Below are 57671 nucleotides of genomic sequence, written 5' to 3'. Positions count from 1 at the left end.
ATTTTTAGAGTTTTTCCCACAATTAATTAATCATGTAAATCAAAATGCGCTTGAAAGCCGCGACTTGAAGAGCAGTGTTAAATTGGATTTTTAACCATATGCCTCGCGGCACTTATTAATATAATTTTCCAAACTAATATCTTCAGTCGGTACAAAAACTTGTTCGCTTAGACAAATCGACTCAATTCTATCTAACCTAAACATGCGGTAGTCTTCGCGTTTTTTACACCAAGCAACTAAAGTCCAGGTTTTGCCCCAGTAGATCATGCCAAGCGGCCAAATAGTGCGGTTGGTTTTATTGCCACTTTCATCTTGGTAATGCAGATTGCATTCAAGTTTTTGTTTAATTGCTTTGGATATTTGTTCGCTGGTTTGTTGGTAATCTTTAGAAACAAATTTAGGGATGATTAACCATTCTGGTTGCGACGTCGCTTTGTGATGTAATTGTTCGGGCAATACGGCATGAATTTTGGCAAGGGCAGAGGATGCCGCAGTTGCCATGCCTTGATGACTCCAACTTTCCACCATACGCACACCCAACATTAAAGCTTCTAACTCTGCTTGGTCGAACATTATGGGTGGCATATTAAAGTTAGGTTTGAGCCGGTAGCCAATGCCAGCCTCCGACTCAATCGGTACACCAGATAGTGATAAAGCCTGAATATCTCGATAGATAGTGCGCTGCGAAACCTGCAAATTTTCTGCTAATTGTTCAGCAGTGACTACGCCACGTTTGCTGCGTAAATAAGTTAAAATCTGAAAGAGACGTTCGGCTTTTCGCATGGTGTTATATTTTCAGCTAATTATGCTGGCTCATTCATGAGTGTCGATACCTCTGATAGTACCTGCATATATTGCATGTTTACAGTGTCTGCGACTGTAGAATCCATAATCAACTTGCAAACAGGCAACTGCATAAAAGCTTCAGACGCTTGTTTAGCTTGTTGCATATCATGCCAATAAATGATGTCGTGCTGCAGACCATTGGCATCTTCACTTAATGAGCGGTAATAAAAACCCGGCTGTTCAAGTAAAAAGGTATTCAGCTCGTTATTCATTTGATCTATCTGGCTTTGATCAATATTTGATTTGAATTTGTAGGTGATAAATTCGATTACTGTAGAGGTCATTTTAAGCTCCTTTTCCATAGTTAAAAATTATTGCTTAGGTGTTTGACTGATGGCCTAGCAACAATAAGAAGCTTAAACAGGGGCTACTGACAGCGTAGTGTCAGTAGTGTTTTTTATTTTTGCCCTGACACTAACTCTGACCAAACTGCAAACTCATTGCCACTTGGTTCGGAAAAGTGAAAACGGCAGCCACCCGGAAACTCAAAAATATCTTTAACTATGGTGCCACCATGCTGTTTTACTTTGGCAAAAGTGCTTTGAATATCTGCACTATAAAACACCAACAAAGCACCGCCACTTTGGCTATTGCTGGCTAAATCTGCTTGGTAAAAACCGCCATCTAACCCTTGGTTACTAAAAGCTGTATATTCAGGGCCATAATCAACAAAATCCCAGCCGAATACCGAGCTAAAAAAGTTTTTTGTTGCGGTTAAGTCGTACGCGGCAAATTCAACGTAGTTAAGTTTTTCGTGCTGATTCATTTGTGATGTCCCTTAGTAAAAACTAAATCTATTATTTGAAAGCGATTTTTGGCATTAGTTCATTTTTAACACAGTTTTTCATACCGACCAATTTAAACGGTAACCGCAATGTAACCCAAGCTTACTTACTATCACTTTTTAACTAAGTTCACTCTAGGTAAATTTATGAAAAAAGTGCTTACCCTATTAATTGCGAATTTACTGTTAAACGCATGTTCTACAACGTCTAACACTATGCAATTAACGCATTCTCCTGAGCAATCAGCCAATCAAATCAGCAATGACGAATTTGTGCCACAGTGGGCCAAAAGTGCCGTTTGGTATCAAATTTTTCCAGAGCGTTTTCGCAATGGTGATCCGTCGAACGACCCAAAAGTTGAAGATATAGCTGGAGCCGACCCAGCTGAGCCGCCTGCACAATGGCAAATTCATCCATGGGGCAGTGATTGGTACGAGTTACAAGGGTATGAAAAAGCCAATGGTGAACCCGAATTATGGAAGCATTTATTGCGTCGCCGTTATGGTGGTGATTTACAAGGCGTGATAGACAAGCTCGATTATTTGGCTGATTTAGGCATTAATGCAATTTATTTAAACCCTGTGTTTGATGCACCTTCATTGCATAAATACGATGGTGCAAGTTATCACCATATAGACCCAAATTTTGGCCCAGATCCAGAAGGCGACCGCAAATTAATGCAGCAAGAAAATCCGCTTGACCCTGACACTTGGGTTTGGACTAAAGCGGACGAATTAGCTTTAGAACTTATCGAAAAAGCGCATCAAAAAGGTATCCGCATTATTTTTGATGGTGTGTTTAATCACATGGGCATTAATAGTTTTGCTTTCCAACATTTGGCCGAACATCAACAACAATCACCGTATAAAGACTGGTTTAGCGTAACTGGTTTTGATGACAAGCAAGCTGGAACTAAATTCGATTACGAAGGCTGGTTTGGGGTTAAATCGCTCCCCGAATTTAAAGAGGATGAAAATGGTTTAGTTGCAGGCCCGAAAGATTATGTATTTGCCGCAACTGAACGTTGGATGAACCCTAAAGGCAAAGGTCGGGAATACGGCATAGATGGCTGGCGCTTAGATGTGGCATTTTGCATAGCGCATGGTTTTTGGAAAGACTGGCGTAAACATGTAAAACAACTTAACCCAGAAGCCTATTTAACGGCCGAGATAGTCGATAAACCAGAAAACGTTATTCCGTATTTTCAAGGGGATGAGTTCGACGGTGAAATGAACTACAACTTTGCTTTTGCTGCTGCAGAATTTATGTTTAACCCAAAAGGCATGGATATTAACGCCAGCGAATTTGCCGATAAACTCGCTGAACTGCGTGACTTGTATCCACAAGGTGTTGCTTATGTTGTGCAAAACCTGTTTGGTAGCCACGATTCAAACCGCATCGGCTCGCACATAGTTAACCGCGGTATTGGTAACTTTAGAGATTGGGGAGATTATTTCGGCACTTCGCAAGCGGCGAATAACCCAGCTTATCAGGTACGTAAACCAAACGCGGACGAAATTCATTTGCAAAAATATTTTGCAGTGCTGCAAATGACTTATGTTGGCGCACCTATGTTGTATTACGGTGATGAAGTTGGCATGTGGGGCGCAAACGATCCTGATTGCCGCAAACCTATGTTGTGGGACGATATTCAATATCAAAACGAAGTATTTAACCCAGATGGCAGCAAGCGCAAAGCTGATGTAGTTAAAGCTAACATGGCACTTAAGCAGCATTATCAACAGTTAATTAAAATTCGTAACCAACATCCTGCATTACAACTGGGTGATTTCAATGTGGTTAAAGCAGATGATGCAAATAACGTATTTGCTTTTGCCCGTAGTTATCAAGGTGAAACGATTTGGGTTGTGTTTAACAACCAAACGAATCAACAAACCATTCAGTTAGATGCTGCAAATGTTAAGCAGATAGCACCACTATTTAACGCTGAACAAAGCTCGTTGTCGAAGCAACAAATTCAGCTAAAACTTGCCGGTAAAACCGCGGCTATTTTTAAAGTGCTGTAAAGCAAACGAACCATTCTAATTAAAATGCAGGTAAGTGTATTCGCCACATACCTGCATTTTGCCAGCTCTAGTGCAAAATAATAAAAAGAGGATATGAATATGAATAAATTAAGGCAAATACTTGTGCTGATGTTTATTACCCTAGTCACAGCCTGTGGTCTTACATCACAAACATCAACTCAAGCACAATTCAACAAACATCAAGTCAGTGATTATGTAAAAGTTAACCATCCAACATGGTTAAAAGATGCAGTTATCTATCAAATTAACACCCGTCAATTTACCCCAGAAGGTACTTTTACCGCCGCCACAGCACAATTAGAGCGTTTGCAAAAATTAGGTGTGGATATCCTTTGGTTAATGCCAATTCATCCAATTGGTGAAGTAAATCGCAAAGGCTCGTTAGGTAGCCCATATTCAATTAAAGACTACTTTGCGGTTAATCCAGAATTTGGTACAGAACAAGATCTCAAAGCTTTTGTTGATAAAGCGCATCAACTCGGTATGTATGTGATTTTAGACTGGGTGGCTAATAAGCAACCATGATGTAAATGCCTGGGAAGCCACTCAGTTTGAAGCATTTGCCGATGCTTTACCTGCTTCAATTGTATTGTCTGTTGTTGGCGAAGGACTGCCAATGATTTACAACGGCCAAGAAGCAGGAAATGCCAAGCGCCTAGAATTTTTTGAGCGCGATCCAATTAAATGGCAACCACACCCAATTGGCGATTTATACCAGCAAGTCTTCGCGCTGAAAAAACAAAACTCTGTATTGTGGAATGGTAAATGGGGTGCACCTATGCAGCATGTACCCAATAACCAAGCAAATCAGGTATTGAGTTTTGTGCGGCAGAATCAGCAACAAAAACTCTTTGCTGTATTTAACTTTTCTGCTGAGCCACAAAAGGTTAGATTTTCCGAAAGTTTGTATCACGGCAACTATGTTGAGTATTTCACTCAAACCCAAGCGAGCTTATCTAGTGAAACTGAGTTAACGCTAGCACCATGGTCGTATCGAGTGTTTGTTGCTAAAATTTAATACATTAAATTTGGATTTATAATTAAACCGAGTATCAGGTGTGATACTCGGTTTTTATTCCCCATCAGGATAATTTCTGACAAAAAATAGAATTGAAAAAAGCGATAAACAAATAATCGACTAAACTTAACCTGATTAAGCCACACAGTAGGTTAGCTATGAAGTTATTTGATCAGAATTTGTCGTCTTTCGACCGTATTATGCGCGGCGTAATTGGCGTTGCAATTTTATTCTTAACCTTGGTTTACAGCGATTTTATCGGCGACACCTTACTACAAGTGTTATTGATTATTTTTGCTGCACTTAACTTGTTGTCGTTTGCATCTGGATTTTGCGTTGTCTACAAAATTGCAGGTATATCGACAAAAAAAGAGTAAGGCATGCCGATAACGTCGAAATTCCTCCATGCTGATTTTGTTGAGTCTAGCCGCAAATTAAGAGCTGTATTGATAAGTGTCAGTTTGGGCATAGGTGTGTGTGTACTCGCAATATTTTCGTATGTATCTTTTTATATCTCCTATGATATTGCTTATGCATCAGAGCAGCGAGAAGCTGAACGATTTGATTGCATAATACGAGAACAAATTGATCAGCTGCTAAGCTCAGGCAAGTCAGTTGAAGAGGCGAAAAATTGGCTGCAGCAACATTATGCCAGTGGGAGTAAACTGACACCTCGTTTAGTTATCTTCGAAGGCCAGCAGCGAACCATTAGACTTATATTGGCAGATAAACAGAGTTTGACTGAAAACATTGATGAGGTATTTACTGGATTAATTGTTCCGTCGATAAGTGAAGATAGCCCTGTATTTTTTACACAAGATGACACAAGTTATTTTGTATACACAGGCCAAACAGAGCAATTTCCATCAGTTTTATACATACACCCGGCTATCGCCTTGCAGGAGGCCACCACATACATTCAGCGCAGATTAAGCATTGCCGCGTTTATTGTGTTTTGGCTGTTGGTTTGGTTTGCGATCACCATTGCAACTACTTTAAGCCAAAGTATCACCGACAAAAATGAAAAACTTATCTATCTAGCAAGATACGATCAAATAACCCATATGCTCAACAAACATGCTTTTATGGCTAAGTTACAACATTTAACCGAACAGGAGTCGAACAACAATCAAATAGCAGGTTATTTGGTGATCATTGAACTTAATCAATTAAAAGAAATTAGTGATCATTTTGGGCATGATAAAGGTGATAAAATTTTAACGGCTTTATCCGCTAGGTTGGGAGAACTGCTTGATGGTAGTGAAGTGTATGGCCGATATTCTGACCACAGTTTTGTCGTTTGGTTACCGCACAAGAGCAGGCAAAATACCCAAGTGTTTGTGCAACAATTGTCTCTTAAATTTGGCCTTGAAATTGATATTGATAATCAAACGTTCGAACTGCACTCAACAATAGGTGCTGCTCATTATCCAAATGATGCCAACAATACGACTGACCTACTGAAAAAAGCGGATTTTGCCAGAAAACAAGCCGACAAACTGCGATTGACCATTCAATTTTATCAGCAAGATGCTGATTTAGACGATTCACGTAAGGTTAAATACAGTAGCCAACTCAAACATGCACTCGACAACAAAGAGTTCATACTTTATTACCAACCTAAAGTGACTATTCCTGATGGGATAACTGTAGGTGTGGAGGCCCTCGCTCGCTGGCAACATCCACAAGACGGTTTGTTGTCGCCGTTTTATTTTATTGAGCTCATTGAACAAAGTGACATGATCCATACTTTTTCTCGCTTTGCGTTAGCCAGTGCAATTAAACAGGCTAGTATTTGGCTTGAGCAAGATATGGCCATTTGTATAGCGGTTAATTTGTCACCGTATAATTTGTTAGATAATGAACTTGTCAGTTTTATTACCGAGCAACTAACCCTTTATAAATTACCCGCAAACTTGTTGGAGATAGAGCTAACAGAAAGTGCGACTATGGTTAACTTGTCAACCACTATGCGTGTTTTTAAACAGTTGCGAGCTATAGGTGTGCGCTTATCAATTGATGATTTTGGCACAGGTATGAGCTCGTTAGCTTACCTACAAAAAATTGATGCTGATTATATTAAAATTGATCGCTCATTTATTCGTGATATCTGCAGTAAACCCGAAGATGAAAAAATGCTCCGTGGCTTAATTGGTTTATGCCATGATTTAAATAAAGAAGTCGTCGCCGAAGGCATAGAAACCATTGAGCAAGCCAACAAACTTGCAGACATGGGCTGCGTACTTGTTCAAGGTTTTTATTATGGCAAGCCAATGCCTGCAGAGCAGATTAGCAAATTAGTTAAGAGTTAAATTGGTAAGGCATCTTTTTGACAAAAAATAATTTGTCAGATTTGTTGACAAAAAATAATTTGTCAACTAGTTTAACAAAATATAATTTGTCAAATTAGGTGCGTTATGAAAAATGTAGTTGGTCAGGTCGTTCGCAAAGCGGATTTTTGGCAGCGAAAATTTGAACTAGAAGACATGTGGGATGCTATTAACAGTGGTAGTCATCTGCTTCTATGCGCGCCGAGACGAGTTGGTAAAACATCTTTAATGCATAAAATTTTAGATGAACCCCAAGATAATTACATTCCCATCTATATAGATACAGAATCTGCCGATAGCCAAGCAGAATTTTGGAAAAAGATATTTAACGCTTTAACCGAAGAAAAATTTACCAGTTCTTTGAAAAACAAAGCTCAGTTATTCGCAGATTGGCTAAAAGGGATAAAAATTACCTCTATATCTATCGAAGGTGTTGAGTTTGGCGATGGCGACGTACTTGATTATAAAGTCGCGTTTAAACGCCTTATCAAAGATTTAGAGCAGGACAAAAAACTGATCATTATGATAGATGAATTTGCTCAAACCATTGAAAACATCATTCAATATCAAGACGTACAAAATGCGTTATCGCTGTTAAAAGCACATAGAGAATTAAGGCAAGATACTGAGTTTTCACAAAAAGTGACTTTTGTTTATGCAGGGTCAATTGGTTTAGAAAGTGTGGTTGCCAAAATTGGTGCGAGCAAACATATTAACGATCTTAACAGTATAAAAGTTTCTCCGCTTATTCGAGCCGAAGCACAGCAATTTGTTGAAAGCTTGTTTGCTAATTTAAGTATCACCAGTACTGCAGAAGTTACCAATTATTTGTTAGATCAAATAGACTGGTTAATACCTTTTTATATTCAACTCATTGTACAAGAAATTAAAAAGCTCTACCGCAGAGCGCCTAATTTAGACAATTCCGTTGTCGACCAAGCAATCAACAATGCGTTAGATAACCGCAATCATTTTGAAAGTTGGCAAAGTAAACTCAAAACTGGCTTAGAGAAAGACGAATACCTGTTTGCGAAAGAAGTGCTGAACAAAATTTCTAATGACACTTTTATCAATTCACTCGATATTAACAACATGGCGAGCAAACATAAGTTAGATGAAAACAACGCGCGCGAGAACATCCAGTCGCTCGTGTATGACGGGTATATTAATAACAACGACGACAGCAAAATTTATAAATTTAACTCTCCAATTTTAAGAATGTGGTGGAATAAAAATGTCGCTAACTAATAACTATTCCAGATTTAAATACAGCCCTGACCAAATCGACGAACAAGAGTTTTTAGCGAAATTTGTTGTACGTAATCATGACTTTGATGAAATATTTGAAGACATTCAGCAAACTGATTTCAGCGTGCCGAGCCAGCATTTTATCATTATCGGTCAACGTGGGCAGGGTAAAACCACCATGTTGCGTAAAATACAACTATCGGTGCAAGCAGACGCTGAGATTTCGAAGTTTTTATTACCGGTAAAATTTACCGAAGAACAATATCAAATTCGTTCACTCAGCCGTTTATGGGAAGAAATAGCCGACTATTTACAATGCTTATATCCAAACGAATTTCCGCATATTTTGGATGATATGGAAAAGCTGTTTGATGATGCTGATTATGAAGATAAAAGTTTTACTTACTTAGAAAACGCGATAAATCAGCAAGGCAAAAAAATATTGTTGTTGATAGATAATATTGATGAATTACTCGGCAAGTTAAAAGAAAAAGAGCAACGCCGTTTACGTGAAATTTTATTGTCGTCAGCCACGTTTAAAATTGTCGGCGGCTCAACAAAAATGCTTGAGCAACAGTTTGATTATGGCAAACCCTTCTATGAATTTTTCAAATTAGTCAAACTTGTTGGTTTAACCAAACAAGAGTGTTTTGATTTTCTAGCTTGTTTAGGCAATGAACAACAGCAACAAAAAATTGCGCAAATTATCAAAAATAACCCGGAGCGTATTGAAACATTACGTAGATTAACTGGTGGTGTGCTACGCACTATGGTAATGCTGTTTGATATTTTTGTTGATGATGGTGGTGATGCATTTAGTGACTTATTGAAAATATTGGATGATGTAACACCTCTTTATAAACACCGTATGGACGATCTGCCTGATACTCTGCAGGATATAACCCATACAATCGCCATGAATTGGGATGGCATAGCCACCAAAGACATAGCGAAAAAAACGCGTTTAGAGAGCAAAGTGGTATCGGCGCAGCTTAAACAACTAGAAACGAAATACGGTTTGGTTGAGTCGGTTTCTATTGGCAAAAATAAAATTTATAAAATTGAAGAACGCTTTTTTAATATTTGGTACTTAATGCGATTTGGCCGTAAAAAAGACCGACAGAAAGTTGAATGGTTAGTCAATTTTTTAACCTCTTGGCTTAGTTTTGATTCACTTGAAGATTCAGGTGTTCTATCTGGTATGAATGAAGTTCAAGAGCAGGCTAACCAATATGCGATTGGCGTTAATTTTGCCGCAGCAGACAAGTTCAATAAGCAAGGTTGCAATGTCAAATTAGACCAAGCATTCATTGCACTTAAGCAAGAAAAAATTGGTGAGAGTTGTGAGCTATTCGTTTTGTGGCTGCAAGAAACAGTTGGAGCTACTTCTCCTGTTAGTTTTGATATTAGCTATTATCTTTGCCTACTCATTGCAATGCGTCAGCTCTACAAAGCCAAAGAACTAATGGAAATGTCTGAACATAATTTAAAAGATAAATACAAACCTATTTGGTATGCGCTAATGACGCTGAAGCAAGATGAGTTCCCACATGAAATTACTAAGATGGGATCTGAGCTTGAAGAAAGCGTCAACGAAGTTTTACAAACGATTGAAGAGTATAAAGTTAAATATAGTCTCAGCTAACAATCTATAATCTGGCAATCGTAATTCTGTAAATGAGTGGTCAGGGCGGTGGCCGTTTTATTGCACACTAGGTAGTCGACATCTTGTGATGGCAAAAATGGATAGGCAGATAAAACTTCTACTTTATTGTCGGTACATAACACAGCCACTGAGCTAGATTGGGCGGCGACTTTTTGTTTAAAGTTACTGTCTTGATAGTTTATTGCGCTAAAACCAATTTCAGACGACCAAGCACACACGCCTAAAAAACAAATATCAAAGCGGAATTTAGCTAAAGCATTGGCTGCGGTAATATCAATTGCGCCACCTACCTTATAATCTAACTCGCCACCTATCATTATGGTTTTGATGGTTTTTCTTTCTAATAATCTACCGGCAATCGCTGGGCTATTGGTGACCACGGTTAAATCTAAATTGTCGGGCAGTACGCTTGCTAGCAGAATATGTGTGCTGCTGGCATCTAAAAATATCAGTTGGCTGTGTTTTATGAGTTTTAATGCGGCAATGGCGAGCTGCTGTTTTTCCGCGCTATTACTTGCAAGGCGTTCTTCTTGTGTCCCCGAAGGTGGGGCGAACGACATAGCGCCACCATGAATGCGTTTGCAATAACCTTCTTCGGCCAAATAACGCAGATCACGCCGAATGGTTGCTTCAGTTGTGGCCAACTGCTGCGCTAACTCTACAGCCATTACTTTGTTGTTTGACTGCAAAAGTTGAATGATTAATTGGTGCCTTTCTTCGGGTGAGTACTTATCCATTTTGTTGCTCTGTGTTTAGCCTTTGTTTGATCTTACCTTAAACAAGTTTAAATGAACACAAGTAAACTTTTATTTGTTTATTTGTGTTCACTTTGTTTGATTGATCTGTATGATAGTGATCAGTTTCGGTTACATAGGAATATAGATGTTTTCAGTACTTGCTCGGTCAAATCCTCAATTTGATCGTATCGCGACCAAAGCGACTTTTTTTAGTGCCGGTTTTATTACCGCGGCTTGGGCAGCCATTATCCCTTTTATTAAAGCGCAAGTCGGTATTAATGATGCTGTTATGGGTTTAATGCTGTTGTGTTTAGGTGGGGGCGCTTTGGTTGGTATGCCAATCGCTGGTTATTTCACCAACAAATATGGCTGCAAAGCGGTCTTGTTAGCCGCAGTGTCAGCTTTTGCTTTGTTATACCCAGTGTTGATTGTTGCCGATACACTGCCGCTGCTCACGCTAACGCTGATCTTTTTTGGTATGAGCATAGGTATTACCGACTGCGCAATGAACATACAAGCGGTGGCAGTTGAAAAAGATGCTGAGCAACCTTTGATGTCAGGTTTTCATGGATTTTATAGTTTAGGTGGCATGTTTGGTGCACTCACGTTAACCCTATTAATGTCAATGAATGTGCCCACGTTAGCTGCATGTATTGTTGCGACTGTATTCGTTTTATTGTTGTTGCTGACAACCGAATCGGGTTTACGCTCGGATAAAGCTGGCGAACAATCACAAATGTTTGCCTTGCCACGAGGCACTGTATTTTTTATTGGTATTGTCTGTTTTGTCTTTTTCTTGGCAGAAGGCACAGTATTAGATTGGAGCGGCATATTTTTAACCGAATACCGTGATGTATCTACTGCATCAGCTGGGTTGGCCGTTGCATGTTTTTCCGTTGCTATGACGTTTGGCCGTTTATTAGGTGACAAGGCGGTAGTGTTGTTTGGTGCGCGCTTTATGGTGGTGGGCGGTGCATTGCTTGCCATGTTTGGTTTTATTTTAAGTTTGTCGATTGAGCACTGGCTGGTGGCCTTAGTGGGTTACACCTGTATAGGTTTGGGCTGCTCAAATGTGGTGCCTATTATGTTTTCGGCGACAGGCAAACAACAGGTTATGCCAGAGTCTGTGGCGGTTACTGCTGTGTCCACCCTTGGGTATGTGGGTGTATTAGCAGGCCCGGCACTTGTAGGTTTTGGCGCGCAAGCATTTGGTTTGCCAACTGCGCTATTTTTTGTTGTTGTACTTATTTTACTTGCCACGCTATTGAGCTACAAAATAAAAACAAATTGATACCTTTTTGTAACCTGCAAAATTCTAGAGTGTTTAAACGGTTGAAATTTCACCTCTATCGTGCAAGGAAATAATTCAGGTTTATGCAAACAAAAGTGATTAGGTTAACCCTTTTGTAACCCTTAGTGGTTTTTAATGGGAGCAAATCACTTTTTATTGAGGAAGAGTATGCGATTTATATTAATTATGTTCAGCAGTTTATTGGCTTTAAACTTAACTGGCTGCAGTAAAGTCGATAAAAACCTAACTGTGAGTTCCCCAGATAAACAACTGTCGGTGCAATTAACTTTAGCTGAAAACGGTGGTTTAACTTACCAAGTTAACCGTGGAAAAAATACTGTTGTTAAGTCTTCTCAACTTGGTTTCGAATTCGCTCAACAAGCTAAATTTACCGAGTTTGAAGTATTAGATAGTCAAGTTCGTTCACACCAATCTAGTTGGCAAGCCGTATGGGGTGAGCGTAAAAATATAAGTGAAATTTATAACGAGTTGTTTGTTTCTCTTAAAGATAAAAACAGTCAACGTAAACTGAATTTACGTTTTCGTGTATTTGATGATGGTTTAGGTTTTAGATATGAATTCCCGCAACAGCCAGCTATGTCGAAGTTTGTTATTACCGACGAAAAAACCCAGTTTAATCTCGCACAAAACATGCAAACTTGGTGGATAGAAGCTGACTACAATAGTTACGAAAAACCGTATCAAACCAGTGAATTAGCTAAAATAAAACATGTGCAAACACCACTGACTATGCGTGGCCAAGCAGGTTTGCATGTCAGTATTCATGAAGCTGCTTTAACCGACTATGCAAGTATGTCGTTAGTGCGCACCAATGATACAACACTAGAAGCTGAATTAGCTCCGTGGGCAGATGGCACTAAAGTTAAAGCTCACGTACCATTTCAAACGCCGTGGCGCACCATTCAAGTTGCTGATAGTGCGGCTAAATTAGTTGAATCTGATTTAATTATTAACTTAAACGAACCCAATAAATTAGCTGATACGAGTTGGATTAAACCAATGAAGTTTATGGGCATTTGGTGGGAAATTCACTTAGGCATACACACATGGAAAGAAGGGCCGCGCCACGGTGCCACCACTGAAAGAGCTATGGCTTATATAGACTTTGCCGCAGAAAACAATATTGAAGCTGTATTGTTTGAAGGTTGGAATAAAGGTTGGGAACAATGGGGCACACGCGAAGCTTATGTTGTGCCTACGGACGATTTCGATTTAGCACAAGTAGCGAATCATGCCAAAAGTAAAGGTGTCGTTATTGTTGGCCACAATGAAACTGGCGGCAATATTGAAGCATACGAATCGCATGTGGATGAAATATTTTCTATTTACAGCGAGCTGGGTATTAACGTGGTTAAAACCGGTTATGTCGCGGAACAAGGTTTTGCCAACGGCGAAAATCATCATGGCCAATTTGCGGTTAATCACTATCGTAAAATTGTTGAATTAGCGGCCAAATACAAAATTATGTTAAATGTGCATGAGCCGGTGAAAGACACAGGTATTCGTCGCACCTATCCAAATATGATGACGCGTGAAGGTGCGCGAGGAGGCGAATGGAATGCGTGGAGTGCAGGCAACTCGCCTGACTATACTATGACTTTGCCTTTTACTCGTTTATTGGCTGGCTCTATGGATTATACGCCGGGTGTGTTTGATATCGACTACAGTAACTTTGCAGGCAAACGTTACGACTGGTGGGGCAATCCACAAAAAGCAGATTACCGAGTACATACTACTCTGGCACGTCAGTTAGCCAATATGCTGGTGTTATATAGCCCAATTCAAATGGCAGCCGATGTAATGGAAAATTACCAAGGGCACCCAGCATTTGAGTTTATTCGTAAACTAGATGTTGATTTTGACGACAGTAAAATTCTCGCGGGTGAAGTAGGTGAGTATATCTATGTTGCACGTCAAGCGGATGATACTTGGTATATAGGTTTAGCAACCAATTCACAAAGCCGCTTAGCCCAGGTTAATCTTGATTTCTTAGAAGCTGGAGCGGCTTATCAAGCGCAAATATTTAAAGATGCAGCAGATGCGCATTATCAAAATAACCCAGAAGCTTATGTGATTGAACTGCAGCAATTGGCACAACAAGACAAACTCAGTATTAATTTAGCTGAAGGTGGTGGTGCGGCGATTATTTTGCAAAAAGTTAAATAAAATAATTTGTATTGTGTAACCCAAATGTTACCTGCAAGGGATTAATTTATTGCTTGTGGTATCCCCACATTTTGTTGTGTGCAAAAGCCTTTGCTCTACTGAGCAAGGGCTTTTTATCTTCTGGCTGTTGTGCTTTCTGCTAGTTTAGTCAAATTATCTATGGTCTCGAGTTTATCGCGCAGCGGGACAGCTAAATGTGCACGCGATAACTCAATAATCGGCAATGGCTGATACAGCTCTTTCATCGCCCATTTAGCATAACGGGTATTGAGTTTACGGTAGTTAATTTGGGTGCTGATAGAGATAGGGCTTTTTGCCCAATACGGAATTTTAAATTGGTAATCAATTACATCTGATTCGCCGGCTCGGATTACGTTAACCGATGCTTTTCCAACCATATTAAATAAGTCGTGTTTCCAAACAATTTGTCCTTGTCTATCTGTAGGTAACGAACGGTATTGGTAGGCAGTTTGTTCAAGATATCCAGCTTCGTCGACATCACCACTGTTAAAAATTGCATGGCCTTCGGCATCAACAACTTGCACTGCCACCCAAGCTTGGTTGATATCTATTGTGCCACCGGGAAAGTTATGCCCAACACCTGTGTTGGCGACTATTACTTTAATACTGGCGCTTTCACCTTTATAAAAATAATAAGGCTGCACTGCCGCATGGCGTAAATTGGGGTTTACCGGCATTTTATTTATGGTTGCGTCTTTTCTATGCGGCGGCTCAATGCTGATGCGCACTTTGTTTGATTGCATAAATTGTGCGATAGCTTGTTGCCCTTGGTAGTCTTTGCTTAGTGTAGTTAACATACTATTGGCCGCAAAAAATTCATGGCTGCGCACATAACCATCTTTCGACGCGGACGGATCGTCACTTTTAACCAAAGGCATATGGCAATCTTGGCAGCGCTGTTGCTGCGCATGGCTAAATTTAGGATCGTTGTTGCCTGAGTAGGGGCTGTCTAACCAAGCTGTGTATTCATCTTGCATTTTGATCCAACCCCAACCGTTGAGATCTTTATCAATAAACTGACTATGGCAAGCAGAACAATATTCTGCCGTGCCAAGTAAAGCGGGTGCCATATCTTGTTTATGTTGTGCTGGATTAAAGCGCATCGCCAAACGGTTGAGTTGTTGCAACATAGGCTGCTGCGCTGTTTCAAAAATATACGGCTGGTTGATGTCAAAATGGTAACTCGCCACACCTTTATTGTGGACCAATTTACTAATGCCGTGGCACGATTGACAGTTGACTCCTTCTACATTGGCTAGGCTACCAACTATACCCGCATGTTCACCACCTTCAGATAACTGGCCGGTTAATAAAGCTAATGGTGCATGGCAACCTTCACAATAACGTGTTGCTTCAATACCTTTTTTGGTTGCGAGTAGCGTCACGTTAGTTACATAAGTTTTGTCTGATGCAGCTTGTCGATGTGCCGAGCGATACCATTGTTTTGCAATATCCATGTGGCAACTGGCGCATTTATCTGTGGTCGCTAAGGCCTTTTCATCAATAAAAATATTGTTAGTTGTGTCTGTTTGGCTAGGGCGAAACGGATGTGGACCATAATTGTATTGATAGTTTTCGACTATAGCTGCAGTTGAGTAGGGCTGTTCGGTCGTTTTGTCAGTCCACCACAATAAACTGCCAGCAATAATAGACGAAAGTGCAACGCTGGCAAACACGCTTGGAATATAATAACTGGTTTGAAAACGTTTATTGGCTTGGCTTCTATGGGTGACAAAATGTAGCAGTATATGAATAACTAAAAACAAAACTATGCTAATAGCGCTGAAAAAGTGCCATTGATAGGTGCTGCTATTGTCTTCGCGCTGGCCTTGGTAGACTAGCTCCATACCGGTAAAAACTACGGTTAACATTACCGCCAGTGTTAATAAACCACTAACAAACACCATTGACCGACGTACACCAAGTATGCGTTTAAAATGGACAAAACTATAAGGCACTATAAGCAGTGCCCATAAACTACCAAACACTAAATGTAGCAGGCTGTTAATTTGATTAAATACATGGTGCGGTAAAAAATAACTAACAAAACCACTGACAGCCAGTGCAAAAAACAATACGACCAACCAAGCAAAAGCGTGTGATTCTACATGGGCAGATTTAGTCATTGCACTTTCTCCTGTAAGCTATTTTCCTGTAACCAGTAGCTTTTTAGTTTTTCGCGCACATGCGTAGCAAATGACTGGTTTTGCATGATTTTATTGATGTCTTGTGCTGCTGCGAGCCAAGGGTAATCACCAGCGCGAATTACACTAGACAACACTGTATTGTTGCCAGCATTGATTTGCTGTAATAACCAATTGGCGCTGAATTTATCTTGTTTATATTGGTGTAGCGCCCAAGTCTGTTTTATTGGCGTAGCTAAGTTCGGCGCTGTGATAACAGCCGCGGATAAACGCTGGAAAGCTAAGGTTTTACGGCTTTGTATCGGCAAATCTAACAAGCTTAATAATTGAAAGTGAGCAGGCGTATCGACGCTGGCGAGCCAATTATGGAGCTGACTAACTAAATCGTTTGCGCTTTTGTTATTACTTGGATGCAGTTTACTTTGTGCGAGCATATTGCATAAAACAAAGTCGCTACCTAAGCTGGAGATGTGCAAATTATCTATGCTTTGAGCATGGTTAAAGCAGCTTTGCAACAGCGCTTGTTGTTGCATTTTACTTAGGCCACTTTGCCAACCGAGTTGTTGGTATATTTGTACGAGCGTTTGTTGCTGTTTTTTCGTCAGCTTGCTAAATAATGCAACTAGGTTATTGGTTTGTGCTGCATTCAGTTGTTTGATATCCAGCTGGATAATATCTTCTAACCAATTGTTACCAAGTAAATGTAATTCTTGCTGATTTAACTGCAAAGCTAGTAGTTGGCCCAACCAATATTTTTTGTCTGTTGAGTTTATGATTTGTGGTTTATGAATCAATAAAGCTAAGGCTGCATTGCGTACATCTGGCTTTATGCTTGTTTGTTTAAATAAGTCAAAATCGGGCAAAGGTAACGCATGTTGCTGTGCGGCGGTTAAATACAAGGCTTGTTGCTTGCTGCTCTGCATATCCGCATAATTAAGCTTAAACTGAGTTAACCAGTGTTGCACTTGTTGTTGTGCTAGCACAATCGCATCTTCTGCCTGTAACATTAAAGCTAGAGCCAAAAATACATGGATATTCTTATTGTTGGCTAACTCAGTTATATGTATATCAAGCTCAGTATTTAAGCGGGTTAACGCAATTAACGCTTGTTGAATTTCTTGATAATTGTCGCTGTTCGCTAACCTTTGTAACAGCAGCGGCCGCGCTTCAGTTTGTCTTATTTTGCCAAGTGCATTGAGCAAAGTGGCGCGACTCGATACCGGCGCTTGGGCAAAAGCTTCTATAATCACACTACTTGAATTGTGGTGCTCTGCTTCGGCTAAAGCGCTTGTAGCGCAATTAACTTCTGCTGAATTGTTGGCTTGAATACGTTTAAACAAATACGGCAAAGCTTTGTTCTTGCTACGTACTACAGCTTCTTCTTGGCTAAACCAAAAGGCGAATATATTGGCGGTTGCACAAAATGTGTGGGTGTCTTGAGTATCCAATAGGCTTAATAAATAGCGGGTGCTTTGTTCTGCTTCTAGCTGGGTAAGGGCACTGGCGGCTGCTTGTTGTAATTCTCCATCCGCTGTTTCTAACCAATATAAATAAAGTGCTAACCAATTAAGCTGTGGTTTACTGGCAATTAATGCGGCGAGTTCTTGCTGATTGGCATTGCTACTTGCCTGTTTAAGTTTTTCCACCACAGCGTAATGCAAAGTTTGCTGTTGGTTACGGCGCAAATAATCGGTTAAATCTAACTCTAAATCTTGGGTGAACTCGGCTAATGCCGCTGGTTGTTCTGCAGTGGTTTCTGGCTTGTTGGCGACAGGCTGCCATTGATTATGTTGCCATTGATAAAAATGATTTGCAGCTAGGGTGTGCTCGTAAGTTTTTGCTGCACTTTTTATCGTTACTTTAACCGATTGTTTATCTGCTAAACCAAAATGTAATCTAGCATCGTGCTGACCAAATAAAGCCTGGCGATTGATTTGGCTGTTGGCTATTTTTTTATCTTCAAGCTGAATATATTCAATCTTGGCATTGTCAGGGATAGTTAAGCTGAGCCAGTTGTTTTGTGCTGATTTATCAGCACTGGTATTTAACAACAATTGTGGGAAAGCATTATTGTTGGTGAACAGAATATCCAGTTTGCCATCATTGTTAAAATCAAGCCGAATGACACTGCGGCTAGAGTCTAAATTAGCGGGCAAGCAGTCTGTCGTTTGAAAGGCTACAGGCTGAACACTTGCTGGTTGATTAGTCAATTGTAGGCAATGATTTTTAGAGCCAAGCCCCATTTGTGGGCTAAAAGGATCAGGCATTAAATTGCCTGTGGTTAAAATAAATTCGCTGAATCCGTCGTTGTTAAAATCAGCAAAAGTATGACCCCAACGCGTTTGATAAATGTATTGATGTTGGTTGAGTTGTAATGGCCAACTTAAGTCACTTGCTTGTTGCCGTTTGTTCGGCGCAACAGCCATATCCAGCGCTAAATTAGCCAAACCACTATTGCGGCTAATAAATAACAAAGAGAAAGGATCATTGAGTTGGTTGTTAAAAGATGCGTAACGACTGTCGTTGGCAATAATTGGCAGAAAGTCTGTTGCCATAGGTTTAAACGACATTTGCTGATTAATAAAACCACGGACAGCTTGGTCAGCACTATTAAATTCAAGTAAATCAGGCCAGTCATCATTATTTAAATCTAACCAAATGGCCGCCAAAGTGCGTTCGGTGATTTTGGTTAAACCAAGGTCACTACTGATGTCTTTAAACTGCCAATTCCCTTGGTTGAGCAATACTTGATTGTGTATACCATCGTAAGCTTGTGGTTGAAATTCTCTATGGTGTTGTTCGGTAAAACCGGCGGCTTCTTCAAGGTTTTTCTGATTTTTTTGGTATTTGAGGTAATGGCTTAAGTGAATATCAGGTAAACCATCACGGTTAATATCAGCGACACTAATATGTGATGTCCAAGCTGGTAAAGTCAGTTGGGAAAAAGAGTCTATTTGTTCAAATTTAAAATCACCTAAATTTTGATAAAGAATATCCTGGGTTTGTGTCGCTATGATAATGTCTGGTAATCCATCCAAGTTAAAATCGGCGACAGCACAAGCATGGCTGACAGGATGAGCGGCTAGAGCGCCTTGTTGTAAATGAAAGTATCCTTGGTTGTTACGATAAATTTGCACACTATTGTGTTTGTGCCACCAAGCTTTGTTGCCATAATAACGGGTTTGTCCTGCGCCGCTAATAAAGAGTAAATCAACCCAGTTGTCTTGATCAAAGTCGGCTACACAAGCACCTGCAGCGAGCGAGTCAATGAGATCTGTAATTTTGCCAGTATGCTGGGTGTGGCTGTGTTGCAACCCACTGGTTAAGCTCACGTCAACAAACTTGAGTGGCGAAAGTTCAATATTAGTTTTTGGGTTCGGGGCACTTTCGTAAACATAAGTTGCCGAATTATCATGCCACAGCGCAATTAAAATAAGCACAAGCATAATTAAAGCCAGCATAAAAAATATGCTTGATATTATTTTAACGCTTTGTTTATACAGTACAAATGCCATGACTTTAGTTCCTTATCGGCTGTCAGATCTGTGGCAAATTCCTGCTTTAAGTCTTGTCTAAAAAATATCCAAATGCAAGTTGCTATGTCTTAGTTATTTGACTATACCTTATGGATGCCATGGTCAAATATTAATCATTCTGGAATGTGTCTCTTCAGATGAAACTGGTGTAATTTTGTTGTAGTAGCTTGAAGTCAGCTAAGTGCCTATTTTTATTAGTACAGAAGGCGCAAAGCTGTAAGTTGACGGATTAATAATATTTCAGCTGGACTATGCATATTCCAACACTAGGTTGCTTGCAGCCACAACTATTGTTGGAGAGCGTGATGATGTTGTTCGGAACTAACAATCTGCGCTGGCTTCAAGGGTGTTTACTTGTAACCACTCTGCTTTTACCCGCCTGTAGCAAAAACGATAAAGATCCAGAAACCCCAATGCCCAATCAATCGCCGACTGTCACTATTGCTGGTGATACCCAGGTTACTGAAGGGGACAATTTAACTCTGCAAGCAAATGCGAGTGATCCTGACGGTTCAGTGCAAAGTTATCAATGGACCTTGCAAAGTGGTGATGGTGTAACCCTTGGCACCAGCACTAATAGCAGTTTGCAGATCACTACTCAAGATATCACGGCCGACAGTCAAGTAACTGTGTCTGTTGTGGTAACAGATAACGATGGTGCAACCGCGACTGATAGTCATTCTTTTACTGTCAGTCGTATCACAAGCTCTCTTACTTTAACAGGTATGGTGACGGATGCGCCGTTAGCCAATGCTTTAGTGAAAATTATTGTTGGCTCTGATGAGTTTGAGGTGCAAGCTGGTGTTGATGGTAGTTATTCGCTGCTAATTGAAGTGGACCAAAGCAATATTAATAAGTTAGTTAAATTAATTGCTGAAGGTGATCCAACAACTCATCCCGGTGTTGTGTTTGTATCCCAGTTGCCAGCATTTTCGACCTTAAGCAGCCAAGCCGGTGATGACGGCATACTGTCGGCTGAAGATAATTTTTCTATCAATATAACCAATGTCACCACAGCTGAAGCGGCTTTGTTACAACGCGCCAACCAAGGTGCAGAGGTAACCACAGAAGCAGAGTTGAATACTCTTCTCAGTGCGGTCAATGTGGTTGATAAGCTCAAATTCTCCGCGCTGATAAAGTTAGTGGTTGATAATGCAGAATATAGTTTGCCAGATGGTGTAAACGACACATTAGCTTTGGTGTTAGACGAAGTTTCGCAACAAAACTTTGAAGCTTTTGTGAATAGCCAAGATGCCACTTTATTGGATGCAACTATTACTCTGATTATCGAAGACGATAATCTAGTAAACGTCGGTGGCGAAAACCAAGATTTTGACAATGATGGTGTGTTAGATGTAGTTGATGCATTTCCGTTTGATCCAAATGAATCTGTCGATACAGATATGGACGGCATAGGTAATAATGCTGACACTGACGATGACAACGACCAAGTTGCCGATATTGACGATGCTTTCCCATTAGATGCGACTGAATCTATTGATTCAGATATGGATGGCATAGGTAACAATGCCGACCCTGATGATGACAACGACCAAGTTGCAGATATTGACGATGCATTCCCGCTTGATGCAACTGAGTCTGTTGATACAGATATGGATGGCATAGGCAACAATGCAGACACCGACGATGATAACGACCAAGTAGCAGATATTGACGATGCATTTCCACTGGATGCAACTGAATCTATTGATTCAGATATGGATGGCATAGGCAATAATGCCGACACAGACGATGATAATGATGAAGTTGCCGATGTGGATGATGCTTTCCCATTGGATGCAACAGAATCGCTCGATACAGATATGGATGGCACAGGTAACAATGCCGACACCGACGATGATAACGACCAAGTTGCAGATATTGATGATGCTTTCCCATTAGATGCGACCGAATCTGTCGATACCGACATGGATGGTACAGGTAATAACGCTGATACAGACGATGATAACGATGAAGTCGCTGATGTAGATGACGCCTTCCCACTGGATGCCACCGAGTCTGTTGATACAGATATGGATGGCACAGGTAACAATGCTGACACCGACGATGATAACGACCAAGTTGCCGATGTAGATGATGCTTTCCCATTAGATGCTACCGAATCTGTCGATACAGATATGGATGGCACAGGCAATAACGCAGATACAGATGATGATAACGACCAAATTCTTGATGTCGATGATGGATATCCACTGATCGCAATTGGTGATTTAGTTGATACAGATAAAGACGGTATTCCAGATGATTGTGATCAAGCCTGTATAGATTTAGGCATGATGGCCGATGACGACGATAACGGCAATGGCATTCCAGATGATGAAGAAATTGATCTACTCGCAGTTGAAATTCTCACACCAGATTCGTTAATCACAGTTGGTAGTTCACCTATTACCGTAACTGGTAGTGTGTCAGCCGGTGCAGCTATTACCTTAAATGGTGTCACTATTACCAATGATAATGGTGTATTTAGCGGTGAAGTTGCATTAAAAGAAGGGTTAAACACCATAGAAGCAAGAGCTGTCGATGGTCAACAAATACAAACTGATACTATCTCTGTTTCGCTGGATAAAACACCACCTTACTTAACCATAGACTCTCACCAAGATGAACAAACTGTGTATTCAAGCACAGTTACTATTACTGGGTTAGTTAACGATATAGTGCGCGGCACCATTGAAGACAGCCAAGCAAATGTAACGGTAAACGGCGTCGAAGCTAATATTCAAAACCGTAGTTATTCTGCGACCAATGTAACTCTGCAAGAAGGGAATAATACCATCACAGTGCGGGGTTCAGATCAGGTGGGTAATACCAATAGCCTAGAGATTAATCTTGTTTATGAAATTTTACTCGGCAAACGTGTGCTACTCGAAAGTGGTGATGGTCAAGATGCAGTCATCAACAATCAGTTGGATGATCCGCTGGTAGTACAAGTATTAGATGATAATGACGATCCAGTGCAAGACGCCTCTGTGGTATTTAGGGTCGCACAAGGCTCAGGTGCAGTGGCTATTGGCACTGAAAACCAAGGTCGTGCAGTTGTGGTCGACACAGATGAAAATGGTTTCGCCTCAACTACCTTTAAACTGGGTGCAAGAACTGGGGTTAACAATCATAAAGTGACTGCCGCTGTGGTTGGATACACAGGTATTATAACTTTTAGTGCTTCGGCGAATGGACAAATTGGTAATAAACTCAGTGTTAATTCTGGCAATAATCAACGTGGTGCTGTCGGTAATGTGTTACCTGAAGCTATGGTGGTAGTGGTGACCGATGCCGGCGCTAATGTAGTGCCAAATTCGCGTGTGCGTTTTGCGGTAACTAAAGGGGATGGAGTATTTTCTAGCAATCAACAAACCTCAATTGAACGCACGACAGATTCGGATGGTCGTGCATCGGTTGCGTATAAGTTAGGTCAATTAACTGGTATAGATGCACAACGCATAACCGCCACCTTAATTGATGCCCCAGAAGGTCAAACTATTACTGCTGGTTTTAGTGCGACCGCATTTGTACCTGCCGATCCCGGTGCAACAACTATTACTGGTGTGGTGTTAGATAATCAAGAAACACCTATACCCAATGTGACCATACGGGTTGAAGGTAGTACACGTGAAGCTGTCACTAATGAAAATGGTCGTTTTGTGATCACCCAAGCGCCTGTTGGCCCAGTGCATTTAATCGCTGATGGTTCGACCACAACTGTGGAAGGGGAATATCCATCTTTGGGTTATAACCTAGTGACAGTAGCGGGTGTGGCTAATCCGTTATCAGCGCCCATTTATATGGTGAAACTCAACACAGATAACGCAGTGTATGCAGGTGCTGAAGATGTATCCTTAACCCTAGATGAATTTCCTGGTTTTAAACTGGATATCAAAAAAGATTCAGTCACTTTCCCAGATGGAAGTCGCCAAGGTTTTGTTTCTGTCACACCGGTAAATGCCGGTACTGTGCCCATGGCTCCACCTAATGGTATGCAGCCACAATTTATTGTGACCATACAACCTACAGGTACAAGATTTGATCCACCTGCAAGATTAACCTTACCCAATGTGGATGCTCACGAAGCGGGTGCGCAGGTGGAAATGTATTCGTTCGACCATGATCTCGAAGAGTTTGTTGCTATTGGTTTAGGTACTGTCAGTGAAGATGGCACTGTTGTCGTATCGAACCGAGGTGTCGGTGTTATTAAAGCTGGTTGGCATTGTGGTTCACAACCTGGTGGTCAAGCATGTGCGCACAATTGTCCAATTTGTCAGGACTGTGATGGCGAATGTAACTGTGTGCCAGCTGAAGGTGATCCAAGGCTTGCAGGAATGGATCAACAAGGTGATTGTAAAAAACCAGAATGCCAAGAAGGCACATTAACGAACGTCAATGACGATGCTGATGTGCCACCGGATGATGAAACTGGCGACTGTAAATCTTTTGTTTGTGAAAATGGCTCGTCAATGCAAGTGGTGGATAATTCAGATGAAAGTTTGTGTACCACATGTGGTGATGATGGCCCTGAACCAAAACCTGATGGCCACGTTCCAGACGAAGATAAATGTATTATTTGCCAAGACGGTAAAGAAACGAAAAAACCGGACAACGAAATTAGTAGTACCTCTATCACCTTTAATGGCGTGAAAAACTTTATTGCTGATGTGAATAAAGTGCTCGACTTTTTAGGTGCCGATCGAAAAATCCCAGAAATAGCTCTGTCGTTAAGCAACAGTATTAAAGAGGTCTGTTGTACTCAACAAAATGGCGCTATGACCCGCGAAGAAAAAGACGAAGGCACAGTGATATTCCCGCGCTGGAGTTACGCATGGACACCGACTATCCCTCCTTGGTCGGGTGACTATACCTTTAGTGTGTTAGGCCGAGAAATCGGCATTGCCTACGGCATTCGTTTTGAAGTGGGTTTTGATGGCAAATTTAGTATTAGCCGGACTAAACGTGAATGTCAGGGCGACAACTGTTGGGGCGGTGAAGTGAAAGGTGATTTAGGTGTAGGTGGTGGCCCATTTGGTAGTGTGCCAAATCCAGCTTCGTCACCAACCGAATGTGGACCTCCTAACGACAAACGCCCATGCGACATTATTCGCATTGAAGGCAAACTCAAAACCGGCATCAATATTCAAGCTGGGGTTAACTGTGAAAAAGTCACAGGTGGCATAGGCCACAATGGTGTGTCGGCCGAAGCAACCATTATAGTCGCTGAAGGCTCTTGGGTTGAAACTGGCGGTAGCACAAGTATTCAGTTAGTGAACTCAGGCAGCATTGCCACTATTGATATTCCATTGCCAGATTAAGGAGGCAGAAGTGAAAGTTTGTTGTGGTTTAACCTATTTATGGATGATGTTAGTTAGTTTTTCGCTGGTGGCACAAAACAACTTTTGGGCGACACCCACCTTTGCTGTGGGTGAAGCAACAGAAGGTGTGATCAGTGTTGAACAGGTTTATCACTATCAGTTATATGAGCCCAAAAAAGGTTACGAAAAAGTGCGTTTAGTCCAACGTAAATACTCGTCTATGGCCTCAGCTGAAGAAGCTTTTATTTCGCGCATGTCAGCGATTGCATCACTTGATTATCAATGGTGGTTAGATACTTGGGAAATGGATTCTAAACATTTAGCGCTCGAGTACTTTTCGAGCAAAGGCCTGAACCAAAGTTATTGGTTGGATACTTGGCAAAAACAGTTTGTCGGGCGAAAAATCACCTTTAAACAAAAAATAGTGTTACCCCAGCACATCATCATTATTTACAACGTTGCTGGAGCCAATGGCAAACCCGGGCCGATAGATTTACCTGTGGTTTTTAGCCAGCGTGAACAACAGTGGTTAGTCAGTTTAGATTTACGCCGCGAACCTTTGTTGCGTTATAGCCCATGGATAAATGGTGAAGACAGAAAGGTGATTGTATATGAATAAGTTAATTACGCAGTCTGCCAAGTTGTTTTGTTGTTTGTTAGTCATTATGCCTATGTTGGTCGGCGCTGTGGCAACACGTTTTCAAGATGAAGGTGAACGCACATTTACTTTAGTTGAACACTACAAATATCAACGTATGCAGTACAAAGATGTGGTGTTAACTCAGTTTGATATACAAATGCGTGATGTTAATGAGGGGGCTGATCGTCAGTTAGTGCAATTTTTATCAGCTCTGCGTAAAGATAATTTTGATTGGTGGTTAACCAGTTGGAATCAAGCCACTTTACAAGATTGGCAAGCGAAAGTTGAGCTGAAAAAAGCCCGCCGTGTTTACAATTTTTGGCGCGCCACTTTTACCAAACAGTCGGTTGCACAGCTGAAAGATTTTATCTTGATGGGTCAGTATGTCTTGATAGGTGTGCAAATAGATAGCGAATATCACTTGTTACCTTTTGAACTAGAAAATGGTCGCTGGCGTATTGACCAAGCTTATATGAATGCAGTGTTTTTTCAAAAGCTCAAAGAAAGATTGAGTAAAGAAAAACTACATATGGCACAGGCAGGTTGATATGGCACGAATTCTACAACAAGACAGTGACAGACTTGTGGTTAGCGCATTTCCCAAATGTATCAGTTTGCTGGTTTTCGGCTTTTTATCACTGTTTTGGCTGGCTGCAGTTTTTGGCGACAAAGATTTAAAGCTAGAAGATTATTTAATTTTTAATGGTGTTTGTTTGGTTGTTTTGGCAATTCAGCGCAGCCGCAAAACAATGTTCGACAAACACAATAAAACTGTGGTGTTACATACGCGGTTTTTATGGATTAAATCGGAAGATTGGTTTTCTCTGAAGGATGTCAGGGGAGTAGAAATGGTTTACGGCAAAGGTGGCAGATATGCGCGAGGTGGCGCTGTTTATCTGCTAGTGAAAGATCAACGTAAGGCAATAGTCGATTCTGATATTTGTTTTGGCAATGTAAAACGCAATATCGGAATTAAACAACAAATTGCAGAGTGGTTGGAGTTGTAACCAAAAATACAGACTACGGTATCAGCTAATGAAAAACTTTATCCAGACTGGACGAATACTGCTGACAGCCTGCTTTTTAAGTAGTGCTTTGGTGACAGCCACCAAAGCTGAAGAGTTGGATGAAAACTGTGTGGTGAATATTTTAAACCGCACTATACAGGTGGCAGAAGATGGTGGCTGGTCACTACCAAACGTACCTTCTAATCAAGGTGCAGTCAGAGCTAGGGCAACTTGTGTTGGCGAAGAAGGCACTACTTTATCCGGTCAATCAGGTTATTTTAACCTGCGTACCAATGGCATTACTCGGGTTGGCGAAATTCAATTCGTTGAACAAGAGCCAGTGCCGGTACGCATAAGTTTTTTAACCACAATTCAAATTAGCCTAACCGCACTTGGGCAAACTTATCAATTAGATGTTACCGCCGAATATCCGGGCGGTTTACTCGACAATGTTACCGCTGCCACCTCTGGAACCAATTACACCAGTTCTAATTCTGCGGTTGCGAGTGTTAATGCCAATGGTTTAATTTCGGCAGTTGGTAGTGGTAACGCATTAATTACTGCCAGTAAAGATGGCCAAGTGGCAACACGTTTAGTTCGAGTCAGTTTCACAGGTGATCAGGATGGTGACGGTTTACCTGATGATTACGAAAGCGCTAATGGATTAGACCCGAACGATCCGGCAGATGCATTTGAAGATAGAGACAACGATGGTTTAAGTGCTTTAGATGAATATCTAGCAGGCACAGACATTGATTTAGCCGACACAGATGGTGATGGCATAGACGATGGTGAAGAGCTGATTGAAGGTGAAGATGGTTTTATTACCAATGCATTATTAGCGGATTCAGACGGTGATGGTTTATCTGATTTTGTTGAAGTGACATTAGGCTCATCACCAACCGATAGCAGCGAAGCCGATTATCAAAATGCGATTACTGCTATTAGTGTTGTGCCTAACAATGTTGTTATGACTTTTAATGGTATCGACAGCGAAGTCAGCACTCAACTAACTGTAACTGCCACAGTGTTAGATGGCACAAGTTTAGACGTTACCGCCAAATCAAATGGCACTAGTTATCAATCGAGCGACTTAGCCACAGTCAGTTTTGGTATTACCGACGGACAAATATTTGGTGGCGCGGAAGGCAATGCCACTGTGACAGTATCTTTGTTTGATTTATCGGTTGAAGTGCCAGTAACGGTTGAAAGTTTTCAACCAGCCGGCATAGCAACTTTGTCATTTAGCGGCACTGCTTATGACAATGATGTACAAGGCGATTATGTTTATATAGCGGCCGGTAGTGCTGGTTTACACATAGTAGATACCAGCGACAAAACCAACCCTGAAATTGTCAGCACATTAGCAACCAGTGGCACAGCTAGAGACGTCAAAGTTGTTGGCACTTATGCTTTTGTTGCTGTGGCAAATGCGGGTTTAGATATTATTAATATTGCTGATGTCAGCCAACCTACTTTAGTCAGTAACATAGGCAGTAATGGGATTGCGGTCGACTTAGCTGCGCAAAATAGCCATATATTTGTCGCCAATGAGAGTGGTGGTTTTGAAATATTTAATGTTGAAGATGTGTCTGCGCCATTTAGCGTGGCTAAACTAGATAATTTAGGCAAAATTATCGGCGTGGATGTATCAAACGACAGAGCTGTTGTTGCTAATAGTTCAGCTGTGATCGTGTTAGATATTAGTGATTTAGCTTCACCTATGCGCCTTGGTAGCATCAATATAGGCAACATTCGTGCTGTGGTGATGGACGGTGATTATGCTTATGTCGCCTGTTACACCTGTGGTTACAAAGTCATAAATCTTAGTGATCCAATGCGCCCAACTATAGTCGGTGGTGATACACGTTTTTATCCATCAGATGTTGAATTGACCAATGGCTTTGCTTTTTTTAGCGACATTTTATTTGTTAATGCTGTGCCTTTTGTCAACATAGCCGATCCAGAAAACTCTATTTTCCAAGGTGTGATTGATATTCGTCAATTTGGCGATAGAGATGCCAACTCATTATCGATTGATGCTGGATTTGTTTATTCAACCGCCACCAATCGTTTATATATTTCGCAATATCGCATCTTAAATGACAACCAAGGGATAGCCCCAAGTGTTGAAGTAATATCACCACCAGATGGTGATGTTGTAGTTGAAGGCAGCCGTATTTTAGTCAGAGCAGAAGCAACAGATGATGTGGCAGTTGCCACAGTACAAATAAGGGTGAACGGCACTCTAGTTGCCTCTGATACGACTAGACCATACGAAGTGCCTATTAGTGTGCCTGCTGGCATCACCAGTATGAATATATTGGTTGAAGCGGTCGATTTTGGTAACAATGTTGGCGACGATCTGGCGTTATTAACCGTTGAGCCAGACGAAGATGGTGATGGTTTAGGTGACAATGAAGAGGTGTTTACTTGGAATACAGATCCTGAAAATCCAGATTCAGATGGTGATGGTCTAATTGATGGTTTAGAAATAGAGTTAGCAACAGATCCGCTCGACACAGACTCAGACGACGATGAAAGAACGGATGGGGATGAAGTTGCCGCTGGCACTGATCCACTTAATCCAGACGTCACACCACCTGAAGTGAGCTCAGTTGACCCAGCAGATGCAGCGACTGATATTTGTGAAAATAGCAATATCAGTGTGATCTTTAATGAAGCTATTTTACGTCGTTCGTTAACCGATTTAAGTATTCAGCTCATTGCCGAAGACACCACAGTGTTAACTGGTATACAAAGTTTAACAACCGCCAATACTGAGCTGATATTTAATCCAACCAATTTATTGGCGGATAATAGTAGCTACACAATCGAAGTGAGTGGCGTTAGAGACGAAGCCGGTAATCCATTGGCTGAAACTTTTACTTCAACCTTTACCACAGGTAATTGTGTTGATGAAGAAAGACCAACCTTGATTGATATCAGTCCGGTTAATGGCAGTTCCAATATTCCAGTGAATGCAGTGATCACTGCGATTTTAAGTGAGCCAATAGATCCTGTAACTGTCACAGAAGACACTATGTATGTGGTTGACCAATCGAGTGGTCAACGCATAGGTGGTATTTTAGATATAGCAGAAAACAACTCAGCGATTTCGTTTATACCAAATGTGCCTTTATTGGTTGGCCGTCGTCATTATGTTTATCTAACCAGTGGTATTCAAGACACTTTCAACAACCCATTTGTTGGTACATCACGTTGGTTTGATACCTCGTTTGATATAGATGGCAGTGGCCCACAAGTGGTTGCGACTAGCATGCTCGACGAAGCAACGGATATTCCGGTCAATGTCCAGCCAGCAGTGCGTTTCAATGAAGCAGTAAATGCGCTGTATTTAACCCAAATTCAATTGCTTAACTCAGTTGGTGCTGAGGTTGCTGTCAGTCGCAGTTTAAGCAATGACAGACGCAGAGTTGTATTGTCGCCAGTGCAAAATCTCAATGCCAATGAAAGTTACACCTTATGGATAGACGGTGTGCAGGACTTAAGTGGCAACTTGTTAGCTAATCCTATTGAAATTAACTTTATGACCAGTGATGTCGCCGACACTGTAACTGGCTCAGCGATACGTTGGAGTATTCCAAATAATTCACGCGATGTTGCGCGTAACCCATTATTGGCGGTTGATTTCTCAGAAGCTATAGATCCTAGCAGTGTTAACTCCAGCAGTTTTTATTTATACGACAGCAGCACCAATTTATCGGTTGCGGGACAGCGTATACTCAGCGAAGACGGCCGCAGATTAACCTTTGTGCCTAATCAACCACTTCGAGAAAATCACTTATTCTATTTGTATGTCGGTTATTCACCGTATTTGCAAGACTTAGCGGGTAATTTGATTGCACAAAATAACTATCATTATTTTTATACCGGCCGTGATTTAGACAATGAAACCCTTGCCGTTAGTGCCAGTAATTTAGGTATGGATAATGACCAAGCACCGCTCAATAGTAGAGTGGTCTTATATATGGATCAAATTATCAGCGACAGTTGTCCGATAGCGGATGCGGTTCAGTTGGTGACAGGTGAAGAGCAAATTGCAGTTGATACAGCCCTTGCGAATGATCGCCGCACTATTACCATTACGCCGCAAGAAAACCTCACCGCCTTGACTGAATATACCTTAACCCTTGATGGTTTATGTGATTATGCGGGCAATGCATCTGAAACATATCAATTGTCTTTCACCACTCAAGATGTGGAAACAACAGACACAACAGGCCCTGCGTTATTAGATATCAGCCCTGCCAATGCAACGTCAGATATAGATGTAACCACTCAAGTTGTATTGACCTATGATGAGCCGGTTGATTTGCGCTCTGCGCCACCCATTACAGGTGCGGGCATTACAGTGCCTGGCAGTTATCAAGTAAATGGTGCGGTAATTACCTTTACCCCAGATATTTTATTACCTGGCAGTACACGCTTTACCGTGGAGCTTTATTACAATGTACCTGATTTAGCTGGTAACACACGTTATGGTGGTACAAGATATTTTGATACCCAAGCGGTTGAAGATACCCAAGTACCGAGTGTCTTGGCTATTTCACCAGTAGATATGTCGAGTGATATTCATCCTGCACAAAATGTGGTGTTGTCGTTTGATGAACCAGTTAATTTAAATACGTTAAATGCCAATAACTTAGCACTGTTCTATAACGGCTCTGTGCTCAGTTCAAATATCTTCCGTTCGGCTGATGGACGTCAAGTGACACTATCTGCCTCGTTGCCGCATTCAGCAATTGTTTCTGTGGTCATGACAGACGGTGTGCAAGATTTAGCGGGTAACGCGATAGTTCCGTTTGTGAGTTCGTTCACCACAGGTGTAGCCGATACTGACAATACTCGCCCACGAATTATTGCACAAACACCAGTTAATGGTTCAAGTGGCTGGACAGATATTAATCAAGTGTATTTCTACACAGATGAAGCTGTGGATGAAAGTACTTTAGCAGATGCATTTAACCTAGCTGAAGATGGTGTGTTAGCTCAGGTTGAAATTGATGTGTTAGGTGATGGCCGCACTATACGTGTGACTAAAGATACAGATTTTAACGACAATGCGTTAATTCAATTGTACTGGGATAGCAGTGTACTCGATTTATCTGGCAACCCATTACATGCGCATAACTCATACTTTAATACCTCAACCACCACAGATAATTTGGGTATTAGACCTAGAGTTGAATCTTACTTCCCGAATAATGGCAGCCGAGGTACGCCACTGAATGCCATTATCTTAACGCGCTTTAGCGAAGAAATGGATTTAACCAGCTTCACCAGCGAAAGTGCCATTCTCTATAATGTCACAGACAATTGGAGTGTGATGCCTCGTACCATTACCTTAGATGATACAGGGCGAATTGCACAGGTAGTTGCTGATGATGGCTTAGTTGCCGACAACCAATATTATTTATGGTTCTCGACTGCCTTGTTGGATACAGATGGTGATAACTTACAAGGTAACTCAGCAACTTACTTCTACACAGATGCGGATTCAATTGTCGATGATGCCCAACCAACAGTCGCAGCTATGAGTCCACCAGATGGTGAATCTAATGTCGGCACCAATGCTTGGTTTGCGACACGTTTTAGTGAACAAATTAATCCAATAACCTTTGCTGCAGAAGGTGCGATTAATGTGCAGTTTGCGGAAAATAATCAAACCGTGCGTTACAACATGTTGCAACCTTTGGCGAGCGAAAGTGAAATTACTGCTATGAGTCCTGAAATGGCAGATTTAGCCGGTAATATGGCGGTCGGTAGTCAAACTCAGTTTACCACCACAACAGGCCCAGACTTTGTTCAACCTAGTGTGACAGATGTATCCGTATTTAATAATCAGCAAGATATTGCATTAAATAGCGCATTTGAATGGACCTTTAGTGAGCCAATCGATCCTATTAGTGTAACTAGCTCAGGCGTTTATATTTACGACAATGTTGATAGAGTGACTATTGCCAGCAGTTATGAATTATCCGCTGATGGCAAACGCTTAATCTTAATGCCAGACCAAGCACTGTTAGCTGGTCGTCAATATTATATTTACGCCTACTACATGCGCGACTTGGCCGGTAACAATTTAGGTAATCACTATAGATATTTCACCACAGGTTTTGCTGAAGATGTAGTTGCACCTGAAGTGGTTAACGCCAGCATAATAGATGGTCAAACTGAGTTACCAACCAATGTTAGATTAAATGTGCGCTTTAACGAAATGCTCAATCCACTTGATTTAGATGGCATTGTATTAACCGACTCAAGTGGTCAAGTTGTGCCTGTGCACATTAGTTTAAATCGCGGACGTCGTTTAGTGAGCTTAGTTCCACGCCACTTATTGGCACCAATGCAAGATTACTTGTTAACCATAGAAGGTGTGTCTGATTTAAGTAATAACCAACAAGTTGAAACGCTAATGCTCAACTTCACAACAGGTGCAACGGTTGATTTAACTGCTGGAAGCATAGTGCGCTGGAGTATTCCAAATAATACCCGTGGTGTCGCACTCAATCCTAACCTTGAAGTGCACTTTAGTGAGCCTGTTGATAAAGCAACTATAGATACGGATACCTTCTATTTATACGACAATGATGCGCGTATTAGTGTTGCTGGAGATTGGACTTTGTCTGAGGATGGACTAACGCTGAATTTTGTCCCAGATGAAGCGCTTAGACCGAATCATCTACATTATTTTTATGTGGGTTATTCACCTTATTTACATGATTACGCAGGAAATCGAGTTGGACAGAATAACTACCACTATTTCTACACAGGTGACAGTGCAGATGAAGCTGCACCTGAATTAGAGCAAATTAGTGTGGTTGAAGGGGATACTGATGTACCTGTGAATGGCCGAGTTGTGATTGTGCTTTCTGAGCGCCTCAGTGATACCTGCCAAATAGCACCTGCCTTTAGTTTAACCACTGGCGGCGAAGCGATTGATATTCAAGTATCAATGGAAAATGATAGACGAACCTTAACCATTCAAGGCCAACAAAACTTGCAAGCTGCTACTGAATATCAACTAGCAGTTAATGGTATTTGTGATTATTCAGGTAATGAGTTGGCGCAAACTTTAGTTAACTTTACCACTTTGGTGAGTGCAGATGCAGATAGCTCTGGACCGAGTTTATCGACTATTTCCCCCATTCACCAAGCAACCGAAGTTGAGGTTGAGTTAACTGAAATTGTGATGACTTTTGATGAAGCAATTGATGCGCGTAGTCGTCCGCCAGTTACAGGTGGTGGCATTACCATTCCGGGTCAATATACGGTTGAAGAAAATGTTATTACCTTTGTTCCGGCTATTACCCTTGCAGGCAATACTCGTTACACCATTGAGCTGTATTACAATGTGCCGGATTTAGCCGGTAATACTCGTTACCTTGGTACACGCTACTTTAATACGCAAGAAGCTGCTGATTCCGTTGCACCAACTGTTAGTGCAATATCACCAGCGGCGGATAGTGTTGATGTGAATCCAGCACATAGCGTAGTGCTGAGTTTCAGCGAACCTATGTTGTCTAGCAGTATTAATAATCAAAATATTGCTCTGTATGCTAATGGTGTTGTAATTACACCAAGTGTATTCCGTTCGGCTGATGGCCGCGATGTGACAGTTTCAGCTTCGTTACCACATGCTAGTTTAGTCAGTGTTATAGTGACTGAAAATGTTCAAGACCTAGCAGGCAATGCAGTTGCGCCATTTATCAGCTCATTTACCACAGGCACAGTAACTAATGACGTCACACGTCCAACTATAGTGACGCAAATTCCAGCCAATGGTAGTTCTAATTGGATTGGCTTAGAAGAAATTACCTTGTATGCGTCTGAACCTTTAACGTTGGCGAGCATAGATGCTGCAATCAAGGTGACTGACGATGGAGTATTGTTACCTGTAGATGTGGCATTAATGGGCGACGGTCGCACTATTCGTGTAACACCAACTGATGGTAACTTCCCAGATTCTAGTCGTATCAGTTTATACCTCGACAGTTCAGTTGTGGATACCACAGGTAATGCGCTGCAAACCTATAGTAGTTATGTTAATACCAGTGTGGCGACCGACGGAGTAGGCGCTCAGCCAACAATTGTCGCTTATCATCCAGTTAATAATACTGCGGGTGTACCACTGAATCCGATATTAACCGCACAGTTTACCGAACCGCTAGATAGCAGCACCTTCGGCTCTGAAACCATTATTTTATATGATGTCACAGACAATTGGACTGTATTGGCGAGCAGTGCTGAGCTAGATGCAACTGGCACCATAATCCGTGTAACCCCTGATGCAGCTTTAGTTGCGGATAACCAATATTACGTTTGGTATTCAAATGCAATTAAAGATACTGATGGTGATAATTTACGCACTAATTATGCGACTTACTTTAACACAGCGGCAGATGCGGTTGCGGATGATAGACAACCTATGATTAGTAGCTTAAGCCCACCTGATCAACAAACAGGTGTTGGGGTGAATACCTTGTTTGCTGTACGTTTTGATGAACCTATGAACCCACTGACTTTTGATTATGCAGGTGGTGTTAACATTAGTGTGCAGTTTAGCGAAAATAATCAAGTGGTGATTTACCGTAAATTAACCCCTCTACCTTCAGAAGCTGAACATACAGAAACTTTTGCTGGCATGTTGGATATGGCGGAAAATCAAGTGGTAGAAGATTCTACGACCTTTACTACGCTAGCAGGGCCTGATTTTGTTAGACCTGAACTTGTAGATGTTGCTTATAGTAATAATCAACAAGATGTGGCGACTAATCCTGTGGTGGAATGGATATTCAACGAACCAATTGATCCTGTTAGTGTAACGGCTTCTGGAGTGTATATGTACAACAATACCACCAGAGAAACCATAGCTTCTAGCTCACAATTGTCCGCGGATGGTATGCGTTTAACAACTGTGCCTGATGAAGCATTAGATACCGCTAGTCAGTATTATGTCTATGCTTATTATATGCGTGATCTCAGCGGTAATACCCTGGGTAATCATTACCGTTATTTCACCACAGGTGCCGCTGCAGATGAAACCGCACCAACAGTTGTTAGCACAAGTGTGACAGACGGACAAACCGGCATACCAGTTAACTTACGCTTTAACGTACGCTTTAGTGAATCGCTCAATCCGCTGGTGGATAATGCCGTGAGTTTACAAACAGCTTTAGGTGTAGATGTGCCAGTTAATCTATCGCTTTCTCGTGGCCGCACCTTGTTAACCATAGTGCCAAAACAGTTATTGATGGCTGATACTGACTACAGCTTAACTGTGACAGGCCTTAAAGATATCAGTGGCAATACATTAGCGACTGACTTGGTGGTTGATTTTACTACCAGTGATACCGGCGACTTCCATACCAGTGGCGTAGCACATTGGGGTATACCTAATAATAACACCCAAGGTGTGGCGCTGAATCCATTGTTGCAGGTGCATTTCGCTGAGCGGGTGGACAAAACCACAATTGATGGCAATACCTTCTATTTGTGGGATAACACAGATAGAGTGACTATAAGCAGCAGTTGGGATTTAACCGCAGACGGTTTGACCTTAACTTTAACGCCTGATGATTTGTTAACCGCAGAACATACTTATTATTTGTATGTGGGTTATAGCCCGTATTTAACTGACTTATCTGGTAATCGTATCGCAACAAATAACTACAAATATTTTGTTACTGGGACGGATACTGAAGCGGATGAAACAGCACCAGCTGTGAGCCGCAGCAATATCGCAACAGGTGAAACCGATATGCCGATTAATGGCCAGCTAGTATTAGAGATGTCAGAGCCATTAAGTGGCGCATGCATACTTGCCAATGGTATTGACCTGACCTTAGGTGGCGAAGATGTTGCTACAACATTGAGTTTAACCAATGGCCGCAATATTTTAACCGTTAAAGCTGCCGCAGGTTTTGCCACAGAAAGCAGTTATCAATTGGCATTAACAGATATTTGTGACTACGCTGGTAATAAGTTAACTGACTATACTTTGAGTTTTACCACTAATGCTAATAGCAGTAATGATACTGGCGGCCCAACACTACAAACAATAACGCCTGAGCATAACAGCACAGGTATTGCGGTTGGCAGCAATATAGTATTGGATTATGACGAAACCCTCGATTTACGCGCAGCGCCGCTGTTAAAACAAGGCGGTAACTTAGTGGCGGTTAGTTATACGGTTAATGGCAGCCAAATTACGCTCGACCCTGATGAAGACTTACAAGCTAATACTCAGTATGTTGTTGAGCTGTATAACTATGTGCCAGACTTAGTGGGTAATACTCGAAATGGTGGCACGCGAACTTTTACCACGGCGGAATAAAACCATAGGAATATGTGATTAATATGAAAAAGTTAAAAGCAATATTCATAGTCTTCATTGGTGTATGTGTTGGTGTGCTTTTGTATCAGTTATGGCCGACAGAGCAAGCCTCCAAACATTCACCTGCGGTGCAACAGCAACAGGGAGGAGGCGGTGACGTTGAACAAGTGCAAAATTTGCCAAAAGGAGTTGACTCAACTCAGCAAAAGCCGGCGGATGACAAACCTGAAAGTGTCGCAGACTCCGCTAAACTGTTGAACGAGCGCAAACAGCAAGTTGCGCTCAAACAAGCTGAAATTGAAGTTTTGATGGCTGAGTTGGATGAAAACTTAAGTGACAGATATAAAAAGCAACAAATAGAACAAAAGCTTCATCAGAAACTGGCTGAGTATAATGAACTTGTGTTACCTATTGCGTTACAGCAAATGCAGCATGAGCAGCAAGACACTATTGAACAAGCCAATTAACTGGCTGTTTATAGCTGTGCTGGTGGTTAACCTGTTGCTGCCTGTGCGGGCGCAGCAGGTGATGCCAATACCCGATCCTATCGCTCAACAAGCTTTTTTACTAAATGGCTGGCGTGCCGATAGGCCAAATTTATTAGTGTTTAAAGATCCATTTTGCCCTTACTGTATAAAGGTTATTCCCAAACTAGATCAGCTCGCTGGCTACAATATTTATCTATTTTGGGCACCCATATTGGGCTCTGCTAGTAAACAAAGAAGCAGTGAGTTTTTTCAATGTCAGCGCCCAGTCAGTGAAGCTATATTAGCAGCGGTTGAACAGCGACAAAAACCACAATGTGATGGTGAACTTCAGAGTGATTTAATGGTACAAAACACTCAATATGTCGATGCTTATCAAATTAACGCTGTGCCGAGTTTTTATTTACAAGGGCAAAAAGTGTCACTGGCGCGATTGCTTGAATATCAACAGTCTACTGCCGCCAGTGTATTTGGCGTTAAACCCGACTGGCAGCGATTTACTAAGTTGCAGCAACTACCTGCTTGGCAAGCGAAAAACTTAGTACTCTTGATAGCAGAACAAGACGCAGGTAAAACGGCACAACTACTCAAACAATATCAACCAGAATACGTTATTGCCGATCTAACCGTGCTTACACAAAACCCTCAATTATTGGGCTGTAGCCATAATACAGACAGCTGCTTTTCGCAGAAAATCAGCCAATACCAAACCCAAAAACAACTGTTTATGCTGATGTTTGGCGACAGTCTTAACCTTTCACGCAGCTCAGTGATTGAGCGCAATGGCACACATCTTTATTTGTAATCAGTGCAATGTAACCCAAATGTTACTTCTTGTGGTTTATGCTGGTCGCTATCGTTGTTTTTTCTTGCGAAATTGATAAAGCCAATAGCGCAGTTGGTGTTGCTGAATTTTCTAGTACTTTAAAATGCGCATGTAGGTATCGAGCTTTTGTATTATGCGGTAGCTCAAAATAAATATCTGATGCATAAAAAATGTGTTGCAGGTGGACAATAGAACCCGCTTCGCTGATACCAAATTTAGACTGTTCAGGCGTGTCGTGCGCTTTGCTAAAGCCAAACTCATGGCGCCAGTCGGCACTGGCGATTTTAAAGCGAGAGCCCCAACTATCGACCTGCTTGTTGTTGAGTTCTATGTTGTTTACATAATAACTTTGGCTGCTGGCATCATAAACAAATTGGTTCAGTTCATTTGGTTGCCAACCTGTATACGAATTGGGTAGGTAAATAGCGTAAGGCAGTTGATAACCTGTTTGTTGGTCAAACTCGCTTTGGCCGGTTGGTGCGGAAAATTGTTGGGGCAAGGTAAAATGCATTTCACAGCCAGCGAGCAAAAGGGCAAGCGCTGGTACAAGCTGAATAACAGAAAGTTTGCGGCGGCTGTGTTTCATTTAAGTGGATTTTATTGATTAAATATTATTACAATATTTTAACGAAGTGGCGACAAAACCCAAGTGATATTTAGCTGAGTGCATACGAATGCAAGTGAGGTAATAGTGACAACTCGAGTTTTATTTGTTGAAGACGATAAAAAATTTGCCGAAAGTGTGACTCAATTTTTAGAGCTAAACGACATACTTGTTGATTATTGCCACAATGGCCGTAGGGGACTCAATTTACTCGCGGATAATCAATACGATGTGATTATTAGCGATGTTAATATGCCTAAATTAGACGGCTTAGACATGTGCCAAGCCTTGCGTGAAAACGGCGTGGATACACCTGTTATTTTATTAACCGCGTTAAGTCATTTAAACGACAAGTTAACTGGGTTTGAGCGGGGCGCAGACGATTATTTAACTAAACCATTTGAAATGCGTGAATTGGTCGCGCGGGTATTTGCACTATCAAAACGCCGCAGTGGCAAAGTGAGTAAATTATCCATTACAGAATTGCAGTTAGAATTAAATTTAGATCAACACACCGCCAGTCGGCAAAATCAACCCGTGCAATTAACACCTTCAAGTTGGCGCATTTTAGAAACCTTAGCGCGGGCTTATCCTAAAGCTGTCAGCAAACGCGATTTAGAGCATGTTATTTGGGGGGAAGATGCACCAGATGGCGGCGCACTTAAAGTACATATTCATAGGCTAAGGCAAAGATTAGACAAACCATTTGAGCAACCCATAGTACACATAGTTAGTGGCTTTGGCGTTAAGCTTGGGTTAGGAGCATCAGATGGCGCTTAATTGGCACGCCATTTCAGTTGCTAAAGTTTCTCAGTTTAAGCTGACAATCGTGGTTGCATTCGCATTAGTTGGCTTGATGTTGAGTTACTTAGTTTATAGCTCGGTTAGTTATCAATGGCAGTTTATCCAGCAAAAAAGCAATGTACTGCAAGGTTTTGCTGAACGCGCTTATAGCCGAGTAATGACTAATCCACAGCAATATTTAGGCGCAAATGCGACTATTTTAGGTGATGACAGAATGCAATTTGTCAGCAGCTATCAAGAGCTAAAAATACATTTAGTTGACGCACCAGAGCGCGAGCAAATAGTAGCGGAGCAAGTAAATTTAATTTTGCGCCGTCTAGGCGCTGTGGTTACAGCTGCAGACATAATGCTGATTTATAGTTTTGAGCACAATCAACAAGAATATTTTGCCTATTTTCACAACAACACAGACTTTAATAATTTAGAGCTAAACAGCTATTTACACGGGCGTATGCAACCTGCTTTGTTGGTTTCAATTGTGATTATTGCTGTGTTATTTGTATTTCAATTTGTTCAAACCTATAGAGTAAACAAAGTAGTCAATGCTTTAGTCGATTGGGCGGATGATATGGCGCATTCAAAACAGTTTACTGCCCCGCCTAAAGTGGCAGTTGGCGGCATGAATTATCTAGCGCACACTTTAGATCAAAGTTTAAATACCTTTAGCCAAATTTTAGAACAAGAACATGCATTTGCCCGTTTTAGCAGCCACGAATTACGCACCCATGTGGCGGTATTGTCTGCCAATATGGATATTCTAGAATTTATAATGAAAGACTTAAAACCGGCAGAGCGCAAAGCCCTGAATCGCATGTTATTGGCGGTAGAGGATATGAAATATCAAACCGATGCACTGCTGTGTTTAAGTAAAGAAAGTGAACTCTCGAGCATAGAAGAATGTGAGCTTGTGTCGCTGATAGAAAAATCGTTAGATGAAAACCGCATTTATCACGACGAACAAAACGTGGTGATCAATAAACACTGGCAAAAACATGACATTGCATGGCAAACCGAACCCATGTTATTGCAAATTGCCATTAATAACCTGATCCGCAACGCCTTGCAAAATACCCAAATGGGCTCGATAGACATTCAAGTAACTGAGCAGTTTATTGTTATTCACAATAAAAACAACTCGGCGGATAATGATAGCCGTCACGATGGTTTTGGTATTGGCCTTGAAATTGTTAAGCGGGTAATGGAGCGGTTAAAACTTAATTATCAGGTAGAAGAATATGCAACTGGCCGAAAAGTAACGCTGTCGGTAACCTAAATGTAACCACAACTTTTATATACCTGACTCATGCAATGAATGGGGTGAGTTTATGGTTAACAAAGTTTTGATTTTAGGTGGTGGTTCGGCTGGTTGGATGTGCGCTGCATTTTTAAGCCGAGTTTTTCCAAATTTACACATTAGCCTAGTTGAATCTAACCAATATGCTCCTGTTGGTGTTGGCGAAGCGACCATTCCACCCATTCAACTGTTTAATCAAATTTTAAAAATTGATGAAGCAGACTTTATCCAATACACAGATGCAACCTATAAATTGGGCATTCAATTTAATCATTGGGGCAAACAGGGGCAAAGTTATTTGCATGCTTTTGGTGAGGTCGGCAAGCCACTTGGGTTAATTCCATTTATTCATTATTGGCTACGAGCTGCCAAGCAACAGCAGTTATCGGTCGATGATTTTTGGCAATATAGCTTAAATGCCCAAGCTGCAGCACAAAACCAATTTGTCCAAGCAAAACACTTAGCTGGCACTCGGTTACCCGGGTTAACTTATGCTTATCACTTTGATGCAGCTTTATACGCTGACTTTTTAAAACGTCTTAGTGGGCAAAATGGGGTAACTCACATTCAAGGGGAAGTAATTGAGGTTATCCAAAATCCACAAACCTTAGATATCAGTGCTTTGAAACTGGCAGATGGGCAAATAATTGAAGGCGATTTGTTTATTGATTGCTCCGGCTTTAAGGCTTTATTAATTGATAAAACCCTTAATACCCCCTACCAAGATTGGTCTCATTATTTGCCCGCTGGCCGCGCTGTTGTTGTACAAACTGACGCTAAATTACCCTTGTTATATACGCAAGCAAATGCCCATCAATTTGGTTGGTCGTGGCAAATTCCACTTAAATCGCGCACCGGTAATGGTTTAGTGTATAGCTCAAAATTTGCGTCAGACGACTGGGCGACAAATACATTACTAGCGAACAGCCAAGGGCAAACTTTATATGAGCCAAGAGTAATTCAATTTAAAACCGGCCGTTATACTAAACCTTGGCATAAAAATGTAATTGCCATCGGTCTTGCCAGCGGATTTGTTGAACCTATGGAATCTACTAGTTTGCATATGGTGCAAAGCAGCTTATTAAGGCTTTTGAAACTCATGCCAAATGGACAAATTACCCCAGCCAGCCGCGATACCTTTAACCAACTTGCCGAAGTAGAAGCTGAACGCATTCGCGACTTTATTGTGCTGCATTATTATTTGAATCAAAGAGACGACAGCAAATTTTGGCAGCATATGCGCACTATGCCTATTCCCGATAGCTTGCAACAAAAGCTAGATTTATTCCGGCAAACCGGCCAAGTAATTCGTCAGCAAGATGAGCTTTTTTCTGAATCGAGCTGGCAGCAAGTCATGTTAGGCCAAGGCTTAATGCCACAAAGTTATCACCCATTAGCTGAACAAATTAGCCAACAACAACTAGATGATTTTTTCGCAAGTTTTAAAGCTGTAATTGGCAATACGCTTAGATAAAGTTAGCCAGCCTTAACCAAATTTTTACTTTGTATAGGGTAGAGTCGTGTTCGTGGGTTACCACATTTTGTTGTGTGCAAAAGCCTTTGTCATGTGTGGACAAAGGCTTTTTATTTATTTCACCACTAAATATCTCAAGCTAAACCATTTAGCTGCGCATGCTTATCTATGCTTTTTTGTATATAATTTACCGCAATTCCCTTCTTTGAATCTAAGTTGTTTGAAATGAACCGCAAGAAAAAAATTTTTACCATTTTGAAAAAGCGCGCGAAAAAAGCCAATGCGAAAAATGTACGTAGCTCCAAACCCAAATATATTTCAAAGGCTGAGCGCGAGAAACAAGCGTTAGAAGCGGCTCAAGCAGAGCAAACTGACACTGCTAAAATAATTGAGGAATAAATCCTGTGGCATTAAAAGCAACAATATTCAAAGCCAAATTAAACATAGTGGATGTGGACAGAAATTATTATCAAGATCACGAATTAACCATAGCGCAGCATCCGTCAGAAAATAATGCACGTATGATGGTGCGCTTATTGGCCTTTATGATGCGCGCCAGCGAAACTTTGTGTTTTAGCAAAGCACTGTCGTCAGATGATGACGAAGCCGAGTTGTGGGATAAAAGTTTAAGTGGCGAAATTAATTTATGGGTAGCATTTGGCCAGAGTGACGAAAAGTGGTTGCGTAAAGCCTGTGGCCGTGCCAAACAGGTCTTGTTAATTACTTATGGTGGTAAAAGTGTGCCAATTTGGTGGCAACAAAACCAACAAGCGTTGGCGCGTTATACTAATTTAACCATCATTAACATTCCTGAACCCAGCGTACAGGAGCTGGCTGAACTTGCACAACGCAATATGAATATTCAATGTAATATCACAGATGGCGAAATTTGGTTATCAACAGACTCAGCTAGTGTGACTATTAACCCTGAGATTTTAAAAGCCTAATTGCATTGAAAGAACACAAATATAGGTGGACTAAACTGTGCAAGTAAGCCCACCTTAATTGAATTAACTGTATTGGACTTAGCTATCCAACTTGTTGTATAAGCGCTCAACTGCCAGCTCTAAACGTTTTATTTCTCGCACAGTGGAATTACGGTTCATTTCCATAAAAAACCATAGTTTCAACATAGCTTGAATAAATAAACTGACGATAAACCAAATACCCCAATGTATTTTATCAATAACTAATTCGGCCATAACAAACTCATAGCCACACCAAAGTAATAAAGCAGTGGCGATAACACCGGCAATACTGGCTATGATTAACCAAATGCGCAACGCGCCGCGGTACGAGTTATTTATCATGCCAAAAATGCCTGGCTGTTGCGCGAGTATGGCGTCTAGCTGCTGTGCTTCTTGCTGTAAAGACTGTTTAATTTGCTCATCAAGTTTCATGTCGCTTCTCCTAACCTTCCAATAAGGTTTTTAACTGTTTGCGTGCTCTATCGAGTCGAGATTTGACAGTGCCAACGGGAATACTGAGTACAGCGGCAATCTCGACCATTTTCATTTCATCCAAATAAAATAAGTGCAGTACTTGTTGTTCAATTTCACCTAACTGCGCGATAGCTTTGGTCAATTCATCACTAACATTGCTTGCCTGTTTGTTTTGTGCTGCAACATCATCAAGCTTGGCAGTGATTTCATTGTGATCAACTAGCTGTTGTTTTCTGGCTAAGTCGGTTATGCGCCAACGCAAGTTTTGATATAACCAACAGCGAAACGCGCTGGGATCATTTAACTTATGCAAACTTTTGGCGGTGTTTAACCAAGTTTCCTGCACAGCATCTTTGACTAATTCTGGGTTAGAACATAAACGATAACCAAAATGCAGCAGTGGTTGGTTAAAGCTACTAACCAATTTTGCAAACGCCGCTTGGTTGCCACTTTGTGCTGACATTACCAGTAAATCAATTTCCGCTTGTTGCACTGAATTCCTTAGCTTAAATGGGGTTTGTTATTAGAGACGAAGCGAATTTTAAAAAGGTTCATGAGTTTAAATAATTGGCAAGGTTATATAAATAATGCGGATTAGACAAATAGTGCAATATTGTCGGCCTAGGGTTAGGCTTCTAACGCAGACACGCTGTAAATCCATCTGTGGAAGCTCGAGACAAATCATCCACGATTTGTACGGTCTGCTTATATAAACCTAATCCTAGTCCTGTGAGTTGAGGATGCTGATCAATTTGCTAACCATGCAGAAGTTAGCAATTCGGCATACTTGTATTCAGCTTTGTTCTGTACTTCTAGAAAAGATGCAGCGAAAAAATGTCCATAATATACATGGGAGTGTTTCGAACAAAACTTCACAATGGAGGGACATCTTGTGGGAGCGGCTCAAGGATGAGTTAAAAGCGATTTTGTGAGGAATACCCCATTTATATTATGTGTTGAAAGCACATAACCCAGAAGCGCTGTTAGCCAATCCATGGCTGCTCGCTGAATTTATGAAATTTTAGAAATTAGCAATTCAGCATACTTGTATTAAACTCTTGAACAGTGATGTTTGTTAGGCAGGAGAATAAAATGCAAGTGAACGTAAGTGTTGATATCAAAGCAGATAAACGAACAGTCTGGTCTGTTATTACCGACTTCAATAATGCAAAAAACGTTATTAGTGCGATAACCGACTTACAAGTATTAGAACAACCCAAACAAGGACTAATCGGTTTTAAATGGTCGGAAACACGTAAAATGTTTGGCAAAGACGCCACTGAAACTATGTGGATCACCGACGTTGAAGAAAACCACTATTACCAGACGCGCGCCGAAAGTCATGGCGCAATTTATATCAGCCGCTTGATTGTTGAAGAAATTGCTGATGGCACTAAACTCACTATGACATTTAATGGCCAAGCACAAACACTATTCGGCAAAATCATGTCATGCTGTATGGGCTTTTTAATGAAAGGTTCAATGGAGAAAATGATCAAACAAGATTTGTTGGATATCAAAAAATATGTTGAGTGCCATGAAGATTTATAGAAAATTCCTAACAATTCGTTGGTCTAAACACGAGCGTAAAAACACATTCATAGGTTGCATATTATTGCTTGCGTAAAAATCTAACATTAAGGTATTAAATTCTTGTTGGCGTTTTGCGGGTACATTGATTATTGGGTAACCCGCAGCCAATAAAATACCATTCATCATAAAACGCCCTGTGCGTTTATTTACGTCCCAAAAAAATTGAGTGCGCGCCATTTGTAAAAAAGCAACAATAGCTTGGTCGTATATATCACAGGTTTGTTCAACCTGTTGTTGGATTGCTAACCAACGTTCGTCTAATTCGGTTGGCGCGGGTGGTTCATATTCAGAGCCTGCAATAGTGACAAAGCCGTTTCTAAATGCCCCCCATTCTAAAGCCTCTTCTTTTCCTGCTATTGCATGAATTGCTAAGGCAGTTGGCTTATCGAAAAAAAACTGGCTTTTAGCAACAAGCTCAAATAAATAAGTCCAAGCTTTGGCTTGGTTTTGAGCCATGTTTTGATCACTAATTTTGTGGCCGCCAACGGTAATACCATCCAAAATGGTTTGCACCTCTGGCAAGGTCATAGCGACACCTTCAAGGTTAACAGCGTCATATACTAAAGCAGTCAGATCACGTTTAGCTAGCTGAATAGCGAGTGGTTTGTTAGGGGTCATTTGCCAATGTAATTCTTGAAAGTCTGCCATAAAAGTTCTTACATGCTTGAAATAACAGGGTTAAGTATACACCGATTTTTTGTTGCTCGACATACGCCGAGGTGCACCAATTTATGGCCACGTGCATAAAAAAATCGATGTTTTATGAGTTATAGAAGCTAATAATTGGCATACACCACTTAAACTTTAGTTTGTTTATTTGTGATTGATTATGTTTTATTTTGACGTTTAAATTTAAGCTAATGGATAAGGTTTGATTCAAGGCTGAATAAAACCTAGCGCCATAATTTGGAATCTATCGTTTGAAAAATATAATTTTACTGCTGCTTAGCTTTTCTATAATTGCCTGTGTAAATACGCCTCAATATGACAAACATTGCGCTAGTCGCTCGGGTAAACCTCTCACTACCAACACAGTGAATAGTGTCGTTAAAGTTGAACCAATTTATCCTGCAAACGCAAATCAAGCTGGTTATGTACGGGCTCGATTCTCTGTGGATCAAAATGGTCGGCCGCAAAACATTAAAATATTTGAATCAGAACCAGCCGGTTTGTACGACAGTGCGGCGATAAATGCAATAAAGCAGTGGCACTACACACCCGTTTGCCAGAATGGAATTTATGTAACAGCGCCAAATGATATTCAGCAAACTGAGGTGAAATTGAGCTTTCCATGGCCTGTGGTAACTATGGATACAGTTAATAAGGCACTGCAATATCTGAAGGCACACACAAATGATGTTAAGGCTGAAGATATAAACTTAGAGGCGTCTAGCGAAGCACTACAGCAAATAACCACTTACTTAGAGAATAACCCCCACTTGTCAAATGAGACGCTAAAGATTTTGCGAGAAGCACGAGGCTATGGGCTAAAAGCGATAAACTTTAAAAGACACTACATCAATACCGACCAAATTGAAGAGCCAACTGCTAATGAGCAGGACGTTGAGGTTAATAAACAAGAAGTTATGCTGGCAATTGACGACTTAGAATTTGTTAACCAAGCCAGACCATATAGTGAAAGATATCGAGATATGGCTGGTATGGCGAGCGTGTTATTAAAAGATTATCAACTAAGTAATAGGTACTACGAGTATTGTGCCGAGATGAAAAATGCCGCGTGCATGAACATACTTGCTGTTTATTCATTTTACGGAAAGAAAAACAATGTTATTAATCCTGAAAAAGCGATTTATTTACACAAACAAACTTTTAAATTAGCTACTAGTTGGGGTTGTGCAGGCTATTATTCTACAATACATCTGGCTGATATATCTTATTTTACTCAATTTGACACAGGTGATACTTGGCAGAACTGGTATAAAAAAGGCGATCGGTTCTTGCCAATTCTAAAAAAGAAATTTAATAGAGATGCGCCTTGCTCTTCAGTGCATATTGGCTTGCATAAATACATATCCTATTTAGGAGAGGGTGTGGTCAAAACTGACTATCTTGACAACGCTCTATCGTTAGAGCCTGCAGCCTGGGTAATAGAATTAATTACTGAATTAAAGGCCAACACAGATTTGAACCAGCCGAGTGAATATTTTTTCTCAACTAAAGCAGAGCAAACTCAATGCAATTTGGGCATGTTGTTGGTTACGTTTGCCCATGTTACAAAAAATGAAAAACTTATAAAAATTCAAACAGATAACTTTACTGACTTGGATAAAACAGAATGTAAAAATGAGTATTTAATGCTTAATTACGCCAATATGCTGCCCGCAGGCAGCTAATATCAGATTAAGGTTTAGCGACCGGCTCAACATACGCAGCTGTGCCCCACAGTGGCACAGTTGATAAACTATGTTTAAAACTGCCATCGGTTTCTTTGGTGGTGTAGCTTAAATACAACAAGGTTTGGTTTTCAGCATCATAAATACGTCTAACTTTCATGGTTTTGAAAAAGATGCTTTTCGACTGTTTAAACACCACATCGCCAGATTTGCTTTTATCTATGTTGCTGAGCATTTGTGCGGTAATTTCACCAGTTTGACGGCAGGAAATTGAGCTATCGCTTGGGTCGGATAAACTTAAATCAGCTTCAATAGAAGCAACATGGCAAGTAACCCCTGGCACAAGCGGATCTTGCATAGACGAAATTTTGATATCTTTAGTGGTGAATAACCCTAAAGAAACATCACCCACTTCTTTGTCTGAACAGGCACTGATTAATCCTAGTAGTGCGCCGAGTAAAATTATTTTTTTCATAAATATCCTTGTCTAAGTAGCTTGGGTATAAAAGGCTAAAAAGTCTCTTTGAGCATGACTAACATATCTTCAACTGATAGCGGCATAGCTTGTTCATTGCCTGCCAATAACTTATCCGCCAAGTCGCGTTTGTTTTGATGCAGCGCGACAATTTTTTCTTCAATGGTGTTTTTAGCAATTAACCTGTAGATAGTCACAGGTCTTTGTTGGCCTAATCTATACGCGCGGTCGGATGCTTGTTCTTCAACTGCTGGGTTCCACCAAGGATCCATATGAATAACATAATCAGCCGCAGTTAAATTAAGTCCAGAGCCACCTGCTTTTAAGCTAATTAAAAATACATCACCTTCGCCATTTTGAAAATTATTCACCGCTTGCTGGCGTTGTTTTTGTGGCGTCGAACCATCTAAATATTGATAACTTAAACCTTTGTTTTCTATGTGCTGTTTTATCAGCTGTAAATGGCCAACAAACTGGCTGAATATCAGTGCTTTATGTTTGTTTTGTTTAAGTTCATCTAGCAGTTCATCTAGTGCTGCTAATTTTGCACTAGGGATCGAGCTTTCAGCCATCACAAGTTTTGGGTTGCAGCAGGCTTGGCGCAGTTTAGTTAATTCGGCGAGCATTTTTATTCTATGTTCACCTGCGTTGCTGTTAAGTGATGCTTGGCTGATATTATCAATTGCGGTTAGGCGCAGCGCCTCATAAAAATTTTGTTCATCGCTGGAAAGTTCAACGGCCAGGTTGATGTCGGTACGTGGTGGCAATTCGGTCAAAACTTGGTTTTTCATCCGGCGTAAAATAAACGGCGCGATTAAGGTTTTTAAACTTTGCCTTGCTTTATGTGCGGCGAGTTTATCTTCTTTTGCATTGGCGATTGGCTGAATAAACCTGCGGCCAAATTCTTTTAAATTACCGAGTAAACCTGGGTTTACAAACTTAAATAAACTCCAAAGTTCGGTTAAGTCGTTTTCAATTGGTGTGCCTGTAGTGATCATTTTAAACTGGGCTTTTAACTGAAAAGCGGCTTTGCTGCGTTTGGCTAGCGGGTTTTTCAACGCTTGCGCTTCGTCAGCGACTATAGTTTGCCAATTAATTGCCGCGAGTTTGTCGCTTTCACGCTGCAATAATCCATAACTGATAATCACTAAATCAAACTCAGCTAAATTGTTTAATAGCTCAGTTCTTTGTTCATCACCTGAATGATCTGCAAATAATTTAACCTTTAGTGTAGGGGCAAACTTAGCCACTTCTTGTTGCCAGTTAAAACACACAGAAGTTGGCGCTATCACTAAACTTGGCCCCTGAGCTGCGCGTGACAATAACACAGCTAAAGCTTGTAGAGTTTTACCTAAACCCATGTCATCGGCTAAACAAGCACCAGCGCCCCAATGGGCTAAGCGGCAGGCCCAATCAAAACCTGTTAATTGATAGTCACGCAATTCAGCTTGTAATGTGCTTGGCACTTGTGGCTCAATTTTATTCGCTTGATACATTTTTTCAGTTTGAGTTTCCCACGCGTGCAAGGTTTTTAAGCGCATCCCTTGGGTGGCTTCGGCCACTTGTAAACTGGCGAGTGGATGGAATTTGCCATCGTCTGTGCTGTGCGCCAAAGTTTGCACGCGGCGGCGTAAATCTTCCGACAGCACTAATACTTGTTCTTGGTCTAATTCGATAAAACGTCCATTGCTTGAGCTGACTAATTGCAGTAATTTTTTCAGTTCAATAACTTGTTCGTCATTTACTTTTAGCTCGCCAGCAATTTCAAACCATTCATTCTTTTTATTGACTGCCAGTTGCATATGCTCACTAGTCAGCTGTTGGCTTAATGTGAGTTTTTTACCTTTTGGCCAGCGCAATTTTATCGGCAAATCAGCAAGTGGTTGTTTCACTAATTGTTCAAGCTGCTCAAGTGTTGCTAGTGCATCTTGCGGCTCAGCCAACATTAGTTTGGTATCAGCCATTGCTAAAAAGCTTGAGCAAGCTTGGTCTAATTTATCTAATAACTCTTGTTCACGAATTAAATTTCGTTGAGTAGCTATGCGTTTGCCGTTTATTTCTGTAGTGATATTGGCACTACCAACCGCAGGTTGTAGGGCAGGGCCATCTTCGCCAAAAGGCATGATCACACAATCAAACTCTAAACCTTGTTGGAAAGGTTGAATATTAATAACTAGATGTTTGTCACACTCAAAACTGCTTAACCCTGTATTTAGCTCAGTTAAATCCGATTGAATATTGAGTAGCGGTGCAATAGCGCGAATACTGGTGAGCACTTTTTCTTTGGCTTTAACCGGAATTAACAAACCACCTTCGCCAATTATTTCAGCAACTTGCAGGTGGGTTGGGCTAAATACAGTTAAACAATAGACCTCAGGTTTAATTTGTTTAAGCGAAAAGGCTTTGTTTTTATCACCATTAAATTGTGGTAAATCGGCAATGCTTAAACACAGTTGATCGTCTTGCTGGCTAATTAATAACTCAGGCTCTTTTTGTTCAAGTTCAATTGGTGCGGATAAATCATCGGCCAAATAAATATTCTCAGCGCCAACCGCTGCAACAAGTGCATCTAAACCTTCTAGTTCAAATTGCACTGTGCCGTATCTATTCCAAGTGTCATACGCTTGTATTTTCTGGCAAATTTGCAAATCTTGCTCAGTTAAATACGGGTAAGCTTCAGGTGTTTCTGCAAGTTTTTTTAGCGCAACTGCGCGGCCTTTGCTCCAGCCAGTTTTATTGAGTTTTTGTTCACGCGGTTTTAGCTCAACTTGGTAGCGCGAAATATGCAGCTCCCAAATAAGTCGTGCTTCATTACTTGATTTATTCTCAGTGTTTGTTTGCTCGCTGGTTTGTTTGCCTGCTAACGCTTGCAGTTTTTCTAGCGCTATATCCCACTGAGCTTTGGGTTTAACTGCATCTGGGAAAAAGTACAAGTCGCTGCTGTTTGGTGTGCTTAATAACTGCTCGGCAAGTTGGCTAAATAAGCCAAAACCACTGTTGCTAAAAAAGTTGTTGGCATCTTGAATGCTTTTTAATTCAAAACGGTTCATTTCGCCGTTAACCCAACAGCGCAATAATAAGTCGATAATTTTTGCTAGATGATAAAATCCCGGGTGCAAGTCAAGCAAGTTGCTCATTGCTGCGGCACTATTTTGATATTCAGTTGCATTGGCCAAAGCAAATATGCCTGGTTGCAAACAAGCAGATAAATCAGCTGGTAATGGCTGGCGCTTTTTATCGGTTTGTTCAAACTTAATTTGCTCAAGCGCAGTGCCAAAATAATCAGCTGATTGTTTGTTGGCCAATATGGTTAAACACAGTTTATAAAAGACACCAAAAATACCAGCTATATACTGATTTTTGCGGCGGCTAAATTTGTTTTTCGCTTTAATCGCTTGGCTGAATAAAGTTTCAGCTGGGACAAAATCACCGATTAAAAAGGCCAAAGTGGCATTAATTTGTAAAGCGTAACAGCTAGTGTCGTCAGTATTTACCAACTTAGCTACTTGCTCTAATTGACCTTGATATAAATAGTGTTCGGCCAATAAATAGTTTAAATTTTGATTGTTCGGATTATGCTGCAAAACCTGCTCAGCCAAGCTGATAGGGTAGTTTAGCGCAAAACCATGTTGTAAATGGCTATCAAACACAGTGGCAAACGCTTGGTACTGCAGGTCATCCGCCAATGCGAGTATTTTATCTAACTCAAACGGAATAAATAATAATTCAATCAACACCTGATTCAGCGAATAATTGACTTCTTGTGGGTTGGCATTGAAGTCTAAAATTTTACTGACGTTGGCAATTTCACCTAGATAGAAAAAATCGCGCACTAACCTTTGTTGGTCTTTTAATACGGGTTGCCAAGCAAAAGGATTAACCACAGGCACAACTTGCTCGGCTAAATTAATCAACTGATGAAACAGGTTTTGCTGAATGCATTCGGCCATTAACTTGCCGCACAACAACCTATTTAAAATCACCCCATCTGGCTGTACTTGCAGCAATTGTTGTTCGACTAGAAACTTTTTTTCTTCGGCGCTAATGCCAGTCAGCTTTTTATCCAAATTGAACACACTGTATGCAGACGCGAGTTTAATCAACTCAGCGATTTTAGTTTGGCCAATTGGTTTATGTACAACTGCAAACAGTTTAACAATGCATTGAAGTTTAAGCGGCAGCTGTAAATAGGTTTGATAAAGCGCTTCGATTTCATTTGTTGTATTGGCTGAAATGGCAATTGGATAGCTGATTTGCATTAAGGTAACTGTCTGAAAATTTGTTATGCAAACTAACAAACTACAGATTGGTTAGCAATAGTCGAAGTCAGTGACTCATATGGGTATAGGTTGATAAAACGCAATAAAACTCTGAAAGTTCAATTGGTTTGCCAATATGGTGGTCAAAACCTGTTTGACGATAGGTCAAAATATCTTCTTTCATTACATTGGCGGTTAAAGCTATCACAGGTGTATCTGTGGATATTGATTTTATATGTAAGCAAGCTTGCACACCATCCATATTGGGCATTCTGATATCCATTAAAACTAGATCAGGTTTAATTTGTTTAAACATTCTGATCGCTTGGAAGCCGTCGGAAGCAAAATAACAAGTTGCTTTAGTTGGCTTTAATAGGCACTGAATAACTGATTGATTTATTTCGTTATCCTCGGCAATCAACACATGTTTGCCAATGAGGTTCGGTGGTTTTATCGCTGTTTTTGCTGAACTGACAATTTGTTTTCTGTTGGCTTTTTCCAGTGGTAAAGTAACGATAAAACAGCTACCGACGTTGGGTGTGCTTTGAACTTGGATTTTGCCTTGCATTAAGTCAACTAAGTTTTTACTGATAGACATTCCGAGTCCAGTGCCACCGTATTGTCTGGTTGTAGAGCTATCTGCTTGTTCAAATCTTGCATACAAGGCGGCTAATCCCTTTTTACTCATACCTATACCTGTATCTTGCACACTGATTTCTATCTGTGATTGGTTATTCTTTTTAAGGGAGATGACCACATAACCTTGTTTGGTAAATTTAACTGCATTCGCTGCAAGATTAAGGATAATTTGTCGGATACGCACAGGGTCTCCGACCCAGCCATCTTCGAAGTCATCAGCAATATTTAAGGTCAAGTCGAGTTTTTTTGCACTCGCTATCGGTTGTAGATCTGAACAAATGGAGTTCAGCACTTGTTCGAGTAGTATTGGAATTTGTTCCAAACTCAATTTATGTGCTTCAATTTTTGAATAATCGAGAATGTCATTGATTATGGTTAATAGCGAGCGTGCCGAATATAAAGCTTGGTCGACCAATTTTTTTTCGTCTACTGTGGTTGTGGTTATTTGCAGAGTTTGTAAGGTGCCAAAAATGGCATTCATAGGCGTTCTGATTTCGTGACTCATATTGGCCAAAAAGTCGCTTTTTGCTCTATTGGCGTCTTCCGCTTTAGTTTTGGCTTCACGTAAATTGAACTCTAACTCTTTGATATCTGTAATATCTTGAACAATTGTCCAGATAATTCGTTGGCCACTTTGTTCTTGGGTTAATATTCCGTGTAGTAACACGACCTTGTTTTGGTTATTTGCAAGGTGCAGCTCTAATTCAAGTGGACCAAAAAAGTTGGTTGTATTTAACAGCGTCAATTGTTGTTTTAATTGGTCGTGGGTTTGTTGGTTAATATAAGGCAACAAGTCTTTGCCAATGAGCTGTTCTTTTTTTAGGCTCAATAGTTTGGCGAACTGGTCGTTTACTAAGGTAAATTTGCCGTTACTTGCATTCATTTTAAAGACGCCAACAGGTGCTATCTCAATAAAGTCTGTAAATGAGTTGGTCAAACTCTGGTTGTGTTTGAGAATTTGTTGGTTGAGCTGTTCCATCCTAATGGTTGCCGCGCCCATCTCGGCAATCGTTTGTGCCAAGGTCACCAAAAAGTCGAAATGGGATTTTATTTTTTCTTCAGAATACACAGGCACACGTTCAATTGCTTCGATATATGCTTGTTCATCAAAACCTAGTTGTTGAGCTCTTTGCCTGAAAAAATCGATATCGGGTGGTTCGAAGAAAAATTGCCCAGTAAATAAATTGGCGACATGTTGTTCGCCAATTTTTACTGGGGTCGCTACGTCAACCAAACCGTTTTTGCAGCGATATACATTATAACTTTCACCAGCGGCAAGTTGACCGGCTAAAATTGTGTCGCTTTCTAGGCAGTTCGCGCAAGTTGTTGCATTTTTACGATGAAATTTAGTACAGGAGTCTTGCCAATTAGTCGCGATCAATACATTGCCGTCTAAATCTAGCAAAGCTGTCGCCATACCGGTGGCGAGCGAATACTTTTCTAACAATTCGGTTAGTTTTTTTATGTCTATCAGATCCTTGATGAAATAATGCGGTGTTATTAACAACGATGGATCATAGTTCATGTTAGGGCTAACCAATACATATGATTTAGCAGTAAGTCGTTTATAAAAGATAGCTGGTCATTTAAGATAATTCCATTGCTGACAGCTGATATTGAAGCGCTTGAGAATAGCTCTGTATTGATTTGTGTACAGTTATTTCTGTATATCTAGAAGTGAAAGCTTACAAACGAAAAGGGCTGTAACTTACAGCCCTTGAAGATGATTATTTCAAATCGAACCTATCGTTGGTCATTACTTTTGTCCAAGCGCTTACGAAGTCTTGAACAAATTTGTTTTTCGCATCTTCAGATGCATAAACTTCAGCAATGGCACGTAATTCAGAGTTTGAACCGAAAATTAAGTCAACTGGCGTTGCAGTCCACTTTAATTTACCAGTTTGGCGATCACGACCTTCGTAAACACCTGCATCTTTATCTGACTTGCTCCACTTAGTAGACATATCTAATAAGTTTACAAAGAAGTCGTTAGTTAAAGTACCTGGTTTAGCTGTGAATACACCGTGTTGGCTTTGTTCAAAGTTAGCGTTTAATACGCGCATACCACCTAATAAAGCTGTCATTTCAGGTACAGATAAATCAAGTAAATCAGCACGCTCAACTAACATTTCAGTTGGCCCTTTGTAGTTGCCACCAGCAAAGTAGTTGCGGAAACCGTCAGCTTTTAGCTCAAGATAGTTGAAAGACTCTATGTCAGTCATCTCTTGTGAAGCATCCATACGGCCAGGCTTAAATGGTACTTCAATTGAATATCCAGCATCTTTCCCTGATTTTTCAATTGCCGCTGCACCCGCTAATACGATAGTGTCAGCTAAAGAAATCTTTTTGCCACCACGTGCTTTACGGTTGAACTGCTGTTGAATTTTCTCAAGTTTGTTTAAAACTTTCGCCAATTCTTTTGGATTGTTCACAGCCCAATCTTTTTGTGGCGCTAAAGCAACACGTGCACCATTTGCACCACCACGCATATCTGTACCACGGTAACTTGCTGCAGACGCCCAGGCAACACGAACTAACTCAGATACAGTTAAACCAGAGTCTAAAATTTCAGCTTTAAGATGTTTAACGTCTTTTGCGTCAACTAACTTGTGGTCAACTTCAGGGATATAGTCTTGCCACTTTAGTACTTCTTGTGGAATTTCTTTACCCAAATAACGTGCACGCGGACCTAAATCTCTGTGGTTTAATTTGAACCAAGCTTTAGCAAAAGCAAGTTCGTATTTTTTCGGATCTTTATGGAAGCTTTCTGCAATTTTACGGAATGCAGGATCTTCTTTTAATGCCAAGTCAGTGGTAAACATAATTGGCGCATGGCGTTTACCAGGAATATGTGCATCAGGTACTAAATTTGCCGCCGCTTTGTTGTCTGGGATCCATTGGATTGCACCAGCTGGGCTACGAGTTTGTACCCAGTTAAAACCAAATAAGTTATCTAAGTAGTTAGAAGTCCACTGAGTTGGGGAAACTGTCCAAGCACCTTCTAAACCACTGGTAATAGTGTCTTCAGAATGGCCTTTACCACATTTGTTTTTCCAACCAAAACCTTGCTCTTCAATTGCCGCTGCAGCAGGCTCTTTACCTGTACAATCTGAAGGTTTTTTTGCACCGTGTGCTTTACCAAAAGTGTGACCACCAGCAATTAACGCAACGATTTCTTCGTCGTTCATCGCCATACGACCAAATGACATACGAATGTCTTGTGCTGCTAATAGTGGATCAGGGTTGCCATGTGGGCCTTCTGGATTTACGTAAATTAAACCCATTTCAACTGCCGCTAATGGACCTTTTAAGCCACCTTTGCCGTCACGACGCTCGTCTTTTAACATGGCTTTTTCTGGGCCCCAATAAACGTTGTCAGGTTCCCAGTCGTCTTCACGACCACCGGCAAAACCGAAAGTTGTAAAGCCCATGTCTTCAAGTGCTACGTTACCGGTTAAAGCCATTAAATCAGCCCATGAAATATCACGGCCGTATTTTTGTTTGATAGGCCATAATAAACGACGTGCTTTGTCTAAGTTAGCATTGTCTGGCCAGCTGTTTAGTGGATCGAAACGCATTTGACCACCGCCAGAACCACCGCGGCCGTCATGTACGCGGTATGTACCCGCTGCGTGCCATGCCATACGAATAAAGAATGGACCGTAGTGACCATAATCAGCTGGCCACCAATCTTGTGATGTGGTTAGAACTTTGCGGATATCTGCTTTTACTGCGTCTAAATCAAGTGCTTCAAATGCTTCTGCATAGTTGAAGTTGTCGCCGTATGGATTTGATTCCACGCCGTGTGCGCGAAGTTGGGTAAGGTCTAATTGCTCCGGCCACCAGAATTTATTTGTTTTGGTGTCTGTACCTGCCATTGCTGTTGCTGATGAAACAGCAAATGCAACCGCAGTCATTATCGGAAGTGCTTTTTTTAACATGAGTTAATCCTTCTAGTCTGTTGTGTTGTGGAAACTTTTTACAGTATAAGTCGGAGATTGCACTAAGATGGAGCGGGAAAAACAGATTGGATTAATCGGATTTTTTGAAGTGCCTTTTGGAATTGTCGATTAAGAGCAAGTGTAGAAAAGTTGCTGCAAGTTTTGTGCATTATGCCCACGATCGCTGCAGCTAAAGTGCCATTGAAGGTCAAGCTGGTTGAAATATTTTTTGCAAAATCGCTGCAAGCCATATATGGACCCACTCCGTTTGCAAGTAATTTGATTGATTAAAA

General features: G+C 40.9%; 38 protein-coding genes (1 of these 38 running past the window's edge). 24 read left to right on the top strand and 14 right to left on the bottom strand.

Translation table 11 applies throughout. The annotated features are described in order from the left end of the window. Positions 1-94 carry the 3' end of an acyl carrier protein phosphodiesterase gene (locus tag WSC_RS0118500; protein WP_026016943.1) on the top strand. Its footprint begins 524 nt before the window's first position, so 94 of the gene's 618 nt are visible here — the last part of the coding sequence; its start codon lies beyond the left edge, outside the window; the stop codon is at positions 92-94. Here WSC_RS0118500 and WSC_RS0118495 read toward each other — a convergent pair. The 3 genes from WSC_RS0118495 to WSC_RS0118485 form a co-directional block, all read right to left on the bottom strand. Continuing rightward, positions 91-783, bottom strand: coding sequence for a helix-turn-helix transcriptional regulator (locus tag WSC_RS0118495; RefSeq protein ID WP_016957442.1), 693 nt, complete (start codon positions 781-783; stop codon positions 91-93). The two genes, WSC_RS0118500 and WSC_RS0118495, sit on opposite strands and share 4 nt — an antisense overlap. 20 nt (positions 784-803) lie before the next feature. Next, positions 804-1130 (bottom strand): hypothetical protein, encoded by a 327-nt coding sequence (locus WSC_RS0118490; protein WP_016957441.1) that lies wholly within the window; start codon positions 1128-1130, stop codon positions 804-806. A 113-nt stretch (positions 1131-1243) separates the two neighbouring features. After that, positions 1244-1612 carry a VOC family protein gene (locus WSC_RS0118485; protein ID WP_016957440.1) on the bottom strand — a complete coding sequence of 123 codons (369 nt, stop codon included), beginning with the start codon at positions 1610-1612 and terminating at the stop codon, positions 1244-1246. A 165-nt stretch (positions 1613-1777) separates the two neighbouring features. Between WSC_RS0118485 and WSC_RS0118480 the strand changes: the two genes are divergently transcribed. From WSC_RS0118480 to WSC_RS0118450, 7 genes are all read left to right on the top strand, one after another. Next, positions 1778-3658 (top strand): glycoside hydrolase family 13 protein, encoded by a 1881-nt coding sequence (locus WSC_RS0118480; protein WP_016957439.1) that lies wholly within the window; start codon positions 1778-1780, stop codon positions 3656-3658. Positions 3659-3757: 99 nt separating this feature from the next. Continuing rightward, complete coding sequence (locus WSC_RS25605) at positions 3758-4204, top strand: alpha-amylase family glycosyl hydrolase (RefSeq protein WP_026016941.1); 447 nt, start codon at positions 3758-3760, stop codon at positions 4202-4204. Positions 4205-4295: 91 nt separating this feature from the next. Further along, positions 4296-4697 carry an alpha-glucosidase C-terminal domain-containing protein gene (locus tag WSC_RS25600; RefSeq protein ID WP_026016940.1) on the top strand — a complete coding sequence of 134 codons (402 nt, stop codon included), beginning with the start codon at positions 4296-4298 and terminating at the stop codon, positions 4695-4697. A gap of 158 nt (positions 4698-4855) precedes the next feature. After that, positions 4856-5074: a YgaP family membrane protein gene (locus WSC_RS0118465; RefSeq protein ID WP_016957438.1), complete on the top strand. Its 219-nt coding sequence runs from the start codon at positions 4856-4858 to the stop codon at positions 5072-5074. Between the two features lie 3 nt (positions 5075-5077). Then, positions 5078-7009: a putative bifunctional diguanylate cyclase/phosphodiesterase gene (locus tag WSC_RS0118460; protein WP_016957437.1), complete on the top strand. Its 1932-nt coding sequence runs from the start codon at positions 5078-5080 to the stop codon at positions 7007-7009. Positions 7010-7114: 105 nt separating this feature from the next. Further along, positions 7115-8275, top strand: a complete 1161-nt coding sequence (locus WSC_RS0118455; RefSeq protein WP_016957436.1) for an AAA family ATPase — start codon at positions 7115-7117, stop codon at positions 8273-8275. Then, positions 8262-9920 carry an NACHT domain-containing protein gene (locus tag WSC_RS0118450; RefSeq protein WP_016957435.1) on the top strand — a complete coding sequence of 553 codons (1659 nt, stop codon included), beginning with the start codon at positions 8262-8264 and terminating at the stop codon, positions 9918-9920. The genes WSC_RS0118455 and WSC_RS0118450 overlap by 14 nt, the downstream gene beginning before the upstream one ends. Here the strand turns inward: WSC_RS0118450 and WSC_RS0118445 are convergent. After that, positions 9917-10678, bottom strand: coding sequence for a DeoR/GlpR family DNA-binding transcription regulator (locus WSC_RS0118445; protein WP_016957434.1), 762 nt, complete (start codon positions 10676-10678; stop codon positions 9917-9919). The two genes, WSC_RS0118450 and WSC_RS0118445, sit on opposite strands and share 4 nt — an antisense overlap. 145 nt (positions 10679-10823) lie before the next feature. Between WSC_RS0118445 and WSC_RS0118440 the strand changes: the two genes are divergently transcribed. Together WSC_RS0118440 and WSC_RS0118435 are read left to right on the top strand one after the other, a co-directional pair. Continuing rightward, the gene (locus WSC_RS0118440; RefSeq protein WP_016957433.1) at positions 10824-11969 is read left to right on the top strand and encodes an MFS transporter; all 1146 of its coding nucleotides are present in this window, start codon (positions 10824-10826) and stop codon (positions 11967-11969) included. A gap of 168 nt (positions 11970-12137) precedes the next feature. Continuing rightward, a complete protein-coding gene (locus WSC_RS0118435) occupies positions 12138-14156 on the top strand; it encodes a glycoside hydrolase family 97 protein (protein WP_016957432.1) in 2019 nt (672 codons plus the stop codon). Positions 14157-14269: 113 nt separating this feature from the next. Here the strand turns inward: WSC_RS0118435 and WSC_RS0118430 are convergent, their stop codons facing one another. Then, a complete protein-coding gene (locus tag WSC_RS0118430) occupies positions 14270-16303 on the bottom strand; it encodes a multiheme c-type cytochrome (protein WP_016957431.1) in 2034 nt (677 codons plus the stop codon). Then, complete coding sequence (locus WSC_RS0118425; protein WP_016957430.1) at positions 16300-19836, bottom strand: FG-GAP repeat domain-containing protein; 3537 nt, start codon at positions 19834-19836, stop codon at positions 16300-16302. The genes WSC_RS0118430 and WSC_RS0118425 overlap by 4 nt, the downstream gene beginning before the upstream one ends. A 434-nt stretch (positions 19837-20270) precedes the next feature. Between WSC_RS0118425 and WSC_RS24420 the strand changes: the two genes are divergently transcribed. From WSC_RS24420 to WSC_RS0118390, 7 genes are read left to right on the top strand one after another with little or no spacing between them, the layout of a single operon-like run. Then, complete coding sequence (locus WSC_RS24420; RefSeq protein ID WP_157447348.1) at positions 20271-25181, top strand: PKD domain-containing protein; 4911 nt, start codon at positions 20271-20273, stop codon at positions 25179-25181. A 10-nt stretch (positions 25182-25191) separates the two neighbouring features. Continuing rightward, positions 25192-25800: a hypothetical protein gene (locus tag WSC_RS0118415; protein ID WP_016957428.1), complete on the top strand. Its 609-nt coding sequence runs from the start codon at positions 25192-25194 to the stop codon at positions 25798-25800. Next, entirely contained in the window at positions 25793-26368 is a 576-nt protein-coding gene (locus WSC_RS0118410) for a hypothetical protein (RefSeq protein WP_016957427.1), read from the top strand. The genes WSC_RS0118415 and WSC_RS0118410 overlap by 8 nt, the downstream gene beginning before the upstream one ends. A gap of 1 nt (position 26369) precedes the next feature. After that, positions 26370-26828 (top strand): hypothetical protein, encoded by a 459-nt coding sequence (locus tag WSC_RS0118405; RefSeq protein ID WP_016957426.1) that lies wholly within the window; start codon positions 26370-26372, stop codon positions 26826-26828. A 28-nt stretch (positions 26829-26856) separates the two neighbouring features. After that, positions 26857-37188 (top strand): Ig-like domain-containing protein, encoded by a 10332-nt coding sequence (locus WSC_RS0118400; protein WP_016957425.1) that lies wholly within the window; start codon positions 26857-26859, stop codon positions 37186-37188. A 23-nt stretch (positions 37189-37211) separates the two neighbouring features. Continuing rightward, on the top strand, positions 37212-37655 hold the full coding sequence (locus tag WSC_RS0118395) for a hypothetical protein (RefSeq protein ID WP_016957424.1): 444 nt from the start codon (positions 37212-37214) through the stop codon (positions 37653-37655). Next, the gene (locus tag WSC_RS0118390) at positions 37621-38478 is read left to right on the top strand and encodes a thioredoxin fold domain-containing protein (protein WP_157447347.1); all 858 of its coding nucleotides are present in this window, start codon (positions 37621-37623) and stop codon (positions 38476-38478) included. Before WSC_RS0118395 ends, WSC_RS0118390 begins: the two co-directional genes overlap by 35 nt. A 22-nt stretch (positions 38479-38500) precedes the next feature. Here WSC_RS0118390 and WSC_RS0118385 read toward each other — a convergent pair whose 3' ends face one another. Next, positions 38501-39085 carry a hypothetical protein gene (locus WSC_RS0118385; RefSeq protein ID WP_016957422.1) on the bottom strand — a complete coding sequence of 195 codons (585 nt, stop codon included), beginning with the start codon at positions 39083-39085 and terminating at the stop codon, positions 38501-38503. Positions 39086-39190: 105 nt separating this feature from the next. On the opposite strand from WSC_RS0118385, the gene WSC_RS0118380 reads away from it, so the two are divergent. From WSC_RS0118380 to WSC_RS0118360, 5 genes are all read left to right on the top strand, one after another. Next, positions 39191-39883 carry a response regulator transcription factor gene (locus WSC_RS0118380; RefSeq protein ID WP_016957421.1) on the top strand — a complete coding sequence of 231 codons (693 nt, stop codon included), beginning with the start codon at positions 39191-39193 and terminating at the stop codon, positions 39881-39883. Continuing rightward, entirely contained in the window at positions 39873-41180 is a 1308-nt protein-coding gene (locus WSC_RS0118375) for a sensor histidine kinase (protein ID WP_016957420.1), read from the top strand. Before WSC_RS0118380 ends, WSC_RS0118375 begins: the two co-directional genes overlap by 11 nt. A gap of 52 nt (positions 41181-41232) precedes the next feature. Further along, a complete protein-coding gene (locus tag WSC_RS0118370) occupies positions 41233-42675 on the top strand; it encodes a tryptophan halogenase family protein (RefSeq protein WP_016957419.1) in 1443 nt (480 codons plus the stop codon). Positions 42676-42900: 225 nt separating this feature from the next. Continuing rightward, positions 42901-43074, top strand: coding sequence for a DUF2986 domain-containing protein (locus WSC_RS24670; protein WP_016957418.1), 174 nt, complete (start codon positions 42901-42903; stop codon positions 43072-43074). 5 nt (positions 43075-43079) lie between these two features. Further along, a complete protein-coding gene (locus tag WSC_RS0118360; protein WP_016957417.1) occupies positions 43080-43622 on the top strand; it encodes a YaeQ family protein in 543 nt (180 codons plus the stop codon). Between the two features lie 78 nt (positions 43623-43700). On the opposite strand, the gene WSC_RS0118355 is transcribed toward WSC_RS0118360, so the two are convergent. After that, entirely contained in the window at positions 43701-44075 is a 375-nt protein-coding gene (locus WSC_RS0118355; protein ID WP_016957416.1) for a DUF6768 family protein, read from the bottom strand. Positions 44076-44085: 10 nt separating this feature from the next. Further along, positions 44086-44610, bottom strand: a complete 525-nt coding sequence (locus WSC_RS0118350; protein WP_016957415.1) for an RNA polymerase sigma factor — start codon at positions 44608-44610, stop codon at positions 44086-44088. 599 nt (positions 44611-45209) lie between these two features. Here WSC_RS0118350 and WSC_RS0118345 point away from each other — a divergent pair. Then, on the top strand, positions 45210-45668 hold the full coding sequence (locus WSC_RS0118345) for an SRPBCC family protein (RefSeq protein WP_016957414.1): 459 nt from the start codon (positions 45210-45212) through the stop codon (positions 45666-45668). Here the strand turns inward: WSC_RS0118345 and WSC_RS0118340 are convergent. Further along, a complete protein-coding gene (locus tag WSC_RS0118340; RefSeq protein ID WP_016957413.1) occupies positions 45663-46358 on the bottom strand; it encodes a Fic family protein in 696 nt (231 codons plus the stop codon). The genes WSC_RS0118345 and WSC_RS0118340 overlap by 6 nt on opposite strands. A 272-nt stretch (positions 46359-46630) precedes the next feature. Here WSC_RS0118340 and WSC_RS24415 point away from each other — a divergent pair, with 272 nt between their 5' ends. Beyond that, positions 46631-48064, top strand: coding sequence for an energy transducer TonB (locus tag WSC_RS24415; protein ID WP_016957412.1), 1434 nt, complete (start codon positions 46631-46633; stop codon positions 48062-48064). A gap of 7 nt (positions 48065-48071) precedes the next feature. Here the strand turns inward: WSC_RS24415 and WSC_RS0118330 are convergent, their stop codons facing one another. The 4 genes from WSC_RS0118330 to katG all read right to left on the bottom strand — a co-directional run bounded on the left by WSC_RS0118330 (position 48072) and on the right by katG (position 57378). Further along, positions 48072-48539, bottom strand: coding sequence for a CreA family protein (locus WSC_RS0118330; RefSeq protein ID WP_016957411.1), 468 nt, complete (start codon positions 48537-48539; stop codon positions 48072-48074). A gap of 35 nt (positions 48540-48574) precedes the next feature. Further along, a complete protein-coding gene (locus WSC_RS0118325; protein WP_016957410.1) occupies positions 48575-52798 on the bottom strand; it encodes a DEAD/DEAH box helicase in 4224 nt (1407 codons plus the stop codon). A 67-nt stretch (positions 52799-52865) separates the two neighbouring features. Next, positions 52866-54962, bottom strand: a complete 2097-nt coding sequence (locus WSC_RS24410) for a PocR ligand-binding domain-containing protein (protein ID WP_016957409.1) — start codon at positions 54960-54962, stop codon at positions 52866-52868. A 202-nt stretch (positions 54963-55164) separates the two neighbouring features. Then, a complete protein-coding gene (katG, locus tag WSC_RS0118315) occupies positions 55165-57378 on the bottom strand; it encodes a catalase/peroxidase HPI (protein WP_016957408.1) in 2214 nt (737 codons plus the stop codon). Positions 57379-57671: the final 293 nt, after the last annotated feature.

The sequence above is a fragment of the Catenovulum agarivorans YM01 genome, from assembly GCF_000281085.1.
GTDB lineage: Bacteria > Pseudomonadota > Gammaproteobacteria > Enterobacterales > Alteromonadaceae > Catenovulum > Catenovulum agarivorans.
Note: the sequence above shows the minus strand (reverse complement) of the source record. Positions and strands in the feature narration are given on the sequence as shown.

Excerpts from the sequence above, each read along its gene's own strand:
- WSC_RS0118495 (WP_016957442.1), bottom strand. The coding sequence starts at position 783 with ATGCGAAAAGCCGAACGTCTCTTTCAGATTTTAACTTATTTACGCAGC.
- WSC_RS0118490 (WP_016957441.1), bottom strand. The coding sequence starts at position 1,130 with ATGACCTCTACAGTAATCGAATTTATCACCTACAAATTCAAATCAAAT.
- WSC_RS0118485 (WP_016957440.1), bottom strand. The coding sequence starts at position 1,612 with ATGAATCAGCACGAAAAACTTAACTACGTTGAATTTGCCGCGTACGAC.
- WSC_RS0118480 (WP_016957439.1), top strand. The coding sequence starts at position 1,778 with ATGAAAAAAGTGCTTACCCTATTAATTGCGAATTTACTGTTAAACGCA.
- WSC_RS25605 (WP_026016941.1), top strand. The coding sequence starts at position 3,758 with ATGAATAAATTAAGGCAAATACTTGTGCTGATGTTTATTACCCTAGTC.
- WSC_RS25600 (WP_026016940.1), top strand. The coding sequence starts at position 4,296 with ATGATTTACAACGGCCAAGAAGCAGGAAATGCCAAGCGCCTAGAATTT.
- WSC_RS0118465 (WP_016957438.1), top strand. The coding sequence starts at position 4,856 with ATGAAGTTATTTGATCAGAATTTGTCGTCTTTCGACCGTATTATGCGC.
- WSC_RS0118460 (WP_016957437.1), top strand. The coding sequence starts at position 5,078 with ATGCCGATAACGTCGAAATTCCTCCATGCTGATTTTGTTGAGTCTAGC.
- WSC_RS0118455 (WP_016957436.1), top strand. The coding sequence starts at position 7,115 with ATGAAAAATGTAGTTGGTCAGGTCGTTCGCAAAGCGGATTTTTGGCAG.
- WSC_RS0118450 (WP_016957435.1), top strand. The coding sequence starts at position 8,262 with ATGTCGCTAACTAATAACTATTCCAGATTTAAATACAGCCCTGACCAA.
- WSC_RS0118445 (WP_016957434.1), bottom strand. The coding sequence starts at position 10,678 with ATGGATAAGTACTCACCCGAAGAAAGGCACCAATTAATCATTCAACTT.
- WSC_RS0118440 (WP_016957433.1), top strand. The coding sequence starts at position 10,824 with ATGTTTTCAGTACTTGCTCGGTCAAATCCTCAATTTGATCGTATCGCG.
- WSC_RS0118435 (WP_016957432.1), top strand. The coding sequence starts at position 12,138 with ATGCGATTTATATTAATTATGTTCAGCAGTTTATTGGCTTTAAACTTA.
- WSC_RS0118430 (WP_016957431.1), bottom strand. The coding sequence starts at position 16,303 with ATGACTAAATCTGCCCATGTAGAATCACACGCTTTTGCTTGGTTGGTC.
- WSC_RS0118425 (WP_016957430.1), bottom strand. The coding sequence starts at position 19,836 with ATGGCATTTGTACTGTATAAACAAAGCGTTAAAATAATATCAAGCATA.
- WSC_RS24420 (WP_157447348.1), top strand. The coding sequence starts at position 20,271 with ATGCCCAATCAATCGCCGACTGTCACTATTGCTGGTGATACCCAGGTT.
- WSC_RS0118410 (WP_016957427.1), top strand. The coding sequence starts at position 25,793 with ATGAATAAGTTAATTACGCAGTCTGCCAAGTTGTTTTGTTGTTTGTTA.
- WSC_RS0118405 (WP_016957426.1), top strand. The coding sequence starts at position 26,370 with ATGGCACGAATTCTACAACAAGACAGTGACAGACTTGTGGTTAGCGCA.
- WSC_RS0118400 (WP_016957425.1), top strand. The coding sequence starts at position 26,857 with ATGAAAAACTTTATCCAGACTGGACGAATACTGCTGACAGCCTGCTTT.
- WSC_RS0118395 (WP_016957424.1), top strand. The coding sequence starts at position 37,212 with ATGAAAAAGTTAAAAGCAATATTCATAGTCTTCATTGGTGTATGTGTT.
- WSC_RS0118390 (WP_157447347.1), top strand. The coding sequence starts at position 37,621 with ATGAGCAGCAAGACACTATTGAACAAGCCAATTAACTGGCTGTTTATA.
- WSC_RS0118385 (WP_016957422.1), bottom strand. The coding sequence starts at position 39,085 with ATGAAACACAGCCGCCGCAAACTTTCTGTTATTCAGCTTGTACCAGCG.
- WSC_RS0118375 (WP_016957420.1), top strand. The coding sequence starts at position 39,873 with ATGGCGCTTAATTGGCACGCCATTTCAGTTGCTAAAGTTTCTCAGTTT.
- WSC_RS0118370 (WP_016957419.1), top strand. The coding sequence starts at position 41,233 with ATGGTTAACAAAGTTTTGATTTTAGGTGGTGGTTCGGCTGGTTGGATG.
- WSC_RS24670 (WP_016957418.1), top strand. The coding sequence starts at position 42,901 with ATGAACCGCAAGAAAAAAATTTTTACCATTTTGAAAAAGCGCGCGAAA.
- WSC_RS0118355 (WP_016957416.1), bottom strand. The coding sequence starts at position 44,075 with ATGAAACTTGATGAGCAAATTAAACAGTCTTTACAGCAAGAAGCACAG.
- WSC_RS0118345 (WP_016957414.1), top strand. The coding sequence starts at position 45,210 with ATGCAAGTGAACGTAAGTGTTGATATCAAAGCAGATAAACGAACAGTC.
- WSC_RS0118340 (WP_016957413.1), bottom strand. The coding sequence starts at position 46,358 with ATGGCAGACTTTCAAGAATTACATTGGCAAATGACCCCTAACAAACCA.
- WSC_RS0118330 (WP_016957411.1), bottom strand. The coding sequence starts at position 48,539 with ATGAAAAAAATAATTTTACTCGGCGCACTACTAGGATTAATCAGTGCC.
- WSC_RS0118325 (WP_016957410.1), bottom strand. The coding sequence starts at position 52,798 with ATGCAAATCAGCTATCCAATTGCCATTTCAGCCAATACAACAAATGAA.
- WSC_RS24410 (WP_016957409.1), bottom strand. The coding sequence starts at position 54,962 with ATGAACTATGATCCATCGTTGTTAATAACACCGCATTATTTCATCAAG.
- katG (WP_016957408.1), bottom strand. The coding sequence starts at position 57,378 with ATGTTAAAAAAAGCACTTCCGATAATGACTGCGGTTGCATTTGCTGTT.